Consider the following 57,671-nt stretch of genomic DNA (forward strand, 5'->3'; position numbering starts at 1 on the left):
CGACCCGACCGACGCGGTGTTCGGCTCCGCCGGCAACGGCTTCGCCGGGGTGGCGGTCGTCGCCAACGCGGCGGCCGCGGCGCAGGGGCAATGGCAATATTGGTCCGGCACGGCCTGGACCGCCGTGGGAGACGTCGCGGAGGGATCGGCTCTCCTCCTCGCCGCCGACGCCAAGCTGCGCTTCCTGCCCGCCGCCGACTGGAACGGCACCACCCCGGCCCTGAGCGTCCGGCTGGTCGAGGACGGCGGTGCGGCCATCGTCACCGGAGACCGCGTGGACCTGACCACCGGAGCCGGCGGCAGCACCGTCTACAGCGCCGGGATCGTCGTGTTGACCGGGACCGTCACAGCGGTCAACGACGCTCCGGTTGCCACCGGAACGACCGCACTCCTGCCTGCGGTCGCGGAGGACGCCGCCAACCCCTCGGGCGCCAGCGTCACGAGCCTGTTCGCTCACCTGTTCTCCGACGCCGCCGATGCCGTGACGGGCGGGTCCCCGGCGAACGGCTTCGCCGGGATCGCCGTCGTCGGCAACGCCGCGACCGCCGCGCAGGGCGTCTGGCAGTATTGGACCGGCACCGCCTGGGGTGCCGTTGGTGCGGCCTCGGACGGCAACGCCCTTCTGCTGGCCGCCGACGCCACGCTGCGCTTCCTGCCCACCGCCGACTGGAACGGCACGACGCCGGCTCTGACCGTCCGGCTGGTCGACGATTCGCAAGGGGCCGTGACCAGCGGCGGACGGATCGTCCTGACAAGCGTGGGCGGCGACAGCCGCTACAGCGCCGGCACCGTCGCCCTGACCACCACCGTCACCGCCGTCAACGACGCCCCGGTCGCCACCGGCACGGCGGCCACGCTGCCGTCCATCGCGGAGGACACCGCCAACCCTGCGGGCACCACCGTCGCCGCCCTGTTCGGTCCCCTGTTCTCCGACCCGGCGGACGCGGTGAACGGTGGTTCCGCCGCCAACGGCTTCGCGGGCGTCGCCATCGTCGGCAACGCGGCGACCGCCGCCCAGGGGCAATGGCAGTACTGGACCGGCACCGGCTGGACCGCGATTGGTGCGGTGTCGGACGGCAACGCGCTGCTGCTGGCCGCCGATGCGAAGCTCCGTTTCCTTCCCGCAGCCGACTGGAACGGCGTACCGCCGAACCTCGTGGTGCGGCTGATCGACGATTCCCAAGGGTCGGTCATCACCGGCGGGTGGGCGGACACGATGACGGTGGGCGGCGACAGCCGCTACAGCGCCGGCACCGTCGCCCTGACCACCCCCGTCGGCGCCGTCAACGACGCGCCGGTCGCCATCGGCGGGACCGCTGCCCTGCCGGCCATTGCGGAGGACACGACCGATCCGGCGGGGGCCACGGTTTCCGGCCTGTTCGAGCCTCTGTTCTCCGACGCCGCCGATGCGGTGACCGGCGGGTCTGCCGCGAACGGCTTCGCCGGAATCGCCGTCGTCGGCAACGCCGCGACCGCGGCACAAGGCGTCTGGCAGTATTGGAACGGCACGGCCTGGGCCGCCGTGGAGAGCGTGACCGAGGGATCGGCTCTCCTCCTCGCCGCCGACGCGAAGCTGCGCTTCCTGCCCGCCGCCAACTGGAACGGCACCACCCCGGCCCTGACCGTCCGGCTGGTCGAGGACGGCGGTGCGGCCTTCGTCACCGGCGGCCGCGTGGACCTGACCACCGGAGTCGGCGGCAGCACGGTCTACAGCGCCGGAACCATCGCGCTGACCGGGACCGTCACGGCGGTCAACGACGCCCCCGTCGCCACCGGCACGACGGCCACCTTGCCCGCCGTCGCGGAGGACACCGCCAACCCCTCGGGCGCCAGCGTCACGAGCCTGTTCGCTCACCTGTTCTCCGACGCCGCCGATGCCGTGACGGGCGGGTCCCCGGCGAACGGCTTCGCCGGGATCGCCGTCGTCGGCAACGCCGCGACCGCCGCGCAGGGCGTCTGGCAGTATTGGACCGGCACCGCCTGGGGTGCCGTTGGTGCGGCCTCGGACGGCAACGCCCTTCTGCTGGCCGCCGACGCCACGCTGCGCTTCCTGCCCACCGCCGACTGGAACGGCACGACGCCGGCTCTGACCGTCCGGCTGGTCGACGATTCGCAAGGGGCCGTGACCAGCGGCGGGCGGATCGTCCTGACAAGCGTGGGCGGCGACAGCCGCTACAGCGCCGGCACCGTCGCCCTGACCACCACCGTCACCGCCGTCAACGACGCCCCGGTTGCAACCGGTGCGGCGGCAACCCTGCCGACCGTCGCGGAGGACACCGCCAACCCGGCGGGCGCCACCGTCTCCACCTTGTTCGGTCCCCTGTTCTCCGACGCCGCCGACGCGGTCGGCGGCGGGTCGGCGGCGAACGCGCTGGCCGGTGTGGCCGTGGTCGGCAACGCCGCCGGCGCAGCGCAGGGACAATGGCAGTACTGGACCGGCACCGGCTGGGCCGAGATCGGTGCGGTCAGCGGGGGCAACGCCCTTCTGCTGGGGGCGAGCACGGCGCTGCGCTTCGTTCCCGCCGCCAACTGGAACGGGACGACTCCGGCCCTGACCGTCCGGCTGGTCGACAACTCGCAAGGCCCGGTCGCCAGCGGGGAGCGCATCGACGCGACGAGCGTCGGCGGCGACACCCGCTACAGCGCTGGCACCATCGCTCTGACGGGCAGCGTCACCGCCGTCAACGACGCCCCGGTCGCCACCGGCACGGCGGCCACGCTGCCGTCCATCGCGGAGGACACCGTCAACCCCGCGGGCACCACCGTCGCCGCCCTGTTCGGTCCCCTGTTCTCCGACCCGGCGGACGCGGTGAACGGCGGTTCCACCGCGAACGGGTTCGCGGGCGTCGCCATCGTCGGCAATATGGCGACCGCAGCGCAGGGGCAATGGCAGTACTGGACCGGCACCGCCTGGACGTCCGTGAGCGCCGTGGCGGAAGGATCGGCGCTGATCGTCGCGGCGAGCGCGATGCTCCGCTTCGTTCCCGCCGCCGATCGGAACGGCACCACCCCGGCCCTGACCGTCCGGCTGATCGAGGACGGCGGCGTGCCCGTCGTCACCGGGGGCCGCGTCAACCTGACGAACGGCGTCGGCGGCAGCACGGTCTACAGCGCAGAAACCGTCTCCCTGACCGGAACCGTCACCCCCGTCAACGACGCGCCGCAGGTCACCGCCGCCACGGCGGCGCTGACGACGGTGAAGGGCGTGGCGGTGGCGGTCACCGGCCTGTCGGTGTCCGATATCGATGCCGGAGCGCTTCCGATGCTGGTCACGCTGACCGCCGGCCACGGCACGCTGACTCTGGCGAACGCCGGGTGGGACACGGTCATCACCGGCAACGGAACGGACAGCGTCACCATCCGCGCGACTCTGGCCACCATCAACGGGCTGCTCGCCGCCGCCAACGGGCTTCTCTACACCGCCTCGTCCTACACCGGGGCGGACTCCATCCGGATCGTCGTGGACGACCTTGGCAACGGCGGGACCGGCGGGCCGCTGACCGCCAGCGCCACCATCGGCGTCACCGTGGCGCCACCGAACGCCTCCCCGGTCCTGAAGGACACCAACCTCGACGTGACCGTGGCGGCGGAGGCCCTGGCCGCGCCCAAAGCCGGCACGGCGGGAATCGCGGTGTCCAAGCTGGTCGGGCTGAACGGCGCCGGCCCCGCGAACGTCACCGACACCGACGCGGGCGCGGTGACCGGCATCGCCCTGACCGGCACCAACGAGACCTATGGCCGCTGGTGGTTCTCCACCGACAACGGCGCGACCTGGAGCCTCGTCGGCGCGGTCAACGACAGCGATTCCGCCCTTCTGCTGCGCGCCACCGACCGGCTCTACTTCCAACCCAACGCCGCGGTGCCGGCCACCGTCAACGGCGCCCTGACCATCCACGCCTGGGACCAGACCACGGGCAGCGCCGGGACCAAGGTGGCCGTCACCCTCGGGGCCGGCAGCGCCTTCTCCTCCGCCAGCGACACGGTGACGCTGCATCCCGGCGTGCTGATCCCCAACGGCACCTTCGACAAGGGGCTGACCGGCTGGAGCTACACCGGCGGCGCCACGGTCGGCACGACGGGCGACGGGAATGAGGGAACGCTCACCTCCGCGGGCGGGCGGACGCCGACGCAGCTCGAGGATTTCCTCGGCCTCGCCCACGGCTCCATCGCCGCGGCGACGGGGACGGTCCCCTCCTTCGGGCACGCGATGAAGCTGACGAGCGCCGTGACGGTGACGAAGGACACGACCCTGACCTTCGATTGGACCTTCGTCTTCTCCGACCCCGGCTATCACGATTTCGCTTTCGTCAGCGTCAACGGCGCGGTCACGCTGCTCGCCAAGAGCGCCAGCGCCAGCGGCAAGTTCAGCGTGGTGATCCCGGCCAACAGCACCCTGTCGCTGGGCTTCGGCACCTCCGACACCAGCGACAACAGCGTCAACCCGTTCCTGCGCATCGACAACGTTAAGCTGACCACCGTCGCCAGCGATCCCATCGTTCTGGACATGACCGGCGACGGGCTGGCCCTGCGGGCGCTGGCGGACGGCGTGCTGTTCGACGTGAGCGGAGACGGCGTCGCCGACCGGACCGGCTGGATCGGAAAGGGCAACGCCCTGCTGGTGCGGGACGACAACCGGAACGGACGGATCGACGACGCGCGCGAGCTGGTGTCGGAGCATTTCGGCGCAGGGCCGAACGGTGGCGGCTTCAACAGCAGCCTGGACGCGCTCGCCTCGCTCGACACCAACCATGATGGGCGGCTGGACGCGGCGGACGAGGGCTTCGCGACGCTCCAGGTCTGGCAGGACGCCGACGGCGACGGGGTGAGCCAGCCGGGCGAGCTGCGGACTCTGACCGAGGCGGGAATCCTCTCCATCGCCACCTCGGCCACCCCGACCGACACGACGCTGGCCGGGAACGACATCCTGGGCACCACCAGCATGACCATGGCGGACGGCAGCAGCCGTCTGGTGGCCGGCGTCGCCTTCGACGTCCAGGCCGCCGCCGCGGCGCAGGTGCACAGCCAGCCGCTGGCCCAAACACCATTGACCTCGTCGCCGCAGGCCGACCCGGGGCGCTTCGACTTCGCGGCGCTTCTCTCCTCCGGGCTGGGATTGCCGGACACCATTCCGGTTGTGCAAAATGGTATGAATACGTACTTTGCGGAATTTACGACGATCGCTCACAGCCCCGACACACATGAGGTTGCAAATCACGCCTTACCAATTGTGCACAGTGCGGAAAGTTCATGATGGATTGACAGAATTCGACGCATTTTTAGGTATTTGGATACTGTTTTGTCCTAAATGAATATGAGAATTCTCGATTAGGATCATCTTCGCTGTAGGCCGAACGGCTTAAACGGGCAGCGGTTTCCAGGACCCTCATGCGCAAGTTCTGTCTTATCGCCACGGCTGCGCTCCCACTTCTGACGGGCGCTCCACAACCGCTGCTTGCAAATCCGCGTGACGACGTGGTAGCGCTGATCGGCAAGGCGACGGAGACCCACGACCGGCTGCGGGGAGCGGAGGCCGCCGCCGACGCGGCCCGCAACGCCCTGCGCGTCAGCCACGGCGGCTGGTTCCCGACGCTGAGCCTGTCGGCCAACGGGGGACGTGAGAGCACCACCAAGCCCGCCGGCCTGCCCAACACGGACATGAACGCCTCGCAGTTCTCGGCGCGGGCGACGCAGTTGATCTGGGACTTCGACGCGACCAACGCCGACATCCGGCGCGCGCAGGTGACGCTGGTGCGCGCCGACATCGCGGTGGAACGCACCCGGCAGGAGTTGCTGGTGGAGGGGCTCGGCGCCTATGCCGGCCTCGTCCGCTCCCACCAGTTGCTCGCCTTCGCGCGCCAGTCGGAAGACAACATCCGCCGCCAGACCGGGCTGGAGGAGGTGCGCCTTCAGGAGGGCTTCGGCTTCTCCACGGACGTTCTCCAGGCCAAGAGCCAGTTGGCCGGCGCCCAGGCGCGCCGCGTCGCGGCGGAAGAGGCGACGCAGAACGCGCTGAGCCGCTTCCAGGCCTTCTTCGGCCATGTCCCCTTCCAGGTGAGCAACGCCCAGGTCCTGGCGATGACGCGCGCCACCCTGCCCCCGTCGATGGACGCAGCGGTGGAGGAGGCGCGCCGTCACAACCCGCGCCTTCAGGAGCTTGCCCTGACCGCCGCGGCGGCGCAGGAGGCGGTGTCGTCGGTGCGTGGCCGGACGCTCTACCCCCGGATCGACGGCTTCGTGGAGCGCAACGTCAAGCGCGACGTCGCCGGCCAGTCCGGGCGGCAGAACGAGCTTCTGTTCAAGCTTCAGGTGACCTTCTCTCTGAACACCGGCCTGACCGCCCTCAACAGCATCCGTGTGGCCGAGGCCGACCTGCGCGCCGCCGACGCCACCTGGGCCGACCAGGAGCGCACGGTGCTGGAAACCGTCCGCAACAGTTGGAACCGGCTGGAGAGCGCCCGCGCCCAGGTGCGGTTGCTGAACGATCAGGCGAGCCTCGCCGCCGGTTTCCTCGACGTGGCCCGGTCGGAGCGCGAGCTTGGCACCCGCTCGCTGATCGACATCCTGTCGGGCGAGACGACCCTCATCAACGCCCGCAGCGACGCGGCGGCGGCGGAGACGGAGCTTGTGCTTGCCGGCTACCGCCTGCTGGCCGCCATGGGCCGGCTGAACGCCGCCGACATCCAGACCAAGCCGATGCCGAAGCTGACCGCGCCGGGCCGCGGCGCTTTCCGTGATCCGGGCCGCGATTTGAACAAGCGCGGAACGGGGGAGCAGCGATGACGGGCGGCGCCATCGGGCTTCTGGTTCTGCGGCTGCGCGCCAACCTGCGGCTGACCGCCCGCGTCTTCGCGGCATCGCTGGCGGCGAACCTGCTGGGGCTGGCCTCGTCCTTCTACACGATGCTGGTGCTGAACCGGTACGTGACGCACGGCGTCGATTCCACGCTGGCGGCGCTGACCGTCGGGGTCGTCCTGTCCATTGCCTTCGAGCACCTGTTCCGCCACGTCCGGCTGGGCATCGCCGGGCGCATCGGGCGCGCCGAGCACGAGCGGCTGACCACCGGGGCCTTCGGCATCCTGATGACCGCGCGCAGCGGCGCGGGATCGGCGGAGGGCGACGCCGCGCGGCGCGAGGCGATGCGGGCGCCGGAGCAGATCGACTCCGCGCTGGGCTCCGCCAATCTGGCGACTTTGTTCGACCTGCCCTTCGCGCTGGGCTTCATCCTCGTGGTGGCGCTGATCTCCTGGCCGCTGGCGGCGATCTGCCTCGTCTTCACGCTTCTGGCCATCGCCGCCGGGCTGCTGGCCCAGGCGGACATGCGCGCGGTCGGACGCGATCTCGCCCAGGCCGGGGCCAACGCCCAGGGGCTGGTGACCTCCGCCATCGTCGGGCGCGACGCGGCGGCCCTGTTCGGCGGCGCCAAGCCGCTCCTCGGCGACTGGCAGCGCGCGGCCAAGGCGCTGCGCGTGGTCCGCGAGCGCATGTCGATGCGCCAGGGCCGCGCCCAATCGGCGGCGCAGAGCCTCCAGGCGCTCCAGGGCGTGGCGGTGATCGCCACCGGCGCGGTTCTGGTGGTGCGGGGCGAGCTGGACGTCGGGTCGCTGATCGGCATCAACCTGCTGGTCGGGCGGGCGCTGGCCCCCTTCACCCGGCTGGCCCAGATCGGCGAGTCCCTGGCGATGGCCCGGCAGGCGCAGGCGCGGCTGGAGCAGTTCGCCCGCACCGCGGTCGAGCCGACCGGCGGCACCAGCCTGCCCCGCTACGCCGGGACGCTGGAGCTGCGCGACCTGACCTTCACCCCGCCGGGCGGCGTCACACCGCTGCTGCGCCGCCTGAACCTGTCGGTGCCCGCCGGCAACATCCTGGTGCTGAAAGGCCGCAACGGCTCCGGCAAATCGACGCTGATCCGCCTGATCGCCGGTCTGGCCGACCCGCAGGAGGGCGCCGTGCTGGCCGACGGGGTGGACATCCGCAAGTTCGCTCCCTCGTGGTGGCGCCAGCAGATCGGGCTGCTGCCGCAGGAGCCGGTGTTCCTCAACCGGACCATCCGCGAGAACCTGCTGCTCGCCAACCCGCGCCTGTCGGAGACGGAGCTTCACGCCGTCCTGCACCGCGCCGGGGCCGACCGCACGGTGGCCGATTGCGCCCAGGGGCTCGACACGCCGCTGCGCAACTTCGGGCACGAGCTGCCGACCGGCCACCGCCGCCGGCTGGCGCTGGCCCGCGCCCTGGCGGTCGGCGGGCGGCTAATCCTGCTCGACGAGCCGACCGACGGGCTGGACTCGGACGGCACCGCCACCGTCTACCGCACGCTGATCGAGCTGGCGCGGAGCGGCCACACGGTGATCATCGCCTCCCACGACCCGCGCATCCTCCAGGGCGCCTCGCTGGTGCTCGACCTCGACCAGCCGAACGGCGGAGCGACCGTCCGCGACGCGGCGGGACTGGTGACGCCATGAAGCCGCTCCCCCTGCTGATCCGCAAGCCCGCCGCGGCGACCGCCCCCGTCACCCTGGCGGGCACCGATGCCACGGACACGGAAAGCCGCTTCGGCGACGGCCTGTTCGTCGTCAGCATCGCCGCCTTCCTCGCGGCACTCGGCTGGGCCGCCGTCGCCGAGCTGAACGTCTCCAGCAGCGCCCCCGGCGACGTGGTGCCGCTGTCCTACAACCAGTCGGTCCAGCATTTCGAAGGCGGCATTGTCCGCGACATCCTGGTTCAGGAGGGCGATTCGGTCACGGCGGGCCAAGTGCTGGTCGAGCTGGACCAGACCAAGATCCGCGCCGACCTGGAGGAGCTGAAGCTGCGCCTCGGCTCGCTCTCCGCCGACACCGCGCGGCTGGAGGCGGAGGTCGGGCGCCGCGAGTCTATCGCCTTCCCCGAGCGGCTGCTGCGCGAGCGGCCCGATCTGGCGGCGCAGACCCGCGACCTGTTCCGCGCCCGGCGCGACCGGCTGGCCTCCGACATCGACATCCAGCGCCAGGACATCGCCCAGCGCGAGCAGCAGGTGGCCGCCGTGCGGGCGCGCATCGGCGGCTCCCAAGTGGCGCAAGGGCTGATCCGCGAGCAGCTTTCCATCAGCGAGACCCTGCTGAAGCGCGAGATCACCAACCGCATGAAGCATCTGGAGCTGCTGCGCGACGACGCCCGCGTCAGCAGCGCCATCGCCGAGGACCGCGCCACCCTGGCCCAGGCCGAGGCGGCACTGGCCGAGGCGCGCAGCAAGCTGGTGTGGATCGGGCGCAAGTACGAGGAGGAGAGCCGCAACGCCCTCGACGAGGCCCGCCGCAACCACGACGAGCTGTCGCAGCGCCTGACCCGCTATCAGGACAGCCTGGACCGCAGCAGCCTGCGCGCGCCCATGGACGGCATCGTGAAGACGCTGGCCGTCTCCACCAAGGGCGCCGTCGTCAAGGCCGGCGAGACGGTGGTGGAGCTGGTGCCGCGCGACGGCAAGCTGGTGGTGGACGCCCGCCTGCCGGTGCAGGACATCGGCTATGTCCGCCCCGACCAGCCGGTGGTGGTGACCCTGGCCGGCGGCGACGCCTCGCGCTTCGGCCACATCGAGGGGCGGGTGCGGACGATCAGCCCCGACACGCTGCTCGATGCCAACAAGCAGTCCTACTACAAGGTCCGCGTTGAGCTGCCGGTGACCCGCTTCGACTACGGCGGCAAGACCTACGAGCTGTTCCCCGGCGTGCGCGTGACCTGCAGCATCCTGACCGGGCGGCGCACCATCCTCGATTACGTGTTCTCGCCGGTCCTCAACGGCCTCCAGCACGCGATGCAGGAGCAATGAGGATGGGCAGCCCTTCCCCCGCGTCCAATCCCCTCTCCCGTCCCGGGAGAGGGAGGGACCCGCGCGAAGCGCGGGAGGGTGAGGGTCGTCCAACGGCGCGATCACCCGATCCTTGCATTCACCCTCACCCTTCCCGCTCCGCGGGCCCCTTCCCTCTCCCGAGACGGGAGAGGGAAACCGCTCGCCGCCCGAGGCCCACCCCATGCTGAGCTCGCTCCAGCCCCGCTCCCGGCCGCCGCTGCGCTGGTCGCATCTGACCAAGAAGGCGCGCTTCGCGCTGATCCTGGCGGCGGCGATGCTCGTCACCGTTCTGGTTTCCCTGGTCGTCCGCGCCGGCTTCCTGGGTGAGAGCGCGCGCGAGCCGCTGACCGTGGCCGTCGTCGGGCCGCTCAGCGGGCCGGACGCGGCGCTGGGGCTGGCGCTGCGCAAGGGAGCGGCGCTGCGCGCCGACACCATCAACGCGGCGGGCGGTGTCGCCGGACGCCCGGTGGTGGTCAAGCCCTTCGACGACGAGGGCGACAAGGGCAAGTCGCTGGAGATCGCCCGGCGCATTTCCAACGACCCGTCCATCCTAGCGGTGATCGGCCACACGCCGGACGCCACCGACAGCGCGACGGCGATCTACGCCCAGAGGCAGATCCCGCTGATCGCGCCGCGCCCGCTGGTCCGCCCGGCGGACGCGGCCCCCAGCCCCTGGCTGTTCAGCATCACGCTGGACCGCACGCACGAGACGCGCTTCCTCGCCAACTACGTGCGCAACGTGGTGGGCGAGCCGACCGTCGCCATCGTCCGCGAGGACAGCGAGCAGGCGGCATCGCAAGCCGGGCAGTTCGACGCGATCCTCCAGCGCTTCGGCACCAGGCTGGTCGGCCAGTGGACCTTCGCGCCGGGCCGCGGCGGTGCGTCCGCCCTGCCGGCGCTGGCCCAGGCGGTGAAGGAGAAGATGCCGACCGGCGCCGTCGTGGTCATCGGGTCGGCGATGGACAGCGCGCGGGTGGTGGTGGCGCTACGCGACGCCGGGGTGCGCAACCTGATCGCCGGCAGCTCGGAGATGGCGACGGCGGCCTTCCGCACCGAAATCGTCGCCCAGGCCCAGGCCAACCCCAAGGCATTGACTCCCGAAGCCTACGGCCACGGCCTGCTGGTGTCCTCGCCCGTGCTGTTCGACACGGCCAACGAGCGGGCGCAGCGCTTCTACGGCCAGTATGTGAAGCGCTTCAACGCGGTGCCCGACTGGGCGGCGGCGCTGGGCGCGGACGGCGTGGACCTGATCGCCAGCGCTGCTGCCAAAACGAACGCCGCCACCGGCAGGCCGGACGGCGAGGCTCTGCGCCGCGCCATCGCCGGCCATGACCGCGCCGAGACCGCCTTCCAGGGCACGGTCGGCACCTGGACCTTCGACGCGCGCGGGCAGGCGACCCTGCCGGTGATGATGGCGTCCTACAACGGCCTGAACCCCGTCGCGGCGCTGACACAGTTGCAGCCCATCCGCGAGGCCGGAGTCTCCAACTTCCTGGAGGAGGTCACCAAGGGCCGGGCGCTCTACGTCAACGACCGCTTCATGTACAAGACGGACGTTATCTACACCGGCGTCCAGCTCCACGAAATCCGCGACCTGAACCCGGACGCCAACGAGGCGACGCTGAACCTGACGATCTGGTTCCGCTATCGCGGCGCCTTCAACCCGGCGGACGTCGTCTTCACCAACGCGGTCAAGCCGGTCGATCTCGGCAAGCCCTACCGCGAGGAGCGCGGCGAGGTCACCACCTACGTCGCCTATCGGATCGAGGGGCGCTTCGCCCTGAACGTCTTCGACCAGCGCCCGCCCTACGGCAGCCAGACGGTCGGCGTCAGCTTCCGCCACCGGACGCAGAACCGCAACACGGTGATGTTCGTCACCGACGTGCTGGGCATGGCGCTGGTGGACACCAACGACTTCGTGGAGAAGCTGAAGGCGATGGCCGCGGCGGAGACCGCGTCCGCCGCCGATCCGAGCCTCGCCGACCGCTTCCGCCGCGCGCTGGAGGGCGAGAGCGAAAGCTCCACCCTGCTCGACCAGCTCCGCGCCAAGCGGGTGCTGGCGCCGTCGCCCGGCTGGCGCCTGTCGCGCGCCTGGATCTCCCAGGACGTCGCCTCGGTCGGCAGTGAGGGCGATCCGAACTATGTCGGCTTCGGGCGCCCGCAGCCGGACTTCTCGCGCGTCGATTTCGGCGTGGTCGCGGCACCGGACTCCCCGGCGGCGCGCGACTTCATCCACCGCGACTTCTTCGTCTACATCGCCATCTTCAGCGCGGTTCTGGCGGTCTTCGCAGCGTTCATGGACCGCCGCGACCGCGGCCAGTTCTGGAAGATCCAGACGCTGTTCATGCGCATCCTGTCCTGGCCGCTGCTGCTGATGTCCGCCGGCAACATCGCGCTGGATCAGGCGGTGGCCGCGCTGCCGCCCAGCGGGACCGCCATGGTGGTGAACGGCATCGACGTGCTGTGGTGGATCGTGCCGGCCATCCTGGTGGACCGGACGATGGAGCGTTTCGTCTGGACCCCCCTGGAGATCCGCACCCAGCGCAAGATCCCCGGCATCGTCCGCCGCTTCTCCACGCTGATCGTCTTCGGCTTCGCCGGCTGCGGCATCATCGCCTTCGTGCTGAAGCAGCCGATCACCAGCCTGCTCGCCGCCTCCGGCCTCGTCGGCATGGTCATCGGCCTCGCCATCCAGGCCAACATCGCGAACGTCTTCTCCGGCATCATCCTGAACATCGAACGCCCGTTCCAGATCGGCGACAGCATCCAGATCACCGACGTGGTGCGCGGCGTCGTGGTGGACATGACATGGCGGACGGTGCGGATACGCAACGTCGCCGGCTTCATCGTCGCCATGCCCAACGCCAAGGTGTCGGAGGCGACCGTCGTCAATTTCAGCGCGGTCGAACGGGTGTCGATGAAGCTGGAATACTACGCCGACGCCCGCCACGACCCGGGCCGGATGGGCGGCCTGCTGACCAACGCGCTTCAGACCGCCGACAAGGTGCTTCCCAGCGCCACCGGCGGCCCGCCCTTCGTCCGCTACGACGGCATCCGCGGCGTCAACGGCCAGTGGCTGTGCAAGTACAACCTGTTCTTCTGGGTCGAGGACTACGACGCCACCTTCGTCGTGCCGGAACTGGTCTGGCGGTCCGTCTACCGCACGCTGGCCGAGGCCGGCATCGAGCCGACCCCGCCCGACCTGATGGACGCCGCCGGCCCCGCCGCCGCGGTCAATGCCCAGCGCAAGGCGGTTCCGGCATGAGCAGGCCCGGCATGGACAGGAAGATTCCGATGATCCGAACCCTGATCGCCGCGGCGGCGCTGCTGCCGGTCCTGCTCGCCGGGACGGGCTGCGCGCCGCTCAACTCGTCCGGTCCCGCGGCGATCCTGGAGAAGGTGGCCGACGGCGATTACGACGTGGGCATCCGCTACCCCGCCAAGCGCGCCCGCTACGTGATGATCGTGGAGGAGGACGAGGACAGCTTCGTCCTGACCAACCGCCCCGCCGCGGGCCGGGAAACCGAAGCCGCTCCGGCACCGGTGGCCCAGCCGCAACGGAACGACCGCGTGCTGGCCCCCTGCGCGGAGGCGACCGGCAACTGGTACCGCCACACCCCGGCGGGCTACGTCTGCGCCGGCCAATCGGCGCCGGGCACGGGTGGCTGACGTGAAACGCCTCGCGATGGCCCTGGCCCTCACACTCACCGGCTGCGCCGCGGGCGCCCCTGCGCCCCGCATGGGGAGCGCCGACGCCCCCGTGCTCCGCATCGTCGCCGAGCCCGACGCCAACGGACGACGCCCGGTGGCGGTCGATGTGGTGCGGGTCGCCGAACCGGCGCTGGCCGGGCGGCTCGCCGGGCTGGACGCCGCAAGCTGGTTCCGCGACCGGGAGAGGCTGAGCGCCGAGGCCGGAAGCCGGATCGCCATCGCCTCCTGGGAAATGGTGCCGGGCCAGAGCGTGCTTCTGCACAGCCTGCCCCCCTTCGCCGCAACCCCGTCCGCGACGGTCGTCTACGCGCTGTACGGCGCGCCCGGCGTCCACCGGCAGGCGCTGGACGGTGCCGGCGCCCTGGACGTGCGGCTGGGGCGGGAGACCTTCACCGTGGCTCCGTTGACGGAGGAAACGCCGTGACCGTTCAACTCGCACAGGCCCAACTCGCCCAGGCCCAACCCAATCAGGCGCCAAAACTGCCCCCCGCAGCGCCCAGGCCCGCCGGCACCCTGGCCCTGTTCCGCGCCTTTCAGGAGGACCTGCTCGCCGGCTGCGCCGACGCGCAGGCCCCGGCGGGAGCGGTGGCCGACCGTCTGGTCGCCACGCTCCACGGGATGAGCGGGGCGGCGGTCGCCCAAGGACCGGCGGCGCACGGCACGGTGGTCAAGGCGGTCTTCGCCATGGCGATGCTGGCCGACCGCGCGCTGACCCAGACGCGGCCCGCCGATGCCGTGGTCTCCACCCGTCTGTTCGGCGCGAACGCCTCCCTCCAGACCCTGTTCGTGCAGGCCGACGACCTGATCCGCCAAGGCGCCAAGGCCGACCGCGCGCTGGCCGCCGTCTATCTCGCCGCCCTGGCGCTGGGCTTCCCGGAGGATGCGCAGGCGACCGCCCGCCGTCCGGCGCTGCACCGCATCGTCGTCGGCGAACGCGCCGCGCCCGACCGTCCCAGCCCGCAAGCCTGCGATCCACCCCCGGGTGCCGTGCCCGGCTACGCGGCGCCGTCCGGACGCCGCTGGTGGTGGGCGGTCGGAGGGACCGCGGTGCTGTTTCTCGTGGTCTCGCACCTGCTGTGGACCGGCGCCGTCGGGGATATCCAGCGCGACCTGAGCGGCGCCCGCGCCGCGGTCGAGGACATGGGGCTGTCATGGTCCTACTGATCCTGACGCTGGAGCTGGTGCTCTCCACCATCGGCTCCGCCATCGTCTATCTTCTGTCCCTGGCCGTCACGCTGGCGCCCTACGCGCTGCTGGCGCTGCCGCTCTACATCTTCTACCGCCTCGCCCGGTCGGTCTTGCCGAAGCTGCGCCGCTGGCGGCGCAAGCCCGCCGCCAAGGCCACCGGCAGGAAGGCGCCCGCACGCAGGGCCGCCCCGCCGGCACCGCTGCGCGTCCGCGCCGAGGCGCCTCCCCCCACGAAGGCCGCCGCCAGCACGCCGCCCCTCGCCCGCATTTACGGTGAGGGTCTGGACATCCTGACGCGGCAGATGCGCGGTCCCCTGCGCCGCGGCGACATCCCCTGGTTCCTGGCCTTCGGCGTCGGCGGCCCGGCCCTGCTCGCCACCGACCCGACCCATGTCCGCTGGCCCGAGGACGGCAACGGCGAGCAGGGCTGCTGGTGGTTCTGCGAGGGGGCCGCGATCCTGCACGCCGGCGCCGATTCCGCCGACGGCTCCCGGCTGGCCGAGTCCTGGCCGACACTGGTCGCGGCGGTGCGCAAAAGGCCGATGCGCCGCCCGCTGGACGGCGTCCTTCTGATGGTCGGCGCCGACGAGCTGCGCGCCGCCGCCGAGCGCCCCGGCCCGCGCGAGGCGCTTGCCAAGCGGGGCGCCGCCCTGCGCGAACGGCTGCGGACTCTGCGCGACGGCCTCGGCATGGTCTGCCCGGTGCATGTGGTCGTGGTGCGGGCGGAGGCTCTGGACGGCTTCGCCGATCTCTGCGCCGCGATGCCCTCGGCCATGCTGGACGGCGTGCTGGGATGGACGAATCCCCAGGACTGGATGCAGCCCTTCGAACCGCGCCGCATCGACGAGGCGTTCGACGCCATCGCCGCCGACCTCGCCCTGCTGGAGGCGGACGCCTTCGCCGCCGGGACCGCCGGGGTGCGTCTGCCGCTGCTGCCCGCGTCCCTGGACCGGCTGCGCCACCCGCTGGCCCTGTTCCTGGACGGCGTTCTGGGTGGGGATGACCAAGCGGAGCCCTTCCCCCTGCGCGGCATCGCCCTGACCGGAGCCTACGCACCGGCCACCGGCGGACGCCGCCCGGTCTTCGCGCGCGACCTGCTGCCGGGCCGGGCCTTCGCCGACTCCGGCTATGGCCGGCCCTCCGACGCCGCCTATCGGCACGCCCACAAGCGCCGCCGGATGGCGCAGGCCGCGCTGGCCGCCTCGGTCGCCGGCCTGTCGGTCGCCGCGTGGCAGGGCGTCTCCAGCGTGTCCGCCGGAAGCCCGGCGGTCGAATCCGCCACCGCCGACCTGCGCCGGGCTCTGCTGGCGCGCGACGCCGTCACCGACGCGCCGTTGGTCGGTCGGGTGATCGCCGCCACGGCGGTGATGGAGCGCAGCCGCCTCGCCACGCCGCTGCTGCCGACCTCGCTGTTCAGCGGCTTCGACGAGGACAAGAAGCGGCTCGCCTCCGTTACCCTGCGCCGGGCGGTGCTGCGGCCGATCCGCGACGCGTTGCTGCCCAGCGCCACCATGGCCGACCTGCCGCCGATCACCAACCCGCAGCGGGTGGAGGATCTGCCCGCCTTCCACCGGCTGGCCGAGCAGCTCGACCGCATCGGCGGGCGGCGCGACGCGCTGGAGCGCTACGACCGCTTCCGCCGGAACAGCGGCTTCGACGAGCTGAACGCCCTGGCCGGAAGCGTGTACGGCGCCGTTCCCAAGCCGTCGATGGCGGCCACCGACGGATACATCACCCGCATCGCCGCGGGCGCCGACCTGCCCAACCTGGACGCCCGGACCATCGCCGTGGCGGTGCGGGCGGAGTCGGTGCAGCTCGCCGCGCCGTTGGCCGAGGAGTTGTATGGCCGCAACCCGTTGATGCTGCGGGCGCAGGCCCTCGCCGAGCGGCTCCGCGGCCTGCCGGAAGCTCCGACCGCCGAGGACGTGGACGACGTCCGCCGGCTGACCGACGCCGTGGCCGAAGCCGCGAACCGGCCCATCGCCGCCGCCTTGCAGGACCCCGCGCGCGGGCTGCCGGATGCGATCCGGGTGATGCTCCAGAAGGCTGCGATCGCCGACCTGCCGGGGCGGGACACCACCGACCGCATCACCGAGGCCCTGTCCACCGCCGCCACGTCCGCCCGCGCCGCCGTCCTGGCGCTGGAGGCGCCGCCGGTCGGCGCGCTGTTCACGGTGGGGGACGGTGGAACGCTGGCCCTGAACCCGGCGGTCGCCGCCCTGCCGGACGCCATGGCCGCGGCCCTTCCGGCCAAGCCGCCCGAAGCCCCGCCCGTGGAGGCCGCCAAGCCCTCTGAGACGAAGCCCGCCCAGCCAAAGCCAAACGAGCCGAAGCCCGTCATCCCCACACCCGAGCCGGCAAAGCCGGTTGCGGTGGTGCCGCCCCCGCCGCCCGCCCCGCCGCCCGTCATCACGGAGGAACCCGCCGTCGTGGCCCGGTTGCCGCTCCCGCCGAGGATGCCTGCGGAGGCGCCGCCGGCCCCGGATGGCGAGGCCGCCCTGTCGAAGCTCGCCACGGCCTTTTCGCAGACATTGGCCGGACGCTTTCCCTTCGTCCGCCCCGAACAGGCGCGCGGCGCCCCCGACGCCGATCCTCAGGACGTCCGCCGCTTCTACCGGCAGCTCGACGAACAGAGGGCGACGGTCATGAGGGTGGCGACGCCCGAGATCGCCGCCTTCATGGAGCGGATGGAGGCGGTCCGCCCCGTTCTGGAGGCCGTCGCCCGCCCCGCGCCCGTTAACGTTCGCGTCACCTACGGCGCCAACCCCGCGCAGGAGGTCGGGGCGGAGCACATCATCGACTGGTCGATCCGGTCCGGGGCCGGCTCGGTCGGTGCCGCGTCCAACGGCGGAACGCTGGCCTGGACGCCGGGGCAGCCGGTGCTGCTGAGCTTCCGCTGGGCCGCCGGCTCGCCCTTCCGCCCGAAGGGGGCGGCGGCCAGCGAGGCCGCGGCGGCGGCCGGCGACACGCTGACCCTGGTGGAGCGCGGGCCGTGGGCGCTGCTGCGCCTGCTGAAGAACCGCACCCCCTCGCCGTCGCGGGACGGCCTGCTGCTGCGCGTGGCCCTGCCGACTCAGACCATCGGCGGGGAGGCCGTGCGGGACACCGTCCTCTTCCTGGGGGCGTCGATCAGCGCCGGTTCGCGGACCGAGCTTCCGGCGCGCGCCTTCGACCTGCCGGCAGGTTTCCCTCATAGGTAGAAAGTTTCGTTATACAAAGAAAAACTCATGATGAACTTTGTCACATTTGGCTTCGATATGACGCATGTTCCAACAAAAACAAGAACGCATACGTCTGGCATTTAATGCGTTGTTAAGTACTAAAAAGGTATCAAGTCCTTAAGGCGCATTGGATCGTCGGGTCGGTATTGTCTGCCCGACGAGCACCCCGAGAAGGACTTTTCAATTCTGCAACAGCAATAGGGGCATTCTTTTTTCAACCGCCAAACGGCGGTTGATTGTTGATGTCTTATCTCTTTCGAAGCGCTCGGCCCGCGATGTGACGCATCCAAAAACGTGTGTTTCCCAGACCGTTCTCCACCTGAACTCAACCTCCCTGACCTTCGAAAGGCTTCGGATCATGGTAGACCGTAAGAAGCGTGCCCAGGACCTGATCAAGTATCACAGCTATGCCTCGGGCGCCTTCGGGCTCATTCCCGTCCCCGGCGCGGACGTCGCCGCGGTCAGCGTGGCCCAGCTCAACCTGATCCACAAGCTGGCGAAGCTGTATGAGGTCGAGTTCGCGCAGGAACGCACCCGCGCCATCATCGGCGCGCTGGTTGGCGGCGTCATGCCCGGCGCCCTCAGCTCCAGCGTGCTGGGCTCCGCGGTGAAGGCCGTTCCGTTCATCGGCACCGCGCTGGGCGTGGCGGTGATGCCGGCCCTGTCGCTGGCCGCCACCCAGGCGCTGGGCCGCGTATTCGCGCAGCATTTCGAAACCGGCGGCACGCTGCTGGACTTCGACGTGGACGCGATGCGCGAGCATTTCCGCAAGGAGTTCGAGGCCGCCAGGAACGAGGCTGCCAAAAATGAAACCGACGGCGCTCCCGCCGAGGCCCCGCAGATGGAAGAGCAGCCGGCCCAGAAGGCCGGTTAAGGGCGCGACGCCAGGGCGCCGGGTAAAGAGGTCCGGGCAATAAGGGAAGCATCGCCGTGTTCGAGCTGATCTACATCGGTCTCTGCCTGCTGGTCGGGTTTCTGGGGATCGGCCGCCGCGGCGGCTTCCTGCTTTACGCCTTCCTGGCGGTGGTGCTGACGCCGCCCGGCGCCCTTCTCGTCATGATTCTGCTGACCACCCGCCGCAAGAAGCGGGCCAAGGCGTGACCGCGGCGATGGCACCCGTCCTCCGCCCCGCCCTGCGGCGTCTGCTGCCGGCCCTGCTGGTTCTGCTCGCCGCCATCGGTCCGGCGCGCGCCGAATACTGGACCATCGCGTCGGAAGACCATTTCCCGCCCTACAACTACTCCTTCAACGGCAAGCGCATGGGCATCGACACGGACATCGTCGCCGCCCTGCTGAAGGAGCTGAACATCACCCCGGTCCACCGGCCGCTGTCCTGGAACGAGGTCGTCCGGTCGATGGACGAGAACACCGCCGACGTGGGGTTCCAGTTCATCGCCTCGCCCGCCCGCTTCGCCCAATACAACATGATCGGGCCGTTCCGCACCGGCACCACCGTCTTCATGGTGCGCAAGGACTCGCCCATCGCCTTCGAGCGGCTGGAGGATCTGACCCCCTACCGCATCGGCGTGGTGGACGGCTTCGCCTACGCACCGGACTTCGACGCGGCGACCTACCTGGAGAAGCTTCCGTCCAGCAGCAACGTCGTCAATTTCCGCCGCCTGATCCTGGGCCGGGTGGACGTGATCGTCGGCGACCTGCATGTGCTGAACCACATGGCCAAGCAGGACGGGCGGCTGAAGGACGTGCGCGTCCTGCCCAAGCCGCTGGGACTTATCCCCCGCTACATCGCCATGCCCAAGGCGCGCAAGGAGAAGGCGGAGCGGCTGCAGGCCGCCTTCGTCAAGCTGCGCGACAACGGAACCATCACCCGCATCCTCGACTCCTGGCTGGCGGAGTGAGGCGGACCGATGAGCAAGAGCAAGACAACCAAGCGCGCCGCTCCCAGCCGCCCGCAGTCCAATCGCCCGGCCTCGGCCCTGCTGCCCCTGATCGGGCTGGCCGACCGTGAGATCCTGACCCGGCTGGTGGTCACCGGCTGCGTCGCCGCCACCGCCAACCTCATCAGCCTGATGAGCCTCAGCGCGGAGCTGAACGGCTGGATGCGCGGCGAGGTTCTGGACACGCCCTTCCTGATCTTCTGCCTGTCGCTTCTGGTCTCCTACGCCTTCAGCAAGCGCTTCGTCGGGCTGGTGCTGACCACCGGATTCAGCGCGCTGGCCGGGGTGCGGCGGCGCTTCCTTCAGGCCGTCACGCTGGGCAACCACGCCGACATCCTGGACATGCAGGCCCGGCGCGCCTTCGACCTGGGCAACCACCATCTGGAGCGCATTGCGGCGCTGCTGCCAAACCTGTCCATCGCCGCCAACATGATGCTGGTGGCGGTCGTCGCCTACCTCTACCTGTGGACGCTGTCCACGGTGGGCGCCACGCTGCTGCTGGTCGCCGGGGTGCTGGTCGGCGGCTGGTACGTGCGCGAGGCGCAGCGGACCCGCGCGCTGCTGGGGCAGGCCAAGGAGTCCGAGCTGCGGATGCTCCAGGGCTTTTCCGAGCTGGTCGGCGGCAACGCCGAGATCAAGCTGGGCAAGGCGCGGCGCGACGAGCTGACCCAGGCGGTGGAGGCCGACGTCGCCCGCTGGGAGGATCTGAAGCGGCGCCACGGGCGCAATCTGGGAGAGCTGTTCTCCTGGATCGCCACCATCGTCATCGGCTTTTCCGCGGTCTTCGTCTTCATCTTCCCGCGCATGGGCGCGCTGTCGGCGGCGGAGCTTCCGCTGGTGACCTCGGTCATCCTGTTCCTCGCCCGGCCCCTGTCGAAGTTCCTCAACGCCGTGCCCGACTACATCGCGGCGGAGGACGCGGCGAACCAGCTCACCAGCCTTCTCGCCACCCTGCCGGCGGCGGAGTACGAGCCGTCGAAGCTGGCCCGCGCGCCGCGCCGCTTCTCCGCAATCGAGCTGCGGGGCGTCCGCTTCGCCTACCGCGCCGGAATGCGCCCCGAACCCTTCGTCATCGGCCCCATCGACATGACCATCCCGGCGGGAAGCGTCGTCGGCATCGTCGGAGCCAACGGGTCGGGCAAGTCCACGCTGCTGCGCGCCATCCCGCTGCTGTTCCGCCCCGACGAGGGGCAGGTCCTTCTCGACGGACAGGCGGTGGGGGGCGACCGGCTGGAATCCTACCGCGACCTGTTCTGCGCGGTGTTCCAGGACCACCACCTGTTCACCCGCCTGCCGCAGGGGCCGACCTTCGACGCGGAGCTGTTCCGCGAGATGCTGGCCTATCTGAAGATCGACCATCTGGTGCCGGAGACCGGCGACGGGCTTCTGAACCGCGACCTGTCCAAGGGCCAGCGCCGCCGCGTCGCCCTGGCGGTCGCGGTCGCGGAGGGGCGCCCGATCATCATCCTCGACGAATGGACGTCCGACCAGGACGCCGAGTTCCGCACCCGCTTCACCAGCGAGATCATCGGCAAGCTGCGGGCTCTGGGCCGCACCGTGATCTTCGTGTCGCACGACGGCGACGTGTCGTCCTTCTGCGACGTGACCATTCGAATGACCAACGGACAGATGGACGCGCCGGTCGGGAAGACCGCGACGCGCCCCGCCACGGCTTTGCTCCAGGAGACCGCGTGACATGGCTGACCAGGCCTTCACCTACGACGACGCCGATGCGACGCCGCAGCCGAAGTCGCGCCTGCGCGCGCTGCTGGGCAACTGGTACGAGGAGCACCGCCGGTCGCTGCTGTGCACGCTGCTGGTGGGCATTCTGATCTTCCTCTACTTCGCCCCGTCCATCGTCGTCTTCATCCCCGCCGGTCACGGCGGCGTGCTGTGGAAGCGCTTCCACCAGGGCACCCAGATGGCTCCGGCCCTGGCGGAGGGCGTGCACGTCATCTTCCCCTGGGACAAGATCGAGGTCTACGATCTGCGCCTTCAGGAGGACACCCGCTCCTATTCCGCCATCGCCAACGACGGCCTGAACGTCAGCATCGAGATCACGGTCCGCTACCGCCCCTACGCGGAGATGCTGGCGGCCCTGCACAAGAACGTCGGGCCGAACTATCTGGAAGTGCTTCTGGTGCCGGAGGTCGGGTCGGTCTCGCGCGAGATCGTGTCGCGCTTCAAGGCCGACGAACTCTACGCCCACCGCCGCCTGCGCGTTCAGACCGAGGCGTTCGAGCAGGTCGCCGACCGCGTGATGTACGCCCAGATCATCGGGGCCGAGGACACGCCGAAACCGGACGGGCGCACCAAGACCGGCTATCTGCTGATCCAGGACATCCTGATCCGCAACGTCTCGCTGCCCGAAGCGATCATGGTGTCGATCGAGCGCAAGATCCAACAGGACCAGGCCGCCCAGGAATACCAGTTCCGCCTGCAGCGCGAGCTGTTCGAAAGCCAGCGCAAGCAGTTGGAAGGCCAGGGCATCCGCGCCTTCCAGGAGACGGTCCAGGCCAACCTGACCGAGAACTACCTGCGCTGGCGCGGCATCGAGGCGACGCTGGAGCTGGCCCATTCGCCCAACGCCAAGATCGTCGTCATCGGCAACGCCGCCAGCGGCGGGCTGCCGCTGATCCTCGACGCGGCGACGGGCCAGGGCGCCACCATCCCGATGCCTGGCGCCCCCATTCCCGGCGTGCCGCATCCGGGCGCGCCGAACGCCACGGTGACCATGCCGTCGAGCAGCCTTCCCGTGCCGCCCGCCGCGCAGCTTCCCTCGCTGAGCGGCGACGGCACGCCCGGACAGGTGCCGGTCGCCCAGATGCCCAGCCTGAACACCGCCGGGGCCGGCCCCGCGCCGGGCGCGCCATCCGCGTCCACCCACGCGCCGACCGCGCCGGTTCCCGGTGTCAAGCCCGAGCCGGCGGGGGCCGCAAAGGATGGAATGGCCGCATCCGCCCCCATCCTGTCGAAGATGTCGCCCTCCCGCCTGATCGACCTCATCCAGTCCAAGTGAGCCGGCGATGGATCTCTGGCGCATCCTGAGACGCGACGCCCTGCGCAACATGCAGCCGCTGATGCTGCTGGCGGTGCTGGCGGCGGCGCTCAACCTCGCCCTGCTGACCTCGCTGAACAGCGCGCTGGTCATCATGGACGACCCGGAGGGGTTGCAGCGGCTGCTGTTCATCTTCCTGCTGTCCGCCTTCTCCTGGCGGTTCGCGCAGGGCTGGATGATGAGCGCGGCGTCCAAGCGGATTCAGGCGGCGCTGGCGATCCTGCGCGTCGACCTGCTGCGCCGGGCCGTGGCCGCCGACCTGCCGGACGCCATGGCGGTCGGCTCCGCCCGCCTCGCCCAGGTCGCCGGGCCGGAGCTGCAACTGCTGGCCCAGGCGGTGCCGACCCTGGTCATCAGCTTCCAGTCGGTCGCGGCCATCGTTCTGTGCCTGCTGTATCTCGCCACCCTGTCGAACGCCGCGGTGCTGATCGTGCTGGGCTTCCTGACGGTCGGCGGCGTCCTGATCACCCGCTCCGTCCTGCGGCTGGAGCGGCTGTCGGAGACGATCCACGAGGCCGAGGGCGCGCTGTCGGAACGGTCGGACCACATCCTGCAAACCCTGCGCGAGTGCAAGCTGAACCGGCGGCGCGCCGCCAACGCGCTGTCCGACGCGACCGCCTGCGCCGAGGCCCTGCGGACGGAGCGCCACCGCTTCGGCGCCGAGTACAGCCACTATTTCACGCTCAGCGAGCTGACCTACTACGCGGCGCTGGCCGGGATCATCTTCCTGCTGCCGGCGGTGACCAGCACCGACATCGCGACCGTCGTGCTGGCCGGCCACGCCGCCGCCTTCATCGCCTACCCGGTCATCACCATCGTCGCCTCCTACCCCTCCTACATCAGCGCCGAGACCGCCGCCCGCTCCTATCTGGCGGTGGAGGCGGAGCTGAAGGCGCCGCCCCGTTCCGTCACACCCCGTCCCGGGCAGCGCCGGGCGAAGGACGCGCCACCGACCGGCTTCACCGGCTTCTCCGTCCTCGCGCTCGACGGCGCCGCCTACCGCCACGCCGGGCGCGACGGCATCGGCTCCTTCACCGTGGGGCCCATCGACCTGACGGTGGAGCGCGGCAGCACCGTGTTCATCACCGGCCACAACGGCGCCGGCAAGAGCACGCTGGTCCATATGCTGCTCGGCCTCTACCCGGCGCAGCGCGGCAGCCTGAGCGTGGACGGCGCGGTGGTGACGGCGGACACGCTGGGCTCCTACCGCGACCTGTTCTCCGTCGTCTTCTCCGACAACCACGTCACCCGCCAGCTCTACGGCGCGGTGTCGCTGGAGGACGGCTTCGCCGACGAGCTGCTGGACCTCCTGGAAATGTCCGACAAGGTGATGGTCGAGGACCGCGCCTTCTCCACGGTGGACCTGTCGCAGGGGCAGAAGAAGCGCCTCGCCCTGATCGCCGCCCTGCTGGAGCGCAAGCCCGTGCTGGTGCTGGACGAATGGGCCGCCGACCAGTCCCCCTATTTCCGGCGGAAATTCTACCGCGAGATCATTCCCTGGATGAAGGCGCGCGGAATCACCGTGATCGCCGTGACCCACGACGACGCGTACTTCGACGCCGCCGACGTGCAAATCCAGGTGGAGCAGGGCGGTATCCGCCGGCTCGACACCCCCACCCTTCCGGCCCCCGACCTGCTGCCCGCCTGACCGGGCACCAGATCGGAACCGCAAATCGAATCCTCCCCTCCCCCAGACGCGAGACCGAGGCACACCATGATCCTTCTCACCGGCGGCACCGGCTTTCTCGGTGGTTCCTTCTACCTCGACGCCGTCAAGAACGGGACCGCGGCGGACTGCCTGCTGCTGATCCGCGGCGCCGACGAGGCCGCCTGCCGCGCCCGTCTCGCCAGCAATCTGGCGCGCTGCGTCGACCGCGCCACGGCCCAGGCCTACGCCGACCTCTGCCAGATCATTCCGGGCGACCTTCAGTCGCTGGCGACCAGCGCCGACCCGCGGCTGGACGCGGTGTCCCACATCGTCCACGTCGCCGCCGACACCTCCTTCGACAGCCGCCATTCGGTCTGGCAGATCAACGTGGACGGCACGCTGGCGCTGGCCGCCCGCGCCCGCCGCATGAAGCACCTCCAGCGCTTCCTGCACATCGGCACCGCCTTCTGCTGCGGCGAGACGCCGTGGCTGGAAATGGTGGAGGAGGCCCCGGCCCCCGGCCACGACACGCCGCACATCGTCGAATACACCCGCAGCAAGGCGGCGGCGGAACGCGCGCTCGCCGCCGGCTTCCCCGACCTGCCGATCGTCGTCTGCCGCCCGTCCATCGTCGTCGGCCACACCGCGATGGGCGTGCGCCCGAGCGCCAGCATCTTCTGGTTCTTCCGGCTGGTCGACCGCACCGGCGTCCTGCCCTGCTCGCCGGACGGCTTCATCGACATCGTTCCGGTGGACTGGGCCTCGGCCCGGCTGCACGACCTGCTGCGCAAGCCCGACCTGAAGCACGGCCTCTACCACATCTCCGCCGGTCTCGGCAGCCGGACGACCTGGAGCGACTTCCAGGCCGCCTTCGCCGCCCACGGCCACGAGGGCACCCGTCCCTACAGCTTCTTCGACCCGAAGGGGCCGGAGGGCTGGAAGCCTTTCGACCGGGCCTTCCGCCTCGCCTTCCCGCAGCGCGACATCCTGCACCGCACGATGATGGCGGGCGGGCGCAAGTACCACCGCTTCACCGCGCAGGACATCGCCTTCGACAACAGCCGCCTGCTGGCCGAGGGCTTCGCCCCGCCGCCGCGCTTCGCCGACTATATCGGCGTCTGCCTGACCAACCCCGGCACGACCATCGCCGAGCAGTTCGTGGACGACGCTGCCAGCTTCGAGTTCGACGAGTCGCTGTCGTCCGACGCCGGGGCTCCCGCCACCGCCGCTGCTTAAGCCCTACCGCCGGAGAAGGACGCCATGCCGCTCCTCATCCCCACCCGCCTCGCCTCCAGCCCGATCCACGGGCTGGGGCTCTTCGCCGAGGAGGCGGTCGCCGCCGGCACGCCGGTGTGGGCGTTCGACGCCCGCATCGACCGCCTGCTGACGCCGGACGACGCCGTGCTGACCGATTTTCCGCAGGTCGCCCGGCTGATCGACTTCCACGGCTGCGTGATCGAGGGGGTCGGCGTGCTTCTGCCGGGGGACGACGCCCGGTTCCTCAACCATGCGGACGGTCCATCCATCGGGCGGGCCGATCCCGGCGACTGGCGGCGCTTCGTCGCCCGCCGCGACATCGCCGCGGGGGAAGAGATCACCTGCAACTACGAGGACATCTGCGCCGACGTGCGCGAGGCGGGGGCGGCGCTCTACCTGACCGGTGCCGCTGGATGAGCACGCTTCCGGCCCTGCGGACCAGCTTAGTCGAACCGGCGGCCCTGACGCCGGAGCGGCGCGCGGCGATGTTCGCCCTGCTCAGCGTCTGGTTCGAAGGCTACGGCGAGGACTATTTCAACGAGGAGCTGGAAGACCTCGACCACTGCGTGGTGCAGGAGGACGCCGGGACCGGGGAACTGGTCGGCTTCGCCACTATCTACCGGCAGGCAACGGAGATCGGCGGCACCGCCGTCGGCGCCTTCCACACCGCCCATTGCATCCTGGAGCGCCGCTTCTGGGGGTCGAACGGGCTGGTGCGCTCGATGGTCGCCGAGATGGTCGCCCGCGCCCGCGCCGACCGCTCGGGACGGCTGTGGTACTGGAGCTACAGCGCGGTCGGCTACCGCTCCTACCGCTACATGCCGATGCTGTTCGTCCGTCACACGCCCCATCCGGACGAGGCCCCCGATGACCTGGACCGGGCGGTGCGCGACCACATCGGGCGGGAATGCTTCGCCCATTATTACGACCCCGGCACCGGCACCGTGGACTGGCAGTGGCAAGGCTACGGCCTGACCGAGGAGGCCCGCGCCATCAGCGAGGCCAAGCTCGACAGCCCAGCGGTCGCCCGGTTCCGCCGCATCAACCCGCGCTGGGCCGACAGCGTGGAGATCCTCTGCCTCGCCCGGCTGGAGGACGACAACCTCACCCCCTTCGGCCACCGCTGGTTTCCCACCAGCCCTCCACTCTCGACCCTGGAATGACCACGCCCATGAACGCCTTCTCCCTCCGCGCCGCCGCCCTCGCCGGCACCGCCTTCGCCGCCCTGACGTCGGCCCCGGCCCTGGCCGAGCCCAGTTTCGACCTGATCCTCGGCGGCGATGCCTATTTCCAGGGCGCCACCATCCGCCAGCAGCAGGACGACGGCCTGCGCTCGCGCGAGTTCGCCAACCGCTACCGCCTCGTCGTCACCCCGACGGCCACCGCCGACAACGGCCTGACCTACGGCGCGCGGCTGCGCATCGTGGCGGGCAACGGCGACCCCACCGTCTCGACCCGCAACATCGAGAACGACCGCGCCTTCCTCTTCGCCAACGGCGCCTTCGGCACGATCCAGGCGGGCGTCATCAACGGCCTGTCGGACGAGTATGGGAACATCGGCCCGAACGTCGAAGGCGTGGCCGGCAGCCCGGACAGCAACGGCATCCTGTTCCTGAACGGCTCCTCGACCTTCGGCGCCCTGCCGCTGGCCGCCACCAGCCTGCGCACGCTGATCGCCTATGACACCGGGACCAAGTTCGTCTACATCACGCCGAGTTTCGGCGGCCTGTCGGCGGCGGTGTCCTACATGCCGCGCAGCGGCGACTCCAACACGTCGGTCAACCGCCGCACGACCGATGCGCTGGGCGACGCGCTGTCCTTCCGCGACGTGGTGGAGGCCGGCGCCGCCTTCCAGACCGCCGTCGGTGACGTCAGCATCGAAGGCAGCGCCTTCTACGCGACCGGCCAGGCGGTGCGGCAGACCGACGGCGTCGTCAGCCAGTCCTTCGAGGACCTGAACTCCGTCCATGTCGGGGCCAGCGTCGGCTATGGGCCGGTGAAGGTCGGCGCCAGCTACGCCTACAGCGGCGACAGCGGCTACGCCGAGGGCCTCGCCCAGACGCGGGCGCAGCAGAACTGGATGTTCGGCGCGCAGTACAGCGCCGGGCCGCTTCTGTTCGCCGCCAATTACCTGCGGGCGCTGGGCAACGACAGCGCGACCATGAGCACGCCGAGCAAGGCCGACATCTGGCAGGGCGGCGTCACCTGGACCGTCGCCCCCGGCTTCACCGCCGGGCTGGAGTACGACTACGTGCAGTCCGCCCTTCAGGCGGGCCGCCCCGGCGGCGGCGACCTGAAGGACCGCGCGCACATCCTGATGCTCGACACCCGTCTGGCCTTCTGAGGACGGTGACCGCCGCGGCCCCGGTTCGCGTTCCGGACCGGGGCCGCAGCGTTTTCGCCGGCCCGGCCCCCGATTATTTCGTTTGTTGGGGGCACGGACCGCGTCCTACCCTTACGGCCAGAACCAATCCTGAAGGGGTGTGCCGGTGTTTGCGTTCCATCTTGCCTTTCCCGTGAGGGACATCGAGGAAACCCGCCGTTTCTACGTCGATGTCCTGGGCTGCCGCGAGGGGCGGTCGACCGAGCGGTGGATCGACTTCGACTTCTTCGGCAACCAGATTTCCGCCCACCGCTCGTCCGAGCCGCGCTCGACCGAGACCAGCATGGTGGACGGCAAGGCGGTGCCGCTGCACCATTTCGGGGCGGTGCTGCCGCGCCCGGTTTGGGATGAGCTGCGCGCCCGGCTGGAGGCCGCCGGCACGACCTTCCTGCTGGAACCGCAAATCCGCTACGCCGGCAAGCCGTCGGAGCAGGGAACCTTCTTCATTCTCGATCCCTCCGGCAACGGGCTGGAGTTCAAGAGCTTCACCGACGAATCCGGCATGTTCGCCCAGGTCGAGGCGACCTGAGAAACACCGGCTAGGCCGGCGGGGCCGGCGGCACGTCGTCGCTGCCCTCGCTGCGGTCGCGGTAGAGGGCGGCGCGGGCCAGCAGCATCAGGGTGATGGGCGTGGTGACGCTCATGAAGATCATGATCAGGATCTCGTGCAGCACGAGGCGCGATTGCAGCACGGTGAAGCACAGCATCGACGCCAGCAGCACGGAGCCGATGCCCATGGTGGTGCCCAGCGTCGGGGCGTGAACGCGCTCGTAAAAGCTGCGCAGCCGCAAGAACCCGATGGACCCGATCAGCGCCAGCGAGGCGCCGAGCAGGAGAAGCAACGCCACCGGAATCGCCGCCCAGACCGGCAGTTCGGCCAGATGCGTCATTCGATCACCTCTCCGCGCATGAGGAACTTCGCCAGCGCCGCCGTCGCGACGAAGCCGAGCAGCGCGATGACCAGCGCCGCCTCGAAATAGAGCGTGCTCCCGGTGCGGATGCCGAAGACCAGCAGCAGCATGGTGGCGTTGACGTACAGCGTGTCCAGCCCGAGCACGCGGTCCTGCGCCCGCGGCCCGCGCAACACGCGATAAGTCGCGCAGGCCATCGCGACGACCAGCAGGATCTGCGCCAGGAAGATCGACCAGAGCAGCAGCGTGGCGGTCATTCGAAAATCTCCATCAGGCGCTTCTCGTACCGTCCCTTGATGGTGTCGATCCAGGTGCTCTCGTCGACCAGATCGAGGATGTGGAGAAGGATGGTGTTGTTCGCGGAATTGTACTCCACCCAGATCGTCCCCGGCGTCGCCGTGATGATGCAGGCCAGCGTCGCCAGACCGTAGGGTGCCCGCATGTCGAGCGGGATGTGGAGGAAGCCGGATACCCGCTCCGTCTTCCGCGGGTTGAGGATGATCTTGACGACCGCGAGGTTGGAGCGCGCGATGTCGCCCATCACCAGCGCGGCCAGCCCGACGATGGCGCGCGGCCGCTTCAACCGTCCGACCGGCGGGTCGAGCGCGGCGAATCCCCAGACCGCGACGGTCGCCAGGACACTGCCCATCAGGATCGAGCCGAGCGTCACGCTCTCGGTCAGCAGCAGCCACATCGCCACGAGCGCGGCGGTCAGCAGCGGGTAAGGCCACCAGCGCTTCATGGCGCGACTCCCTTGCCGGTCCCCGGCGCCGCGGGCGTCATCACCCCCTGGACGTAGCGTTCCGGCCCGTGCAGGGAGCGGGCGGTGTCCTCCATGTAGCGCATCACCGGCCCGGCCTGGACGGTCAGCGCCACGCACAGCGCCAGAAGCATCATGACCGGCGCGAGTTCGACGAGGCGCACGCGCGGCAGCTCGCCCGCGGGCGACGCCCAGAAGACGTCGATGCCGGTTCGGCTCATCGCGACCACCGTCGCCAGCCCGGACAGGATCAGCGCCGCCATCAGCGCCCAGGTGGTGAAGGGAAGCCCTTCCGCCCCCTGCGCCAGCATCGGCGCCAGGATGGCGAACTTGGCGAGGAAGCCGGACAGCGGCGGCAGGCCGGCGAGCAGCAGCGCGCAGGCCATGAAGGCGATGCCGAGGATCGCCATGATCGCCGGGATCGACACGCCGATGGCATCGTCGTCGTCCGACTCCTCGTCCTCACCCTCGCCGAAAGCCTCGCGCGTCACCGCCAGAACGTCGGCGCCGACCATGCGGCCGCGCTCGACCAGCTCGATCAGCAGGAACAGCCCGGCGATCGCCAGGACGGAGCTGGTCATGTAGAACAGCGCGCCGCCGGTCACCGCCGCCTGCCCGGCGCCGATGGCGGCCAGCAGCGTGCCGGATGAGACCAGCACGCTGGCACCGGCCAGCCGCGCCAGATTCTGCGTCGCCAGCACCGCGATGGAACCGAAAGCGATGGTCAGGACTCCGCCGATCAGCAGCCAGTGCCCGCCGAACCCCGCCGAAGCCCCGGCGCTTTCGCCGAAGACGAGCAGCCAGATCCGGATGATGGCGTAGATGCCGACCTTGCTGAGGATCGAGATGATCGCGGCCGACGGCGCCCCGACCGTGGTGTAGGTGTTCGGCAGCCAGAAGCCCAGCGGCCACATGCCCGCCTTGATCAGGAAGGCGACGCCGAGGATCGCCGCCCCGGCCTCCAGCAGCCCACGGTCCTCCGGCGCGATCCCGGCGATGCGCACGGCCAGCTCGGCCATGTTCAGCGTGCCGGACACGCCGTAGATCATGCTCACCCCGATCAGGAACAGCAGGGACGCCGCCAGATTGATCGCGATGTAATGCAGCCCGGCGCGCACACGGGCGAGGCCGGAGCCGTGCAGCGCCAGCCCGTAGGAGGCGGCCAGCATGATCTCGAAGAAGACGAAGAGGTTGAACAGGTCGCCGGTCAGGAAGGCGCCGTTCAGCCCCATGAGCTGGAACTGGAACAGCGAATGGAAATGCGCCCCCGCCTTCTGCCAGCGCGCCAGCGCGAAGACCAGGGCGGACAGCCCCAGGATGCCGGTCAGCACCAGCATCATCGCCGACAGCCGGTCGAGCACCAGGACGATGCCGAACAGCGACGGCCAGTCGCCCAGCCGGTAGACGCGCACGGTGGCGTCCGCCCCCGTGGCGGTATGGTCCGTCAGATAGAGCAGCAGCACCGCCAGCGCCAGCAGCGCCGACGCCGACGCGACCCCGAGCGTGGCCTTGAGCGCTCGCTGCCGCTCGTCGATCAGCGTCAACAGCGCGCCGACCAGCAGCGGGATGATGATCGGCGCGATCACCAGATGATTCATCCAACCGTTCACTGGCCACCCGTTCACCGGGACTTCTCCTTGCCGTCCACATGGTCGGTTCCCGTCAGGCCGCGCGCGGCCAGGATCAGGACGAGGAAGAGCGCCGTCGTCGCGAAGCTGATGACGATGGCGGTGAGGACCAGCGCCTGGGGCACCGGGTCGGCGTGGGTGGCGAGGCTGCCGGCCATGCCGCGCTCCAGCACCGGCGCCGCCCCCGTGCGCAGGCCGCCGGTCGAGAAGATGAAGAGGTTGACGGCGTAGGAGAGCAGCGACAGGCCGATGATGACCTGGAAGGTCCGGGGCCGCAGCAGCAGCCAGACGCCGGAGCCCGTCAGCACCCCGATTCCGAGCGCAAGGATCAGTTCCATCAATCGTCTCCGGTTGCGGCAGTCGGAGTGACAGCAGTCGGGGTGGCAGCGGCCGGGGCGGAGGCCGAAGCCGGCGCGCCCGCCACGGAGACGGCCGCCGCCGGCGCGCGCGGGGCAGCGGCGCGATGACCGCGGACCGACTGGCGGGCCAGCGCGATCAGCATCAGCATCGTGGCACCGATGACCAGGGCGAACACCCCGATGTCGAACAGCAGGGCGCTCGCCGTTGGAACCTCCCCGATGAGGGGCAAATCCGCATAGGCGAAATAGGTCGTCAGGAAGGGCCGTCCGAACAGCAGGGCGGCAAGGCCCGTGCCGGCGGCCAGCAACAGCCCGAGCCCCATCCAGCGCAGCGGAAGGACGCGCAGCCGCGCCTCCACCCACTGCGTCCCGCCCAGCATGTACTGAAGGATCATGGCGACCGACCCCATCAGCCCCGCGGCGAAGCCGCCGCCGGGAAGATCGTGCCCGCGCAGCAGCAGGAACAGCGCGACCATCCCGATCACCGGGAACATGAGCCGCGCGATCAACGACGGGACCAGCAGCCAGTCGGCCACCGTGTCGCCCTCCCGCCGCTCGGGCCGCGCGATGTCGTAGGCGCTCTGGTCGCGCTGCTGCTCCGGCACATCGACGCTGTCGGGGGCCGGGCGGAAGCGGCGCAGCAGCGCGTAGGCGGTCAGCGCCACCGCGCAGAGCACGGTGATCTCCCCCAGCGTGTCGAAGCCGCGGAAATCCACCAGGATCACGTTGACCACGTTGGTGCCGCCGCCCTCCGTGTAGGCGCGCTCCAGGAAATGCTGCGCCAGGATTTCCGGCGGGAAGCGGGTCATCACGCCGTAGGCCAACCCCGCCATGCCGAGACCGGCGGTGATGGCGATGGCAAGGTCGCGCAGGCGGCGGCCCGTCCGCATCACTTCGGACGTGCCGGTTCCGGGCAGCCGCTTGGGCAGCCAGCGCAGGCCGAGCAGCAGCAGGATGGTGGTCACGATCTCGACCAGGAGCTGGGTCAGCGCGAGGTCGGGGGCGGAGAACCAGACGAAGGTGACGCAGGTCACCAGCCCGGTGCCGCCCAGCAGGATCAGCGCGGCGAGGCGGTGGAACTTGGCCTGCCACGCGGCCCCCAGCGCGCAGCCGGCGCCGATCACCCAGATCAGGGCCAGCACCGGATCGATGCCCTGCGGCACCAGATTGCCGGGGCCGAGCCCGCGCCGGTAGACCGCCCATCCCGCGGCCAGGATCGCCACGCAGACGACCAGCCGGAGCTGGGGCTGCAGACGGCGGGTGCCCAGCAGCCCTTCCATCGAACGGGCGAGCCGCCAGGACAGGAAGACCATGCTCCGCTCGAACATGCGGCGGCCTTCCAGGCGGCTGATGAAGGGCGGGCCTTCGATGTTCCCCCGGAACAGCGGCTGGAGCAGGAAATAGAGGGTCACGCCGGCCCCCAGGGCGAGCAGGCTCATCAGCAGCGGCATGTTGAAGCCGTGCCAGACCGCCAGGCTGTATTCCGGCGTCGCGGCGCCCAGCGCCGCATGGGCGGCCATGTCCAGATACGGCCCGACGGTCGCGGCCGGCAGCAGCCCGATGATGATGCAGGCCAGCGCCAGAATCTCCACCGGCAGCCGCATCCAGGCCGGCGGCTCGTGCGGGGTCCGTGGCAGATCCACCGGGTCGGGGCCGAAGAAGGCACCATGGATGAAGCGCAGCGAATAGGCCACGGCGAAGGCGCTCGCCACCATGGCGGCGAAAGGCAGGATGTCGAGGAGGAGGGGAAGAGACCCCTGGGCCGACAGCGTCTCCGCGAAGAACATCTCCTTGGAGATGAAGCCGTTGAGCAGCGGCACGCCCGCCATGGCGGCGGCGGCCACCATCGCCAGCCGCGTCGTGAAGGGCATGAACCGGTTCAGGCCGGACAGGCGCCGGATGTCGCGCGTTCCGGTCTCATGGTCGATGATGCCCACGGCCATGAACAGCGATGCCTTGAAGGCGGCGTGGTTGATGATGTGGAAGATCGCCGCGACCATGGCGAGTTCGCTGTTGAGGCCGAGCAGAAGCGTGATCAGCCCGAGATGGCTGATGGTCGAATAGGCCAGAAGTCCCTTCAGATCGTTCTGGAAGATCGCCACGTAGGCGCCGATCAGCAAGGTGGCGAGGCCGGCGCTGCCGACGATCCAGAACCACGCCTCCGTCCCCGCCATCACCGGCCACAGCCGCGCCATCAGGAAGACGCCGGCCTTCACCAGGGTCGCCGAATGCAGATAGGCCGACACGGGGGTGGGTGCCGCCATGGCGTGCGGCAGCCAGAAATGGAACGGGAACTGCGCGCTCTTGGTCAGGGCGCCCAGCAGGATGAGGACCAGCGCCGGCAGATAGAGCGCGTGGGAACGTATCCGGTCGCCCGAGGCCAGCACGACGTCGAGGTTGTAGCTGCCGACGATGTGCCCAAGCAGCATCACGCCCGCGAACAGGCACAGCCCGCCGGTGGCCGTGATGGTCAGCGCCATGCGGGCACCGTCGCGCGCCGCCGCCGTGTGGTGCCAGTAGCCGATCAGCAGGAAGGAGAAGAGGCTGGTCAGTTCCCAGAAGAAGGCGAGCTGGATCAGGTTGCCGGACAGCACCACCCCCGTCATCGACCCCATGAAGGCCAGCAGGAACGCGAAGAAGCGCGGCACCGGATCGTCCGCCGACATGTAATAGCGCGCGTACAGCACGACGAGCGCGCCGACTCCGAACACCAGCCCGGCGAACAGCCACGCGAAACCGTCCATCCGAAGGACGAAGTCGAGGTCGAGGGACGGCATCCAGGCAACCGTGTGGCGGATCACGCCGCCCGCCGCCACGGTCGGATAGGCAGCCCACACCAGAGCCAGCCCGATGAGGGCGATCACACCGGCCAGCCACGCCGCGGTGTTGCGTGCGTGCGTGGGCAACAGCCCGGCGACGATCGCGCCGACGAATGGAAGGCCGGTGGCGGCCAGGAGCAACAGGGCGTCGGGCATGGGCTCTTGCAAACGAAGGGGCGGAAATGCTGCGAAGTGTCGGCTTCAAGACTATGGGAAGGGCGGAGGGTTCCCGCCGCTCCGGTCAGAACTCGTCCTCGTCCATCTCCAGGCCGGCGTCGGGGGGAAGCGCCTGCCGCACGAGTTGCACCACGGCCTCGGGCGTCTCCGCCTGACGGAGCCGGCGCAGGGATTGTGGGTCGCGCAGAGCCTGGCAGATCTCCCCCATGACGGGCAGCAGCCCCTTGCGGGTCGCCGTCGGCCAGACCACGAGAAAGAAGAGGTCGACGGGCTCGTCGTCGCGGGCGTCGAAATCGATGGGCCGCCGGAGCCGTGCGAACAGCACCAGCGGGGTTTCGGTGCCGCGCAGTTCCGTGTGGGGAAGCGCCACGCCCTTGCCCAGCGCGGTGGAACCGATATGCTCCCTCGCTTGCAGAGCCTTGAGAATTTCCTCCTTCTGGCACCCGATGCGGCTCGCCGCCTCGGTGGACAGAAGCTCGAGCAGGGTTTCCTTGTTTGCCGGCCCCGCATCGAGAATGACGTTGTGTGCGGACAAGAGGTCCGAGATGCTCATTCCTGTCTCCATGAGTGGCATATCTTCCGTCTCCTGTCTCGGAAGACCGCGTTCCGTGCCGGAACGGCCGTGAACCAACAGACTTCCAATCATGTTCGGCACCACCCTGTCCACGGCGCCCATCGCCAGCCCCATCGTCAGCGGGACCGGTGAGCGCCTCACCTCAAGGACACGCGGCCCCCGAACAGCCGGAGCATGGCAGCAAACCTCGTTCATATCCGCCCTTGCAACAGTTCGAGCACCTATTTTGGCAGTGGAGGAGCACCCCGCAAGTGGCAGGGCATCGCTCCATCTACGACTTGGCCGTAGAAATAATCCCACGAGGCCTGTGGCAGACCCGAACAACGGACGGTGAAACGAGGATGGAATCGGTCTTCACCCGGCAGGCCGGAGGCCGGGCATGACCAGGGTATGATATTGAAAGCCGGGCTGTTTCCGTCGGGACGCCCTACCCTCCTCCGGACCATGGAGAAAGGGCGGGGCCGAACCGTGCCGTTTCAGGCGAGCATCCGCACCGGCTCGCCCGCGTGCCAAGCGAGGATGTCGTCCAGCGCGTCGCGGTAGAAGACGTCGTAATTCTCGCGGGTGACGTAGCCCAGATGCGGGGTCAACACCGTGTTCGGGGCTTCCAGCCAGGGGCTTCCCGCGGGCAGAGGCTCCACGGGGAAGACGTCCAGCCCGGCGCCCGCGATGCGGTGTTCGTGCAGGGCCGCCAGCAGCGCGTCCCCGTCCACCAGACCGGCGCGCGCGGTGTTCACGAAGAAGGCGGAGGGCTTCATGGCGTCGATGTCCTCCGCCCCGACCACGCCGCGCGTCCGCTCGCTCAGCACCAGATGGAGGCTGACGACGTCGGAGGTGGCGAACAGGTCGCGCTTGTCCAGCCGGACCACGCCCGCCGCCGCCGCCCGCTCGTCGGTCAGGTTGGGGCTCCAGGCCGCGACCTGCATCCCGAAGGCCTGACCGACCCGCGCCACCTGGGTGCCCAGCTTGCCCAGACCGACGAGGCCCAGGCGCTTGCCGGCCAGCCCCTGCGTCAGGCCGGCCTGCCAGCGCCCGCCGCGCAGGCCGCGCTCCTCCTGCGGGATGCGCTTCGCCAGGGCCAGGATCAGCCCCCAGGTCAGTTCCGCCGCCGGGGTGCCGGCCATGCCGGTTCCGCAGACGGTGATGCCGCGGGCCTTGCAGGCGTCCAGGTCGATGGCGTTGTTGCGCCCTCCGGTGGTGACCAGAAGCCGCAGGTTCGGCAGCGATTCGATCAGCGAAGCGGGGAACGGCGTGCGCTCCCGCATGATGACCAGGACGCTGTAGGGGGCGAGCGTCCCCGCCACCTCCGCCGCCGGGATCGGGCGTTCGAAGACCGTCAGCGCGCTGCCGTTGGGCAGGCGGTGCCATTCCGCCAGATCGCGCGCGACGTTCTGGTAATCGTCGAGGATGGCGATCTTCATCACGGCTTCGCGAAGTACGGCGTCAGGTTGGCCCGGATGCGCTCCACGACCGGCGAGACCTCCGCCGGGACCTGGAAGGTCTGGCCGGTGATGGTCTCGAACGCGTCGATGTAGACGCGCGCGGCCTCCAGAACGACCTCCGCCGGGATTTCCGGGATCGGGTCCTTGTAGGGGTCGCAGCGCTGGGTCACCCAGCTCCGCACGAAGTCCTTGTCGAAGCTCTCCGGACGCTGCCCGGCCTCGTACCGCTCCGGATAGCTGGCGGCGAACCAGTAGCGGCTGCTGTCCGGCGTGTGGATCTCGTCGGCCAGGATGATGTTGCCGGCCTCGTCGAAGCCGAACTCGTATTTGGTGTCCACCAGGATCAGGCCGCGCGCCGCCGCCATCTCCCGCCCGCGGGCGAAGAGGGCCAGCGCCTTGTCCGTCACCTCGTCCCACTGGGCCTGGGTCAGCAGCCCGCGCTCCACGATCTGGGCGGCGGTCAGTTCCTCGTCATGGCCGGCGTCGAAGGCCTTGGTGGTCGGGGTGATGATGGTTGCCGGAAGCTTCTGGTTCTCGCGCAGCCCGTCGGGGAAGACGTGGCCGTACATCTCCCGCCGGCCCTTCTTGTACATCGTCCACAGCGAGGTGCCGGTGGTGCCGGCCAGATAGTCGCGGACCACCACCTCCACCGGCATGATGGTCAGCCGCTTGGCGACCACCACGTTGGGGTCCGGGTACTCCAGGACGTGGTTCGGGCAGAGATCCTTCGTCGCCTCGAACCAATGGCGGGCGATCTGGGTCAGCACCTGTCCCTTGAAGGGGATGGCGGTCAGGATGATGTCGAAGGCCGACAGCCGGTCGGTGGCGATGATGACGCGCCGCCCGTCGGGAAGGTCGTAATTTTCGCGCACCTTGCCCCGGTAGTGGTTGGGCAGCTCGGGAATGGCGGCGTCCTTGACGACGTTGGACAGATGCGGAGCAAGCTGAGCGGTATCGACCATGGTTCCAGATCCGGCAAAAGGGAGGCGCATGATAGCGCAATCGCCGCGCGGGGCCAGCGCGGTTATAGTCCCGAATCCGGGGAATGGGGACATCCGATGCGGAAAACGGGAGAAATTCAGCTCTGGTATGCCGACCTGCGCGGGCTGGCGCACCGTTTGGAGGCGTTCCGCGCCCTGCTCTCCCCCGATGAGACGGCGCGGGCCGCCCGTTTCGCGACGGAGGAGCTTCGCATCCGCTGCGCGCTGAGGCGAGGGCTGCTGCGCCATCTGCTGGGGCAAGTCCTGGACCGCGCCCCGGCGGGTCTGGCCTTCTCCTACGGGCCGATGGGCAAGCCTTCCCTGCCCGGCGGCCCGGCCTTCAACCTCGCCGACTGCAAGGACCATGTGCTGATCGCCGTCGCCCCCGGAGAGGCGGTGGAACTGGGCGTGGACATCGAACGTCTGCGTTCCGTGCCCGACGCCGCGGGCATCGCCGAGCGTTTCTTCGCCCCGGCGGAGCGCGCCGCCCTCGCCGCCTTGCCCGACGCGCTGCGGGACGAGGGGTTCCTGAACGGCTGGACCCGCAAGGAGGCCTTCATCAAGGCGACAGGCCAGGGCTTGACCACGCCGCTCGACCGCTTCGCGGTGGAACTGGCACCGGACCGCCCCGTCCGCCTGCTGAGCCTGGACGGCGCGCTGGAGGCCGGTGACGCGGCGGACTGGTCGCTGTTCGACCTGCGCCCGGCATCGGGACTGGTGGCCGCTCTGGCGGTGCGCGGCGGCGGCTGGCGCCCCGTGCTGCGTCCGGTGGCGGAGGCGTTCAGCGCCTGACGATTTCCCAGGCGATGCGCGCCGGTTCCTCCCCCAGCTCCGTGGAGCCGATCACGATCTCGCCCCGCGGCGGCAGCGGCACCGCTTCGCCCGGCGTCAGCCGCCGGGGCTCCGCCTCCCCCGGAACGGCGATCTGGGTGCCGTTGCGGCTGAGATCCTCCACCACGAAGACGCCGTCCTGGCGCGACACCGCCGCGTGCCGGCGCGAGGCCGAGGCGATGTCCAGAACGAACTGGCATTGCGACGACCGCCCGATGACGAGCTGCGCCCCGTCCTCCGGAATCGCCTGTGTCTTGCCGCGCCAGAACAGCACCAGCCGCTCCGTCGCCGCCTTGGGCGCGTCGAGGAGGACGGTGTCCACGGTCGCCCGCGTCACGGCGCGCCCATCCGGGCCCGCCAGCAGAGGCAAGCCGAGCGACCGTTCGCCGTCCGGAATCGCCGCGATCCTGGCGATCAGCCCCTCGGCCAGCGCCCGCGGGATGCCGGCGGCGCGCAGGCGGCGGCCAAGACCGCTGCGCACCTCCTCCACGCTGACCCCCGGGGCGACCAGTTCGCGGGCCGAGGTGATGCTTTCGAACTCGGCGGCCACCTGCCGGATCAGGGCGCTGAGCTTGTTGTGCCCGAAGGGGCTGGTGGCGAGGTCCAGCAGATAGCCGATGCGCTGGGCCGGAGCCGGCAGACGGACGGCCAACCGCTGCACCGCCGTATCGAACGGCGCGTCCTGCCCACCGGCACCCCACACCGTCTTGGCGCGCCGAGTCAGCGCCTCCGCCATGCCGGCGCCGCCCAGGAAGCCGTCGAAGTTGGTCAGCCGCTCCACGATGATGCCGAAGGATTTGCCTTCCGCGGAGTCGCCGGTGCGGGTCAGCGGGGTCAGTCCGGCCAGACCGCCCTGGATGCGCCGCAGCAGCGCCGTCCGCGTCTCCACGTACCCGCCGCCGCCCAGCGCGTTGGACAGGGCCAGAAGCTCGTCCGTGAAGGGCAGCCGGTCGTCCAGGTCACCGTGAACCGCCGCCACCAGACTTTGCAGCGCCGCCCCCAGGTCGGGCGCATAGCCGATCAGGGCGCGCACCGGCTCCCGCCCGTCCACGGTTTCCGCCAGGAACTGGTCCAGGACGCGGCGGGTCGCCTCCGCCTCCTCGTCCCGGTGGAAGCGCAGAAGCGCCTTGACCTTGCCGGGCCAGTCGCGGCAGGGCTCCAGCACGGCGCCGAAGGCGTGGGTGACCAGCCGGTCCCGCTCCTCCGGCGGGCGCTCCGCCACCGCCTCCATCAGGCCGCCCAGCCCGCCGCGGGTCAGCGCGGTGTCGAAGGGGGCCAACGCGTCGGACGCCTGCGCCAGCTCCTTCAGGTCGGCGAACATCCGCAGGATCTGGTCGTGCCGTTCGAAGGGCTTCACGCCCAGCAGCGGCGCCTGGAGGGTGGCGAGCCGGCTGACCGCCGGGTTGAACAGCAGCGCCTCCCGCTCGAAATAGCGCAGCGGGTAGTAGCGGTGAAGCTGTTCGGCGGGGATCACCGCCTGATCGTCCCAATAGCCGCGCAACAGGCGCAGCAGAAGCATCCGGCTCTCGTAGGAAAAGAGCTGGAGCGCGTGGGAGCAGAGGGTGGCCGGGCCGACATCGGCCTCGTCGATGGGAGAGATGGTGGTGGGCTTGCCGCCGCCGGACGTGGACTTCTGGAAGATCACCTCTTCCTTGCCCGCCTGATTGACTTTCAGTATTCGGACAACCGGAAATTTCGCAAGACGAAGCAAATAGGCCGCGCGTTCCCGCGCCGCCGCCTCGTCGGGAAAGACGCCGTCGATGTTTGGCTTTCCGCCCTGCTCGACGACCACTTCGAAGGTGACGTTCCGGCGCCGTGACATCATGGGCGGGGCAACTCTTTCCCAAGGGTGTGGCCCCAAGGGTGTGGCGTCTTTTGGGACCTTCATGGTACGGGATACCACCCATATCCGCAGCAAGATTCCTCGAACCTCCCCGGATTGACTCGGATGCGGTGCCGGGCTTTGCGCTAGACTGCGGACCATGCGGCTTCCGACCTTCTCCGTCCTGCTTCTGCTGGCCTGCCTGTCCGCGGTGTCGGCCTGCGCGTCCCCCTACGGCGCCACCGGTCCCGACGACCGGGAGGCGATCGCCCGCAGCGGTTTTTCCCCCGGCGACGTCGGTTATGTGCTGTTCGATCCGGACAGCGGCGCCGTCCTGGCCGAGCGGCAGCCCGCCAAGCCCTTCGTTCCGGCCTCCGTCGCCAAGCTGCCGGCCATGGCCGCCGCCCTGGCGGTGCTGGGGCCGGAGCACCGGTTCGAAACGACCCTGCACGTCACCGGGCGTCTGAGCGGCGGCGTTCTGGACGGCGACCTGATCCTGAGGGGCGGCGGCGATCCGTCGCTGTCCACGGAAGGTCTGATGGAACTGCTGCGGGACCTCGGGGCGCTGGGCGTCACGCGGGTGACCGGGCGTTTCCTCTACGACACCTCCGCCCTGCCCGAGATGCCGGAGATCGACGCCGGGCAGCCCTGGACCGCCGGCTACAACACCGGGGTCGGGGCGCTGTCGCTGAACTTCAACCGCTTCCGCTTCGATTGGGCGCGCCCCGCCGCCGCGGGGCAGCCGGTGCGGGTCGGCGCCTGGTCGGTGTCCGACACCGGACGGGTTCCGCTGGACAGCGTGACGGTGCAGCTCGCCACCGGGGCGGGGGGCGGGGCGGCCTTCACTCCCATCGCCGCCGCAAACGGCGAAGCGGAGGGCGAGCGTTGGCGCTTCGCCCCGCAGCCGGGCATGGCGGCCAGCCTGTGGCTTCCGGTCACCCGCCCCGGCTTGGCGGCGGCTCACGTCTTCCGCCGTTTGGCCGCGGAGTCCGGGATCGCCCTGCCCACCCCGGCGCCCGGCGCGGCGCCTCCCACCGCCACCCTGGCCGCCCTGCACCGCAGCGAGCCGCTGGAGGTCCTGGCCCGGCAGGTTCTTCGCTATTCCAACAACCTGTCGGCGGAGCTGATCGGGCTGGCCGCCGCCCGGCGGCTGGACCCGGCGGTGCAGACGCTGCCGCAGTCGGCTACGGTGCTGACCGCACCGGCCATGATGACGGCCCCGCCCACCGATTGGTCGGGTCTCCGGATGCTCAACCATTCGGGCCTCAGCGCGGCGTCGCGGATCACCCCCGCCCAGACGATGGCGCTGATCCGCGGTGCCGGGCCGGCGGTGCTGGCCCTTCTGCCCGGCGAGGACGAGGGCAAGGCCCTGCCGCCCGGCGTGCGGGCCAAGTCGGGCACGCTGGCCTATGCCAAGGCGCTGGCCGGCACGCTGACCACCGCGAACGGGCGGACGCTGGGCTTCGCCTTCTTCGTCACCGACGAGGAGCGGCGCGCCGCCATGGACCGCGCGATGGACCGCCGAATCGCCGAGATCCCCCCGGAGGCCCGCGCCTGGCTGGCCCGCGCCCGCAAGCTCCAGGCCGACCTGCTGGAGCTGTGGATCGCCGGTTTGTGACCGCGGCGCTTGGCGGAGAGCGACGGGCGGTTATACACTGCGACGGAATGCCCCACCGAGGTCACGGATGCCGATCACCCCGCGTATGCGCCGAAATCAGCAGGGTTCCGACACGCCGGACATCGCCGCCAACCGATACCACGACCGGCGGCTGGGGGCGGAGGTGGTCAACATCGTGGTCGGCGGCTGCGTGGTCAGCGACGACCCGAACGTCGTCATCACAACCACGCTGGGCTCCTGCGTCGCCGCCTGCCTGTTCGATCCGGTCGCGGCCATCGGCGGGATGAACCATTTCCTTCTGCCCGACCACAACGGCGACCGGCTGTCCGTCGCCTCCCGCTACGGCAGCGCCGCCATGGAGCAGCTCATCAACCGGCTGCTGGCGGCGACGGGGCGGCGGGACCGGCTGCGCGCCAAGATCTTCGGCGGGGCCAGCGTCAACGGCGCCCCGCGCAGCGTCGGCATCGGCCAGCGCAACGTCGAGTTCGTCATGGAGTATCTGGCGGCGGAAGGCATCCCGACCATGAGCTGGGACGTCGGCGGCACGGCGGCCCGCGCGGTGCGCTTCTACCCCACCACGGGCCGGACCCAGCGCCGCCTGATCGCGGAGGAGACGGTGCGCGACATCGCACGGTCCGAAACCTCCTTCATGGACCGGCTGCGCAAAACCGGGATCGATGGCGATGTGGAGCTGTTCTAAGCCCGATGCTCCATGGATTGTCCCGCCTGCTGCCCACCATCGCGGACCAAAATCTCGACGAGGCCGCCGTCTACCGGCGGGAGGCGCTGTACGAGCGCCCGCGCCATGAACGCACCCGCGGCCTGACGCCCGCCGCCGGTCCCCTGCTCTGCCCGCTCTGCGGGCGGGAGGCGGCGCGTTTCCTGCCCTTCGGGCTGGGTGGGCGGCGCAACGCCCGCTGCCCGGATTGCGGATCGCTGGAGCGGCACCGCTTCCTGTGGACCTTCCTGGCGGAGCGGACGGACATCCTGCGCCGGTCGCTGCGCATCCTGCACACCGCCCCCGAACCCTGCCTGGAACCGCTGCTGCGGGCAAGGCACGGGCGGCGCTACGTCACGCTGGACCGTTTCAACCCCGGCGCCGACGTGCAGGCGGACCTGACCGGCCTGCCCTTTCCGGACGGCCATTTCGACCTCGTCCTGTCCAGCCATGTGCTGGAGCATGTCCCCGACGACCGTGCCGCGTTGCGCGAGATCGCCCGCGTGCTGAAGCCCTCGGGGCGCGCCGTCCTGCTGTTCCCCTATGACCCGAAGGGGCCGACGCGGGAGGACCCGGCGATGGACACCCCCGCCAAGCGGCTGGCCGCCTTCGGCCATCCCTATCACTACCGGATTTATGGTACGGATACCCCCCAGCGCATGGCCGGGGCCGGGCTGGATGCCGCGCTCGTCGCCTCCACGGCGATGCTGAGCGCGCACCGGCGGCGGCGGCGGCGCATCAACCGCAACCACCTGTTCCTGGCGCGTCCCCTCGCCGGATCGGGCGGGGCGACCGGGGAGGGGTCATGAGCCAAACCATCCGCATCGCCACCTTCAACCTGGAAAGCCTGGACGACACCGGCGACCTGTCCTTCGAGGAGCGGGCCGCCGTGCTGCGCCCCCAGTTGGAGCGGCTGGACGCCGACATCCTGTGCCTTCAGGAGGTGAATGGCCAGCGCGAGGCGAAGGGGGAGCCGCGGACCCTGCGCGCGCTCGCCCGGCTGCTGGAAGGCGGCCCCTACGCCGGCTTCCACCGCACCTCCGGCGGCGAGGGGACCAGGCTGGCCGACCGCCACAACCTCGTGCTGGTCAGCCGCTGGCCGATCCTGGCGGCGCGGCAGTACCGGCAGGATCTGGTGCCCGCCCCGCAGGTCCGCATGGTCACCGCCGACCCGGCCCAACCCGGCGGCGACGCCGTGACTTGGGACCGCCCGGTGCTGCATGGGGAGATCGGGCTGCCCGGCGGGCGCCGGCTGCACGTCTTCAACCTGCATCTGCGGGCGCCCATCGCCGCACCCGTGCCGGGGCAGAAGAAGAACGCCTCCACCTGGAAGAGCGTCGGCGGCTGGGCGGAGGGCTTCTATCTGGCCTCCATCAAGCGGGCCGGGCAGGCGCTGGAAGCCAGGCTGGCGGTGGAGCGGGTGTTCGACGCCGATCCGCAGGCGCTGATCCTGGTGGCCGGGGACCTGAACGCGGAGATCGAGCAGACTCCCGTCCGCATCATCCGCGCCGACCTGGACGAGACGGGCAACGGCCATCTCGCCGGACGGTCGCTGGTGCCGCTGGAGCGCTCCGTCCCGGAGGAGCGGCGCTTCACCGTGCTGCACGGCGGGGACGCCGTGATGCTGGACCATCTTCTGGTGTCGCGCGCGCTGCTGGGCTGGTTCCGCTCCGCCGAAATCCACAACGAGGCGCTGGGGGACGAGCTGATCGCCCACGCCACGGTCAGCCATTCCCCGGAAAGTTACCACGCCCCGCTGGTCGCCCGCTTCGAATTGCCGGATCAGACGGTGACGGAGACCAGAGCGCCCGGGGAACCGGTGCCGTAGGAACCAGCGCCAGAGGAACCAGCGCCAGGGGGAGTTCCCGGCAACGCGATCCCCGTCGCGGGCGAACCGGTCGCTGCCGGAGACACGAGCGGCGTGCCGGTGGGCGAGGCGTCGCTCGCCACGGTGGCGCCGAAGCCCGACGGTCCGTTCCGGCCCGCGCCTCCTGGCGTGGTGCTTCCGGCGGAGGATGCACTCCCCTTGGTCGCCCCGCCGCTGGCCGTGGCCGTGCCGTCCTCCGCCGCCCTGTCGGTCGGGACGCCCAGGCGGCTGGCGGTGCGACGGTATTCCTCCACCACCCGTTCCGACGGAATCTGGTTCCGGGTCTCGCCCGAGGACCGGTCGCGGTAGAGGATGACCGCCAGCCGGGCGTCCTGGTCGTAGCGCAGGACCGGGCTGATGTAGCCGCCCGCGACCACGACGGGATCGGACGGAGACGCTGCCGGCGTGGTTTGGGGTCGGGATTTGGAAACGGATGCTTCGGGGGTCTGCGCAACGCCATCGGCCACGGACTGCGCCGTCGTCGGCCGATTCGCCAGGAGGCCGGAAACAGCTCGGATGTCCATGGCTGGCCGCCTTTCCCCTGCGGGCCCTGCCCCGGACCAGCCGGGCGGGCCCCGAACGGACGACGCGCGATCAGACCGTGATGTTGAGGTTCTGTCCGCGGGTCGGGGTGGTGTTGCCGCCGCCGGCCACAGCCTGCTGGGTCTGCTGCGCCTGCTGATCCTGAGCCTGGACCTGCTGGCGGCGATCCTCCTCGGCCTTCTGGGCCTGCTGGTTCGGATCGGTTCCCCGCGTCTGCTGCAGGGCCGTCGGCCCGCTGCTCAACGGAGTCGTGTAGGCCTGTTGCTGATAGCCCCCTATGCCGCCGACGCCCATGACACGCACTCCTCGCTGTCCGCATTCCCACCCGAGTAGAGTAGGCAAAAACTGCCGCGCGTTCAAGTGGGACTTGGCACCTCATCCCTCGCAAAGAACGCGCAAGACGCCGCACCGCTCGCCTTCCGCGCGGACTCGCGCCGCGGCGCCTCTTTATTTGCGGGGATTCGAAACCGGCGCATCAGGCGGGCTCCGGCTCCAGGAAAGCGCCCTCGCGGATCGCGAAGTCGAAGCGCCCGCCGTCCAGCGCCGTGACGTCGTAGGTCAGCGCCCGGTCGATGCGGTTGTCCGCGTGGAAGGTGAGAACCCGCGGTCGCAGCGTGGCGATCTCCGTCGGCTGGCAATACCAGGAGGCGGCGATGATGACCTCGTCCCCCGGCTGGCAACTCCGCGCCGCCGACCCGTTCAGCACGCAGCAGCGCGACCCCCGCTCCCCATAGATCACGTAGGTGCTGATCCGCGCGCCGGAATTCTTGTTCCAGATCTCCACGAACTCCAGCGGGTAGATCCCGACCGCCTCGCAATGCTCCGGATCGAGCGTGATGGAACCCTGGTAGTTCAGGTTCGCGTCGGTGACGCGCAAGCAGTGCAGTTTCGCTCGGACAACCTTGATCATGGTCCCTCTCCGGTCGGTGGCCACGGCCCCGATGGCGGCCGGGATGGCAGGCGGGACGTTTGTACCGTCAATTGCGAAAACAGCAAGCCTTCCGGAGTTCCCTGATATGACCGGCGTCATACCGCCACCTTGGGCTGGGGCTTTTGCCTTTGGTGGTATTTCCATCCCATGTGCGATGCGGCATGTTCTGCGCCGGTTTCAAGCACCCCGGTGCCACCCAATAATGAGGACAGGGTCCGGCTGCGCTTCTCTGGCCCTGGAATCGACCCGGCAACGAATCGACCCGGCAACGGACGGCATAGGAAGGTGTGCGCCCGCGATGGCAGCGACGGCATCCGCGACACGGTACGTGATCTTCTCGGTTTCCGGCAGGGTTCTGGCCCTGCCGGCGGACGCCGTGCGCCGGTTCCTGCCCCTGCCCCGGCTGGACCGCCCGCCCGCGGCGCCCGCGGCGGTCGCCGGACTGTTCCGCTACCAGGGCCGCGCCGTTCCGGTCCTCCGGCTGGATCTGCTGTTCGGATTCGAGGCCGCGCCGGCGGAATTGTACGCGCCGCTGTTCCTGACCGATTGGAACGGAGGCCCGCTGGCCCTGCTGGCCGAACGGGTGTTCAACGTCCTGCCGGTCCCCGACGCGGAGCGGACGGAGGCCGACGCCGGGCTGACCTTCAACGGCTGCGCCGTGGCGACCGTCCCCTATGGAAACGGCACCGCCACGGTGATCGAGCCCGCCCGCCTGCTGACCGAGGCGGAGGGGCGGCTGCTCGCCGCCTTCCAGGCCATGGGCGATGAACGGCTGGCCCGGCTCGGCGCGACCGGGCCGGTGGGGGAGACGGCCCGCTGATGAACCGCATCGACGCCATCCTGCGCGACCCCGTCTTTCCGCGGATCAAGGCCGCCGTCATCGGGGCGACCGGCCTCGCCTACTACGCCGACAAGGACGCGGCCCTGGCGGAGCGCCTCAACCGCCGCCTGGCGGACAAGCCGACGACCGGCCTCGCCGCCTATCTGGCGCAGCTCGCCACCGAAGGGCCGGGGGGGCCGGAGTATCAGGCGCTCATCAACGAACTGACGGTCGGCGAGACCTTCTTCTTCCGCTACGCCGAGCAGTTCGAGGCGCTGTGCGCCGTCGCCATCCCGGAATGCCTGCGCCGCAACCGCGACAGCCGCCTGTTGCGGATCTGGAGCGCCGGCTGCTCCATCGGGCCGGAAGCCTACACGCTGGAAATCCTGCTGAAGCGCCATTTCGCCGACCGGCTGCGCGACTGGCAGGTCAGCATCGTCGGCACCGACCTGAACGCCAGCTTCATCGAAACGGCGCGGCGCGGAGTCTACGGGAACTGGGCGGTGCGCGGGCTGGACCCGGCGGTGCTGGCGGAATGCTTCGACCGGCAGGGCGACCTGTGGGCGGTGAAGCCGCGCTTCCGCGAATGGACGAGCTTCTCCGTGTTCAACCTCGTGGACGGGACGCTGCCGAACTACCCGCGCGGCCTGGGCGCGCTGGACGTCGTGCTGTGCCGCAACGTCATGATCTATTTCGACGAGCCGACGCGCACCCGCCTGCTCGACAACCTGTTCCAGGTGCTGGTGCCCAACGGCTGGCTGGTGGTCGGCCATGCGGAGACGGGGCAGCAGGTCAACAGCCTGTTCACCCCCGTGCCGGTGCCGGGCGCGACGCTCTACCGCAAGCCGCGCCCCGGCTGCCCCCCTGCGGAGGCCCTGCCGGCGCCGCCGGCCGTCTTCACGCCCCTCGCCCCGGCGGACGCCAAGCCCGCAGAGTCCAAATCTGGCGGGTCCAAATCTGGCGAGTCCAAATCCGCGCGCCCCAAGCCCGCGAAGAGGTCCAGCCCGGCGAAGGAGCCCGCGCCCCGCCTGCGCGCCACCGCGGCGAAGCCCGCCCCCTTGCCCATCCCGGCAAGCCCGCCCGCGGCGGCCTCCGACGGCGACCGGGCGGCGGCGCTGGACGCCTGCATCGCGCTGGCCGAGCGCAACCGCCTGGACCCCGTGGTGCATTTCCGGCTGGGCCTGCTGGAGGAGGAGCTTGGCGTGGGCGACCCGATCGCCGCCTTCAAGCGCGCGCTGTATCTGGATCAGGACTTCGCGCTGGCCGACTACCATCTCGCGCTGGCCTATTGGCGGCGCGGCAAGCTGGCTCCGGCGCAGCGCCATTTCCGCAACGCCCGCGCCACCGTCGCCGCCCATGACGCGACGGAGCTGGTGGCCGAAGGCGGCGGCCTGACCGTGGCCGAGCTGCGCAGCATGATCGACCTCTGGTTCTCGGGTGAGGAGCCGTGATGGACGACCGGACCCGATCCGGCGACGGGACGGCCAAGGAGCCGGGCGGCATCGACTGGGCCGCCGTCCGCGAGCGGCTCGCCCGCCAGGGCCGCGAGGCGGAGGCCGCCGGGGCGCCGGGCGGGGCCTGGGCCGACGCCCTGCTGCGCCGCCGCGCCGAGGATCTGGCGCGCGTCCCCTCCGCCGCCGAGGCCGACGCCGCGGCGGAGGCGGAAGCCCCCGTCTCCCTGCTGGTCGGGCGCGGAGCGGACGGGCTTTACGGCCTGGATCTCCGCCACCTCTCCCGCATCGTGCCGCTGCCGCGGGTGGCGCGGGTGCCCCATTCCCAGCCTGAGCTTCTGGGGCTGATCGCCATCGACGGTCGGGTGATGCGCCTGTTCGACGTGGACCGGCTGTGCGGGCGGACCGCGGTTCCCGCGGGCGGCGGCTTCGCCGTCGTGCTGCGCGGCGGGGAAAGGCCGGCGGCGCTGCGCCTGCGCACCGTGGACACGGTGATGGAACTGGAAGGCACCCGTCTGAAGGCTCCGCCGGAAGCCGGCCCCTTCGTCACCGCCATCACCCGGGGCCGAGTCGCCGTGCTGGACGTGCCGGCGATCCTGGAGACGCTGAGGAGCAAGAAAGAAGAATGAAACTCAATGTCAAGCACAAGCTGATGCTCAGCTTCGGGGTCGTCTGCCTGCTGACCGGGCTGCTGGCGGCGTTCCAGATGATGCGCTTCGCGGACGGCATGAAGGTCATGATGGGCATCGCCACCTACGACATCCAGGTGTCGGAGGCGGTGCGCGAGATCGAGGTGACGGAAAGCAACCTGCGCAGCTACCGCGAGGCGGCGACCCACGCCGCGGCGCTGGCCCAGCTCCAGGGCCGGAAGCCGGACATCTCGCAATTGCGCCAGCGCTACCGCGACGAGTCGATGCGGATGTTCGACCAGATCAACAAGCTGAAGACCATCGCCGCCGCGCGGGCCGACGACGGCGTCACGGAGGAGCGCCGGCGCGTCTGGAGCGAACTGGTGGCCCGGATCAACAACTTCGACCAGACGTCCCACCGCATGCTGAACGAAGCCAACGCGATGCTGGAGCGGGTGGAATCCGGGGCCGAACCGGAGGCTCTGGAGCGCTTGACGCGGGTGGAGGAGATGCGGGTGGCCATGGCGAACCAGCTTTCCACCCTGCACGGCGACATCAGCCGCCTGTCGGAGGCCGGACGCCAGAACATCCGCTCCCTCTACGACGACGCGGTGCGATCCTCCATCCTGGCGCTGGTGATCGTCGTGGCCCTGGCCGTCTCCATCGCCATCCTGATCGGCAGCTCGATCACGCGGCGCCTCGGCACCGCCATCGGCTACGTCACCCAGGTGGGCAAGGGCGACCTGACCAAGACCGTGACCGTGCCCGGCGACGATGAGCTGACCGAACTCGGCACCCACCTGAACGAGATGACCGGCAACCTGCGGGACATGGCGCGGACCACCCGCGCCACGGCGGAGAGCATGCACGCCGCCACCGCCCAGATCCGCGCCTCCACCCAGCAGCAGGCGGCCAGCGTCGCCCAGCAGCTCGCCGCCGTCGAGGAGACGACCGCGACGCTCAGCGAGATCACCGAATCCGGCGCGCAGATCAACCGCCGCGCCCAGGACGTGGCGCAGAACGCCCAGGTCGCCGCATCCAATTCCGAGACCGGACTGAAGGCGGTGGAGGACACCAACCAGGCGATGGACGCCATCCGCGAGCAGGCCGAGGCGGTCGCCGAGAACATCGTCATCCTGTCGGAGCGCACCCAGGCCATCGGCGAGATCATCCTGACCGTCAACGACATCGCCGAGCGCTGCCACCTGCTGGCGCTGAACGCCGCCATCGAGGCCGCCGCCGCCGGGGAGCACGGCCGGACCTTCGCCGTGGTGGCGAGCGAGATCAAGAGCCTCGCCGACCAGTCGAAGGAGGCCACCGCCCAGGTCCGTTCCAACCTCAGCGAGATCCAGCACGGCATCAACGCCTCGGTCATGCTGACGGAGGAGGCGGTGAAGCGCGTCGGCGCCGGCAAGCGCCAGACCGACGCCACCCAGTCCACCATCCGCGACCTCGCCGAAAGCGTGCAGGAAAGCGTGCTCGCCTTCCAGCAGATCGTCGCCGGCACCAACCAGCAGCAGATCGGCCTGGAGCAGGTGATCCAGGCGCTTCAGAACATCCGCGAGGCGAGCAGCCAGACCGCCGCCGGGACCCGCCAGCTCGAAGGGGCGGCCACCAACCTGAACGATCTCGGCCAGGGTCTGGTCGAGGCCGTCCGGAATTACCGCGTGTGAGCATGACGACCGCAAGCGAAGGCGCAAGCGGGGACGGGCGGAAGGCGCGGGCGCCATGAACGACATCCGCACGCGCCTGCTCGCCGCCTTCGACCTGGAGCACAAGGAGCATCTCGCGGCCATCCGCGAGTCCCTGCGCGCGGTGGAGAAGGACCCGGCGCATCTCCCCGATCTGGTGGAGATCCATCGCCGCGCCCACAGCCTGAAGGGGGCCGCCCGCGCCGTTGATCTTCCGGAGGTGGAACGGCTGTCCCACTGGCTGGAGGCGGCCTTCCTCGCCATCCAGCGCGGCACGGTGCCCTTCGACGCGGCGGCACGCGACGTGGTGCGCCGCGCGCTGGACGCCATCGAGGACGTCGTGGCCTGGGCGACCCGCGGAGGAGGCGAGGTCGACGTCGCGGAGGTTCTGGCCGAACTCACCCGCATGGGCGGCGAGGGCGGCGGGCCGGAACCGGTGCAGCGCCGCCCGCCTCCTGCCGCTGCCAAGGCTCCCGGGCCGCGCCCATCCGCCGCCGCCGAGAGCGCGGCGCTGGTCCGCATCCGCAGCGCCGGGCTGGAGCGGCTGTTCACCGCCGCCGCCGGGCTTCTGCCGGAAATCGAGAACCAATCCGCCCTGGTCACCGAACTGCGGGAGCTGCGCGGCGAATGGCGCGCGCTGGAGCGGAGCTGGCACGCCATGCGCCCCCGCCTGCTCCGCGGTTCCGCCGATCCGTCCGGGACCGGAACCGCCCCCGGAGCCGCCCCCGGAACCGCCCCCGGAACCAGTGACGACGTGGCGGTCCGCCTGTCCTCCTTCGAACGGCGCTTCCGCGCGCTGGGCGCCTCGCTGGACGCGGCGCACCGCGCCCATGACCGGCATCTCTGGTCGCTGCGCCGCTGGGGCAGCGGTTTCCAGGACGAGGTGCGGCAGCTCCGCATGCTTCCGGCGGAATCGCAGTTCAGCAACCTGGGCCGCATGATCCGCGACATCAGCCGCGCCCAGGGCAAGGAGGTTGAGGCGGACATCCGCGGGCTGGAGATCCAGGCCGACCGGGTGGTCCTGCAACGGCTGAAGGACCCCATCCTCCACATCGCTCGCAACGCGGTCAGCCACGGCGTGGAAACCCCGCAGGAGCGGGTCGCGGCGGGCAAGCGCGCGGCGGCGACCGTGCGGTTCGAAGCCTCGGTGGTCGGGCGCCGCCTCGTCCTGCGGGTGGAGGACGACGGGCGCGGCCCGAACCGGGAGGCCGTCGCCCGCCAAGCCGTGGAGCGCGGCCTGTTGAGCGCCGAGGAGGCGGAAGCCGCTCCGCCGGAACGGCTGATGGACCTGATCTTCGAGCCCGGCTTCTCCACCGCACCCACCGCCAACGAGTATGCCGGGCGCGGCATGGGCCTCGCCATCGTGCGGCGGGAGGTCACCCGGCTCCAGGGCTCGGTGACGCTCGCCGCGCGCGAGGGCGGCGGGACCGTCGTGACGGTGGAGGTGCCGCTCAGCCTGCTCAGCCAGCGGCTGGTCTTCGTGGCGGTGCAGGACGACATCCTGGCGCTTCCCAGCAACGATGTGGCCCATGTGCTGCGGGTCCCGGCGGGCGACCTGTTCACCGACCTCCCCGCACCGACCATCCGGCTGGAGGAGGAGGACGTGCCGGTGACGCCGCTGGCGGCGCTCCTCGGCTATGACGGGGCCATGCCGCAGGGCAACGGGACGCCGCTGGCCCTGGTGATCCTGCGTTCCGCCGGGCGCCGGGTCGCGCTGGTGGTGGACGCGCTGATGGCCACCCGCGATTCCGTGGTCACCCCGGCGGAGGAGGTGGGGATCGACGCCGCCCGCTTCCTCGGCACCGTCCTGATGGACGACGGCTCGCCGGCCCTGGTGCTGAACCCCGCCGCCCTGTCGCCCCGCCCCGGCATGGCCCTGCCTCCGCTGGTCCGGCCGCTGGACGAGACGGCGCGGCGGCGCCCGCACATTCTGGTCGTGGACGATTCGATCACGACGCGGACCCTGGAAAAGAGCATCCTGGAGGCCCATGGTTACCGGGTCACGCTGTGCGTGGACGGGCGGGAGGCGGTCGAGACGCTCGGCGAACTGGAGGACGTGGACCTGATCATCAGCGACGTGGAGATGCCGAGGATGGACGGGTTCACCCTGCTCCAGACCGTCAAGGGCAACCCCATGACCTCCGACCTGCCGGTGATCCTGGTCACCTCGCGCGCCAGCGACGAGGACCGCGAGCGCGGTCTGGACCTCGGCGCCGACGCCTACATCGTCAAGACCCGCTTCGACCAGAACGAGCTTCTGGCCGGCATCCGGCGGCTGCTGTGACCGGCTCCCGCAAGATCCGCGTCCTGGTGGTGGAGGACTCGCCGGTCGTGCAGCAGTTGCTCGCGCATGTCATCGGCGAGGACCCGCGGCTGGAACTCGCGGGCATCGCCGCGTCCGGCGAGCAGGCGCTGCGGATGGTCGAGTCTCTGAAGCCGGACGTGGTGTCGCTGGACATCCGCCTGCCGGGCATCGACGGCTTCGCCGTGACCACGCGGCTGATGCGCGACCATCCCGTGCCCATCGTCGTCGTCGCCTCCGACGTGCGCGACCTGGACATCCCCATGCGGGCGCTTCAGGCCGGCGCGCTGGCCGTGGTGGAAAAGCCGGGCAGCATGGCCCGGGCCGACTACCAGACCGTCGCGCGGCATCTCTGCACCCAGCTCACCATCATGAGCCAGGTGAAGGTGATCCGGCAGCGCGGGCGCCCCCGGATCGGCAACGGCAACGGGGACGAGGATGCCGGCGGCAACGGCGGACGGGAGAAGGCCGCCCCGCCGCCCACGCTCCCGCCCCTGCCGCCGTCCGGGGCGAAACGGCAATTCCGCGCGCTGGGGATCACCGCCTCGACGGGTGGGCCGGCGGCTCTGGTGAAGCTGCTGCGCGGGCTGCCCGTCAATTTTCCCCTGCCCGTCTTCGTGGTGCAGCACATCGGCGCGCCCTTCGTGGCGGGCTTCGCCTCCTGGCTGGGGTCGGTCACGCCGCTGCCGGTGGCGCTGGCCTCCGACGCGTCCTATCGGCCCGGCCACGTCTATGTCGCCCCCGGCGAGGTCCATCTGACTGCCGAGCCCGGCGGGATGCGGCTGATCCACGGCGATCCGGTCTGCGGCCAGCGCCCGTCCGGGGACGTTCTGTTCACCTCCCTGGCCTCGGCCTTCGGCGCCGCGGCCATCGGCGTCCTGCTGACCGGGATGGGGGAGGACGGGGCGCGCGGCCTCACCGACATGCGCCGGGCGGGTGCCTACACCATCGCGGAGCACGCCTCCACCGCGGTCATCCACAGCATGCCGGGGACCGCGGTCCGGCTGGGAGGCGTTACCGAGGAGCTGCCCATCGACAAGATGGCGGCCCGTTTGCTGGAACTGGTTTCGACGGGAGTGGAGCCCTCATGAGCGGACCCAGGGCGTTGATCGTCATCGCCTCGCAGACACAGGGACTGCTGCTGAAGCTGATGCTGGAGGAGCAGGGCATCGAGGCGAGTTGCGTCGAAACGGTGGAGCCCGCGGTCGCGGAGCTGTCGCGCCGGCCCGTCGACCTGCTGATGGTGGAGGCCGACGGCGAGGCCGCCCGCACGCTGGCGGAACTCCGGCGGCGGTGCCCCGCCCCCGCCATCCTGCTGGGGCCGGTGGAACGGGCCGCCGGGTCCGGCGTCCCCGCCGACGTGCACTGGGTGGACCCCGCCGATTCCCAGGGCGTGGTCCAGCAGGCCATGGCCCTGCTCGACCGGCGCAACGCCCCGCCGACCGTGGCCGACATCCTGCGGCGCGCCCGCATCCTGGTGGTGGACGACAGCGCGACCTACCGCGAGTTCCTGCGCGCCGAGCTGGAGGAGGACGGCTGCCACGTCGTCGCCGCGCGCAACGCCGACGAGGCGGTGGCCGCGCTGGAGGACGGCGGGCTGGACTGCGTGATCCTCGACCTCGTGATGCCCGGCACCAGCGGCACCCAGCTCTGCGAGCGGTTCGACCGGTTCCGGCGGCGGCGCGGCCTATTCTTCCAGATCGTGATCCTGACCAGCCAGGAGGGCGACGACCGGCTGACCGCCAGCCTGACCGCCGGGGCCGACGACTTCGTCGGAAAGTCTCAGCCCATGGAAATTCTGAAGATCCGCCTTATGGCCCTGCTGCGCCGGAAATACATGGTGGAGGACCATCTCAACCGCCTGTCCCACCCACTGCCTTCCGCATAGGAACATAGGGCTTTCAGGCGATTTCATCCAACGCACACCAAAGGTTAAGGTGCTGCACCTCCAGCTCAAGCGGTTAGAGAGACCGACGTGACGCCCCGGCACAAGAACAGGACCAGCATCGATGCCGCGCCAGCGGAAACGGAGTGCGTCGACAACGCGCTGCGGATCTGCCACGCCGCCGCCCTGCCGGCCTTCGTGCTGACCGGGCCGCCGCACGCCGCCACGCTCTTCGCCAACCCGGCCCTGTGCAGCCTTCTCGGGAAGGAGCCGTCGGAGGGCGGGTGCCCCGCACCGTCCTGGTTCGGCCCGGTCTGGCCGGCGGTGCTGGGCGCCGTCGATCCGCTGTTTTCCGGCGACACCGAAGGGCCGGTCAGCGTCGAGCTTCTGCCCGCGGGCAACCTCGATCCCGTGGCCTTTCAGGGTGTGCCGCTGATCCAGGGCGGGCAGACGGTCGGCGTGATGGCCATGGCCGCGCAGGCGGAGCCCGACGACCGGGCGATCGCCCGCATGGAGCGGTCCATGCGCGCCGAGATCGAGCGGACGACCGCCGCGCGCTCCCGCTTCCTGGCCTCGGCCAGCCACGACCTGCGCCAGCCCTTCCAGGCGATGCGCCTGTTCCTGGACGCGCTGTGCAGCCAGATCGCCGACGAGAAGGCGCTGAGCACGGCGGAGATGCTGGGCAACGCCATGACGGCGGGGGAGCGGCTGCTGAACGCGCTGCTGGACATCTCCACGCTGGACGCCGGCACCGTCACCCCCGACCCGCAGCCGGTCGCCCTGGACGAGCTGCTGGCCCAGCTCGTGGAGGAGTTCCGTCCGCAAAGCGAGGAGAAGGGCCTGCGCCTGCGCGCCCGCCTATGCCCCGGCACGGTGGAAACCGATCCGGTGCTGTTCGGGCGGGTGATGCGCAACCTGCTGACCAACGCCATCCGCTACACGCGGCACGGCGGGCTCCTGCTCGCCATGCGGCGGCGCGGCAACCGCTGGCGCGTCGATGTGTGGGACACCGGCTTCGGCATTCCCGACGAGCAGTTGACCGCCATCTTCGACGAGTTCCACCAGCTTCAGAACCCCAACCGCGATCCCACCCGCGGGCTGGGCCTCGGCCTTGCCATCGTGCGCCGTCTGGCGGAGCTTCTCGGCCTCCAGGTGGAGGTGCGGTCCCGCATCGGGCGCGGCACCGTCTTCTCCGTCACGCTGGAGGCCGCCGCTCCCCAGGCCGAACCGCCGCCCTGCCCCACCGCCGCCCTGCCCACCGCCTCCGCCGGCCCGTCGCTGACCGGAATGACCGTGCTTGCCGTGGACGACGAAGCCATGGTGCTGACCGGCCTTCAGATGATCCTGGAAAGCTGGGGTTGCACGGTCGCCGCCGCGGGGGACATGCGGGAGGTCTTCGCGGTTCTGGACGGGCTGCCGGACCCGCCGTCGGTCATCCTGACGGACCTGCGTCTGCCCGGGAAAGTGTCCGGCTTCGACGTGATCGACCGGGTCCGCCGCCTGTACGGCCATCCGATCCCCGCGGTGGTCCTCAGCGGCGAAACGGCCCAGAGCGCCCTTCTGGAGGGCCAGCGCCGCGGCTGCTCCTTCCTGCACAAGCCCCTCCACCCCGGCGACCTGCGTCAGGTTCTGGAACAGATCCGGGAGGACAGGGGGGAGTAGGACGATGACCCGCGCTGGATTTCCCCACGCTGGATTTCCCCACGCTGGATTTCCGAGGTCCGGAATAGTCCCCGCACCGAGCTTGGACCGCCGCCCCGCGCCATGCGAAGCTGCGCGCCCTTCAGCAGCCAGCGGGAGCCGGATGTGGCAGACAGCAGCGGATCATTCGTCCATGCGGGACCACGCGTCACCGGGACCGGCATCGGCGATGCCGAATGGCGGGCGCGGGTCGATCTCGCTGCATGCTACCGGCTGGTCGCGGAGCGCGGCTGGGGCGACCTGATCTACACGCATATTTCCCTGGCCGTGCCAGGGGAGCCGGGACGTTTCCTCATCAACCCCTTCGGCCTGACCTTCGACGAGGTGACGGCCTCCAACCTCGTCAAGATCGACATCGACGGCGCCATCATCGGTGACAGCCCCCACGAGGTGAACGCGACCGGATTCGTCATCCATGGAGCGGTCCATGCGGCGCGCGAAGACGCGCGTTGCGTGATGCATCTCCACAACGAGGCGGCGGTGTCCGTGTCGATGCTGAAGGACGGGTTGCTGCCGCTGTCGCAGCACGCTTTGCGCTTCTACCGCGACCTTGCCTATCACCGGTACGAGGGGCTGGCGCTCACCGAAAGCGAGAAGGTCCGCCTCGCCGCGAATCTCGGGACCTGCCGGGCGATGCTGCTTCACAATCACGGCAGTCTGGTGACCGGCCGCACGGTGGCGGAGGCCTTCTGCCTGATGGACATGCTGGACAAGGCTTGCCGGATGCAACTCGCCGCACAGGCGACCGGCGCGGAACTGGTGTTGCCGTCGGCGGAGTTGTGCGAAAAGACCTTCCGGCAGCTCACCGCCGATCCGGAGCCGGAAGGCGAGCTGGAATGGCCGTCGCTGCTGCGACGCCTGGATCGGCTGTGCCCGGATTACAGGACCTGAACTGCCCGGACCGCGATCCGCAACAGAAGGGATGGAGTACCGATGCCGCTCATCAACGTTCAGCTTTTCGAGGGCCGCACACCGGAACAGAAGCGCGCCTACGCCAAGGCGCTCACCGATGCGTCCGTGGAGGTGCT

48 protein-coding genes (2 of these 48 cut by a window edge) are annotated in these 57,671 nt (G+C 70.5%); 35 read left to right on the forward strand and 13 right to left on the reverse strand.

Annotated elements, in window-relative coordinates; translation table 11 throughout:
- The 20 genes from DS843_RS31530 to DS843_RS07975 form a co-directional block, all read left to right on the forward strand.
- Positions 1-5,251, forward strand: the 3' portion of a protein-coding gene (locus DS843_RS31530) for an ICP22 family protein (RefSeq protein ID WP_208852204.1). 2,540 nt of this gene lie to the left of the window's left edge; the window shows 5,251 of its 7,791 coding nt (coding positions 2,541-7,791); the start codon falls outside the window, past its left edge; its stop codon occupies positions 5,249-5,251.
- A gap of 221 nt (positions 5,252-5,472) precedes the next feature.
- Positions 5,473-6,780, forward strand: a complete 1,308-nt coding sequence (locus DS843_RS07895) for a TolC family protein (protein WP_286191993.1) — start codon at positions 5,473-5,475, stop codon at positions 6,778-6,780.
- Positions 6,777-8,459 carry an ATP-binding cassette domain-containing protein gene (locus tag DS843_RS07900; RefSeq protein WP_149468328.1) on the forward strand — a complete coding sequence of 561 codons (1,683 nt, stop codon included), beginning with the start codon at positions 6,777-6,779 and terminating at the stop codon, positions 8,457-8,459. The genes DS843_RS07895 and DS843_RS07900 overlap by 4 nt, the downstream gene beginning before the upstream one ends.
- A complete protein-coding gene (locus DS843_RS07905) occupies positions 8,456-9,799 on the forward strand; it encodes an HlyD family type I secretion periplasmic adaptor subunit (protein WP_149468329.1) in 1,344 nt (447 codons plus the stop codon). The genes DS843_RS07900 and DS843_RS07905 overlap by 4 nt, the downstream gene beginning before the upstream one ends.
- 202 nt (positions 9,800-10,001) lie before the next feature.
- On the forward strand, positions 10,002-13,085 hold the full coding sequence (locus DS843_RS07910) for an ABC transporter substrate-binding protein (protein ID WP_149468330.1): 3,084 nt from the start codon (positions 10,002-10,004) through the stop codon (positions 13,083-13,085).
- A 29-nt stretch (positions 13,086-13,114) separates the two neighbouring features.
- A complete protein-coding gene (locus DS843_RS07915; protein WP_149468331.1) occupies positions 13,115-13,489 on the forward strand; it encodes a hypothetical protein in 375 nt (124 codons plus the stop codon).
- Position 13,490: 1 nt separating this feature from the next.
- The gene (locus DS843_RS31090; RefSeq protein ID WP_167525229.1) at positions 13,491-13,955 is read left to right on the forward strand and encodes a hypothetical protein; all 465 of its coding nucleotides are present in this window, start codon (positions 13,491-13,493) and stop codon (positions 13,953-13,955) included.
- Positions 13,952-14,695, forward strand: a complete 744-nt coding sequence (locus tag DS843_RS31095) for a DotU family type IV/VI secretion system protein (RefSeq protein WP_167525230.1) — start codon at positions 13,952-13,954, stop codon at positions 14,693-14,695. The genes DS843_RS31090 and DS843_RS31095 overlap by 4 nt, the downstream gene beginning before the upstream one ends.
- Positions 14,683-17,919: a type VI secretion protein IcmF/TssM N-terminal domain-containing protein gene (locus DS843_RS07925; RefSeq protein ID WP_286191994.1), complete on the forward strand. Its 3,237-nt coding sequence runs from the start codon at positions 14,683-14,685 to the stop codon at positions 17,917-17,919. The genes DS843_RS31095 and DS843_RS07925 overlap by 13 nt, the downstream gene beginning before the upstream one ends.
- 379 nt (positions 17,920-18,298) lie before the next feature.
- Entirely contained in the window at positions 18,299-18,814 is a 516-nt protein-coding gene (locus DS843_RS07930) for a YcjF family protein (protein WP_149468333.1), read from the forward strand.
- 56 nt (positions 18,815-18,870) lie between these two features.
- Positions 18,871-19,041, forward strand: a complete 171-nt coding sequence (locus DS843_RS31100) for a hypothetical protein (protein ID WP_167525231.1) — start codon at positions 18,871-18,873, stop codon at positions 19,039-19,041.
- 8 nt (positions 19,042-19,049) lie between these two features.
- Entirely contained in the window at positions 19,050-19,799 is a 750-nt protein-coding gene (locus tag DS843_RS07935) for a substrate-binding periplasmic protein (RefSeq protein WP_286191995.1), read from the forward strand.
- Between the two features lie 9 nt (positions 19,800-19,808).
- Positions 19,809-21,533: an ATP-binding cassette domain-containing protein gene (locus DS843_RS07940; RefSeq protein ID WP_149468335.1), complete on the forward strand. Its 1,725-nt coding sequence runs from the start codon at positions 19,809-19,811 to the stop codon at positions 21,531-21,533.
- Between the two features lies 1 nt (position 21,534).
- Positions 21,535-22,857 (forward strand): prohibitin family protein, encoded by a 1,323-nt coding sequence (locus tag DS843_RS07945; protein ID WP_149468336.1) that lies wholly within the window; start codon positions 21,535-21,537, stop codon positions 22,855-22,857.
- 7 nt (positions 22,858-22,864) lie between these two features.
- Positions 22,865-24,544, forward strand: coding sequence for an ATP-binding cassette domain-containing protein (locus DS843_RS07950; protein WP_149468337.1), 1,680 nt, complete (start codon positions 22,865-22,867; stop codon positions 24,542-24,544).
- A 66-nt stretch (positions 24,545-24,610) separates the two neighbouring features.
- Positions 24,611-25,780: an SDR family oxidoreductase gene (locus DS843_RS07955; RefSeq protein WP_149468338.1), complete on the forward strand. Its 1,170-nt coding sequence runs from the start codon at positions 24,611-24,613 to the stop codon at positions 25,778-25,780.
- Positions 25,781-25,804: 24 nt separating this feature from the next.
- On the forward strand, positions 25,805-26,218 hold the full coding sequence (locus DS843_RS07960; RefSeq protein ID WP_149468339.1) for an SET domain-containing protein: 414 nt from the start codon (positions 25,805-25,807) through the stop codon (positions 26,216-26,218).
- Positions 26,215-26,964: a hypothetical protein gene (locus tag DS843_RS07965; RefSeq protein WP_208852197.1), complete on the forward strand. Its 750-nt coding sequence runs from the start codon at positions 26,215-26,217 to the stop codon at positions 26,962-26,964. Before DS843_RS07960 ends, DS843_RS07965 begins: the two co-directional genes overlap by 4 nt.
- The gene (locus tag DS843_RS07970; RefSeq protein ID WP_286191996.1) at positions 26,961-28,145 is read left to right on the forward strand and encodes a porin; all 1,185 of its coding nucleotides are present in this window, start codon (positions 26,961-26,963) and stop codon (positions 28,143-28,145) included. Before DS843_RS07965 ends, DS843_RS07970 begins: the two co-directional genes overlap by 4 nt.
- A gap of 145 nt (positions 28,146-28,290) precedes the next feature.
- A complete protein-coding gene (locus tag DS843_RS07975) occupies positions 28,291-28,713 on the forward strand; it encodes a VOC family protein (RefSeq protein WP_208852198.1) in 423 nt (140 codons plus the stop codon).
- 10 nt (positions 28,714-28,723) lie between these two features.
- On the opposite strand, the gene mnhG is transcribed toward DS843_RS07975, so the two are convergent.
- The 9 genes from mnhG to DS843_RS08020 form a co-directional block, all read right to left on the reverse strand.
- Entirely contained in the window at positions 28,724-29,074 is a 351-nt protein-coding gene (gene mnhG / locus DS843_RS07980; RefSeq protein WP_149468341.1) for a monovalent cation/H(+) antiporter subunit G, read from the reverse strand.
- Positions 29,071-29,352, reverse strand: coding sequence for a K+/H+ antiporter subunit F (locus DS843_RS07985; RefSeq protein WP_149468342.1), 282 nt, complete (start codon positions 29,350-29,352; stop codon positions 29,071-29,073). Before DS843_RS07985 ends, mnhG begins: the two co-directional genes overlap by 4 nt.
- A complete protein-coding gene (locus DS843_RS07990) occupies positions 29,349-29,837 on the reverse strand; it encodes a Na+/H+ antiporter subunit E (RefSeq protein WP_149468343.1) in 489 nt (162 codons plus the stop codon). The genes DS843_RS07985 and DS843_RS07990 overlap by 4 nt, the downstream gene beginning before the upstream one ends.
- Positions 29,834-31,453, reverse strand: a complete 1,620-nt coding sequence (locus DS843_RS07995) for a monovalent cation/H+ antiporter subunit D (protein ID WP_149468344.1) — start codon at positions 31,451-31,453, stop codon at positions 29,834-29,836. The genes DS843_RS07990 and DS843_RS07995 overlap by 4 nt, the downstream gene beginning before the upstream one ends.
- Before the next feature lie 23 nt (positions 31,454-31,476).
- On the reverse strand, positions 31,477-31,821 hold the full coding sequence (locus tag DS843_RS08000) for a Na+/H+ antiporter subunit C (protein ID WP_149468345.1): 345 nt from the start codon (positions 31,819-31,821) through the stop codon (positions 31,477-31,479).
- On the reverse strand, positions 31,821-34,817 hold the full coding sequence (locus tag DS843_RS08005) for a monovalent cation/H+ antiporter subunit A (protein WP_149468346.1): 2,997 nt from the start codon (positions 34,815-34,817) through the stop codon (positions 31,821-31,823). The genes DS843_RS08000 and DS843_RS08005 overlap by 1 nt, the downstream gene beginning before the upstream one ends.
- 85 nt (positions 34,818-34,902) lie before the next feature.
- The gene (locus DS843_RS08010; protein ID WP_149468347.1) at positions 34,903-35,391 is read right to left on the reverse strand and encodes a PTS sugar transporter subunit IIA; all 489 of its coding nucleotides are present in this window, start codon (positions 35,389-35,391) and stop codon (positions 34,903-34,905) included.
- A 497-nt stretch (positions 35,392-35,888) separates the two neighbouring features.
- Positions 35,889-36,833, reverse strand: a complete 945-nt coding sequence (locus DS843_RS08015; protein ID WP_149468348.1) for a D-2-hydroxyacid dehydrogenase family protein — start codon at positions 36,831-36,833, stop codon at positions 35,889-35,891.
- Positions 36,833-37,816, reverse strand: a complete 984-nt coding sequence (locus tag DS843_RS08020; RefSeq protein WP_149468349.1) for a phosphoribosylaminoimidazolesuccinocarboxamide synthase — start codon at positions 37,814-37,816, stop codon at positions 36,833-36,835. Before DS843_RS08020 ends, DS843_RS08015 begins: the two co-directional genes overlap by 1 nt.
- Before the next feature lie 96 nt (positions 37,817-37,912).
- On the opposite strand from DS843_RS08020, the gene DS843_RS08025 reads away from it, so the two are divergent.
- Positions 37,913-38,626 (forward strand): 4'-phosphopantetheinyl transferase family protein, encoded by a 714-nt coding sequence (locus DS843_RS08025; RefSeq protein WP_149468350.1) that lies wholly within the window; start codon positions 37,913-37,915, stop codon positions 38,624-38,626.
- Here the strand turns inward: DS843_RS08025 and DS843_RS08030 are convergent.
- Positions 38,616-40,490, reverse strand: coding sequence for an FHA domain-containing protein (locus DS843_RS08030; RefSeq protein ID WP_149468351.1), 1,875 nt, complete (start codon positions 40,488-40,490; stop codon positions 38,616-38,618). The two genes, DS843_RS08025 and DS843_RS08030, sit on opposite strands and share 11 nt — an antisense overlap.
- Before the next feature lie 157 nt (positions 40,491-40,647).
- On the opposite strand from DS843_RS08030, the gene dacB reads away from it, so the two are divergent.
- From dacB to DS843_RS08050, 4 genes are all read left to right on the forward strand, one after another.
- On the forward strand, positions 40,648-42,105 hold the full coding sequence (gene dacB / locus DS843_RS08035; protein ID WP_149468352.1) for a D-alanyl-D-alanine carboxypeptidase/D-alanyl-D-alanine endopeptidase: 1,458 nt from the start codon (positions 40,648-40,650) through the stop codon (positions 42,103-42,105).
- Positions 42,106-42,172: 67 nt separating this feature from the next.
- A complete protein-coding gene (locus tag DS843_RS08040) occupies positions 42,173-42,805 on the forward strand; it encodes a chemotaxis protein (protein ID WP_149468353.1) in 633 nt (210 codons plus the stop codon).
- Positions 42,806-42,810: 5 nt separating this feature from the next.
- On the forward strand, positions 42,811-43,632 hold the full coding sequence (locus DS843_RS08045) for a class I SAM-dependent methyltransferase (RefSeq protein WP_149468354.1): 822 nt from the start codon (positions 42,811-42,813) through the stop codon (positions 43,630-43,632).
- On the forward strand, positions 43,629-44,651 hold the full coding sequence (locus DS843_RS08050) for an endonuclease/exonuclease/phosphatase family protein (protein ID WP_149468355.1): 1,023 nt from the start codon (positions 43,629-43,631) through the stop codon (positions 44,649-44,651). The genes DS843_RS08045 and DS843_RS08050 overlap by 4 nt, the downstream gene beginning before the upstream one ends.
- Here the strand turns inward: DS843_RS08050 and DS843_RS08055 are convergent.
- From DS843_RS08055 to panD, 3 genes are all read right to left on the reverse strand, one after another.
- Complete coding sequence (locus DS843_RS08055; protein ID WP_286191997.1) at positions 44,606-45,067, reverse strand: TrbL/VirB6 family protein; 462 nt, start codon at positions 45,065-45,067, stop codon at positions 44,606-44,608. The genes DS843_RS08050 and DS843_RS08055 overlap by 46 nt on opposite strands.
- A gap of 217 nt (positions 45,068-45,284) precedes the next feature.
- Entirely contained in the window at positions 45,285-45,527 is a 243-nt protein-coding gene (locus DS843_RS31105) for a hypothetical protein (RefSeq protein WP_167525232.1), read from the reverse strand.
- Between the two features lie 181 nt (positions 45,528-45,708).
- Complete coding sequence (gene panD, locus DS843_RS08065; protein WP_149468357.1) at positions 45,709-46,143, reverse strand: aspartate 1-decarboxylase; 435 nt, start codon at positions 46,141-46,143, stop codon at positions 45,709-45,711.
- Positions 46,144-46,462: 319 nt separating this feature from the next.
- On the opposite strand from panD, the gene DS843_RS08070 reads away from it, so the two are divergent.
- From DS843_RS08070 to DS843_RS08115, 10 genes are all read left to right on the forward strand, one after another.
- Positions 46,463-46,984 carry a chemotaxis protein CheW gene (locus tag DS843_RS08070; protein WP_149468358.1) on the forward strand — a complete coding sequence of 174 codons (522 nt, stop codon included), beginning with the start codon at positions 46,463-46,465 and terminating at the stop codon, positions 46,982-46,984.
- Positions 46,984-48,435 carry a CheR family methyltransferase gene (locus DS843_RS08075; RefSeq protein WP_149468359.1) on the forward strand — a complete coding sequence of 484 codons (1,452 nt, stop codon included), beginning with the start codon at positions 46,984-46,986 and terminating at the stop codon, positions 48,433-48,435. Before DS843_RS08070 ends, DS843_RS08075 begins: the two co-directional genes overlap by 1 nt.
- Entirely contained in the window at positions 48,435-49,064 is a 630-nt protein-coding gene (locus DS843_RS08080; RefSeq protein ID WP_149468360.1) for a chemotaxis protein CheW, read from the forward strand. The genes DS843_RS08075 and DS843_RS08080 overlap by 1 nt, the downstream gene beginning before the upstream one ends.
- Entirely contained in the window at positions 49,061-50,737 is a 1,677-nt protein-coding gene (locus tag DS843_RS08085) for a methyl-accepting chemotaxis protein (protein WP_149468361.1), read from the forward strand. The genes DS843_RS08080 and DS843_RS08085 overlap by 4 nt, the downstream gene beginning before the upstream one ends.
- Before the next feature lie 55 nt (positions 50,738-50,792).
- Complete coding sequence (locus DS843_RS08090) at positions 50,793-53,039, forward strand: hybrid sensor histidine kinase/response regulator (RefSeq protein WP_149468362.1); 2,247 nt, start codon at positions 50,793-50,795, stop codon at positions 53,037-53,039.
- Complete coding sequence (locus DS843_RS08095; protein WP_149468363.1) at positions 53,036-54,148, forward strand: chemotaxis protein CheB; 1,113 nt, start codon at positions 53,036-53,038, stop codon at positions 54,146-54,148. Before DS843_RS08090 ends, DS843_RS08095 begins: the two co-directional genes overlap by 4 nt.
- Positions 54,145-54,945: a response regulator gene (locus tag DS843_RS08100; RefSeq protein ID WP_149468364.1), complete on the forward strand. Its 801-nt coding sequence runs from the start codon at positions 54,145-54,147 to the stop codon at positions 54,943-54,945. Before DS843_RS08095 ends, DS843_RS08100 begins: the two co-directional genes overlap by 4 nt.
- A gap of 87 nt (positions 54,946-55,032) precedes the next feature.
- Positions 55,033-56,604 carry an ATP-binding response regulator gene (locus DS843_RS08105; protein WP_149468365.1) on the forward strand — a complete coding sequence of 524 codons (1,572 nt, stop codon included), beginning with the start codon at positions 55,033-55,035 and terminating at the stop codon, positions 56,602-56,604.
- Between the two features lie 144 nt (positions 56,605-56,748).
- Positions 56,749-57,534, forward strand: a complete 786-nt coding sequence (locus DS843_RS08110) for a class II aldolase/adducin family protein (RefSeq protein WP_149468366.1) — start codon at positions 56,749-56,751, stop codon at positions 57,532-57,534.
- Between the two features lie 42 nt (positions 57,535-57,576).
- A protein-coding gene (locus tag DS843_RS08115; protein WP_149468367.1) for a 4-oxalocrotonate tautomerase crosses the window boundary here: on the forward strand, positions 57,577-57,671 show its 5' portion. Its footprint extends 94 nt past the window's final position; the window shows 95 of its 189 coding nt (coding positions 1-95); its start codon is at positions 57,577-57,579; the stop codon falls past the right edge of the window.

Source organism: Roseomonas genomospecies 6 (assembly GCF_008365375.1).
Classification (GTDB): Bacteria; Pseudomonadota; Alphaproteobacteria; order Azospirillales; family Azospirillaceae; genus Azospirillum.

Excerpts from the sequence above, each read along its gene's own strand:
- panD (WP_149468357.1), bottom strand. The coding sequence starts at position 46,143 with ATGATCAAGGTTGTCCGAGCGAAACTGCACTGCTTGCGCGTCACCGAC.
- DS843_RS08045 (WP_149468354.1), top strand. The coding sequence starts at position 42,811 with ATGCTCCATGGATTGTCCCGCCTGCTGCCCACCATCGCGGACCAAAAT.
- DS843_RS08040 (WP_149468353.1), top strand. The coding sequence starts at position 42,173 with ATGCCGATCACCCCGCGTATGCGCCGAAATCAGCAGGGTTCCGACACG.
- DS843_RS07950 (WP_149468337.1), top strand. The coding sequence starts at position 22,865 with ATGGATCTCTGGCGCATCCTGAGACGCGACGCCCTGCGCAACATGCAG.
- dacB (WP_149468352.1), top strand. The coding sequence starts at position 40,648 with ATGCGGCTTCCGACCTTCTCCGTCCTGCTTCTGCTGGCCTGCCTGTCC.
- DS843_RS08010 (WP_149468347.1), bottom strand. The coding sequence starts at position 35,391 with ATGAGCATCTCGGACCTCTTGTCCGCACACAACGTCATTCTCGATGCG.
- DS843_RS08100 (WP_149468364.1), top strand. The coding sequence starts at position 54,145 with ATGAGCGGACCCAGGGCGTTGATCGTCATCGCCTCGCAGACACAGGGA.
- DS843_RS07900 (WP_149468328.1), top strand. The coding sequence starts at position 6,777 with ATGACGGGCGGCGCCATCGGGCTTCTGGTTCTGCGGCTGCGCGCCAAC.
- DS843_RS08020 (WP_149468349.1), bottom strand. The coding sequence starts at position 37,816 with ATGGTCGATACCGCTCAGCTTGCTCCGCATCTGTCCAACGTCGTCAAG.
- DS843_RS08050 (WP_149468355.1), top strand. The coding sequence starts at position 43,629 with ATGAGCCAAACCATCCGCATCGCCACCTTCAACCTGGAAAGCCTGGAC.
- DS843_RS07905 (WP_149468329.1), top strand. The coding sequence starts at position 8,456 with ATGAAGCCGCTCCCCCTGCTGATCCGCAAGCCCGCCGCGGCGACCGCC.
- DS843_RS08000 (WP_149468345.1), bottom strand. The coding sequence starts at position 31,821 with ATGGAACTGATCCTTGCGCTCGGAATCGGGGTGCTGACGGGCTCCGGC.
- DS843_RS08080 (WP_149468360.1), top strand. The coding sequence starts at position 48,435 with ATGGACGACCGGACCCGATCCGGCGACGGGACGGCCAAGGAGCCGGGC.
- DS843_RS08075 (WP_149468359.1), top strand. The coding sequence starts at position 46,984 with ATGAACCGCATCGACGCCATCCTGCGCGACCCCGTCTTTCCGCGGATC.
- DS843_RS08005 (WP_149468346.1), bottom strand. The coding sequence starts at position 34,817 with ATGCCCGACGCCCTGTTGCTCCTGGCCGCCACCGGCCTTCCATTCGTC.
- DS843_RS31105 (WP_167525232.1), bottom strand. The coding sequence starts at position 45,527 with ATGGGCGTCGGCGGCATAGGGGGCTATCAGCAACAGGCCTACACGACT.
- DS843_RS07915 (WP_149468331.1), top strand. The coding sequence starts at position 13,115 with ATGATCCGAACCCTGATCGCCGCGGCGGCGCTGCTGCCGGTCCTGCTC.
- DS843_RS07930 (WP_149468333.1), top strand. The coding sequence starts at position 18,299 with ATGGTAGACCGTAAGAAGCGTGCCCAGGACCTGATCAAGTATCACAGC.
- DS843_RS07910 (WP_149468330.1), top strand. The coding sequence starts at position 10,002 with ATGCTGAGCTCGCTCCAGCCCCGCTCCCGGCCGCCGCTGCGCTGGTCG.
- DS843_RS08030 (WP_149468351.1), bottom strand. The coding sequence starts at position 40,490 with ATGATGTCACGGCGCCGGAACGTCACCTTCGAAGTGGTCGTCGAGCAG.
- DS843_RS08085 (WP_149468361.1), top strand. The coding sequence starts at position 49,061 with ATGAAACTCAATGTCAAGCACAAGCTGATGCTCAGCTTCGGGGTCGTC.
- DS843_RS07965 (WP_208852197.1), top strand. The coding sequence starts at position 26,215 with ATGAGCACGCTTCCGGCCCTGCGGACCAGCTTAGTCGAACCGGCGGCC.
- DS843_RS07935 (WP_286191995.1), top strand. The coding sequence starts at position 19,050 with ATGGCACCCGTCCTCCGCCCCGCCCTGCGGCGTCTGCTGCCGGCCCTG.
- mnhG (WP_149468341.1), bottom strand. The coding sequence starts at position 29,074 with ATGACGCATCTGGCCGAACTGCCGGTCTGGGCGGCGATTCCGGTGGCG.
- DS843_RS07960 (WP_149468339.1), top strand. The coding sequence starts at position 25,805 with ATGCCGCTCCTCATCCCCACCCGCCTCGCCTCCAGCCCGATCCACGGG.
- DS843_RS07955 (WP_149468338.1), top strand. The coding sequence starts at position 24,611 with ATGATCCTTCTCACCGGCGGCACCGGCTTTCTCGGTGGTTCCTTCTAC.
- DS843_RS07995 (WP_149468344.1), bottom strand. The coding sequence starts at position 31,453 with ATGAATCATCTGGTGATCGCGCCGATCATCATCCCGCTGCTGGTCGGC.
- DS843_RS08015 (WP_149468348.1), bottom strand. The coding sequence starts at position 36,833 with ATGAAGATCGCCATCCTCGACGATTACCAGAACGTCGCGCGCGATCTG.
- DS843_RS07945 (WP_149468336.1), top strand. The coding sequence starts at position 21,535 with ATGGCTGACCAGGCCTTCACCTACGACGACGCCGATGCGACGCCGCAG.
- DS843_RS07985 (WP_149468342.1), bottom strand. The coding sequence starts at position 29,352 with ATGACCGCCACGCTGCTGCTCTGGTCGATCTTCCTGGCGCAGATCCTG.
- DS843_RS08070 (WP_149468358.1), top strand. The coding sequence starts at position 46,463 with ATGGCAGCGACGGCATCCGCGACACGGTACGTGATCTTCTCGGTTTCC.
- DS843_RS08090 (WP_149468362.1), top strand. The coding sequence starts at position 50,793 with ATGAACGACATCCGCACGCGCCTGCTCGCCGCCTTCGACCTGGAGCAC.
- DS843_RS07970 (WP_286191996.1), top strand. The coding sequence starts at position 26,961 with ATGACCACGCCCATGAACGCCTTCTCCCTCCGCGCCGCCGCCCTCGCC.
- DS843_RS07940 (WP_149468335.1), top strand. The coding sequence starts at position 19,809 with ATGAGCAAGAGCAAGACAACCAAGCGCGCCGCTCCCAGCCGCCCGCAG.
- DS843_RS07990 (WP_149468343.1), bottom strand. The coding sequence starts at position 29,837 with ATGAAGCGCTGGTGGCCTTACCCGCTGCTGACCGCCGCGCTCGTGGCG.
- DS843_RS07925 (WP_286191994.1), top strand. The coding sequence starts at position 14,683 with ATGGTCCTACTGATCCTGACGCTGGAGCTGGTGCTCTCCACCATCGGC.
- DS843_RS08025 (WP_149468350.1), top strand. The coding sequence starts at position 37,913 with ATGCGGAAAACGGGAGAAATTCAGCTCTGGTATGCCGACCTGCGCGGG.